General features: G+C 47.9%; 44 protein-coding genes, 2 tRNA genes and 1 riboswitch. Of the genes, 24 read left to right on the top strand and 22 right to left on the bottom strand.

What is annotated here, in order from left to right:
* Positions 1-166: 166 nt before the first annotated feature.
* From H6F73_RS20835 to H6F73_RS20805, 6 genes are all read right to left on the bottom strand, one after another.
* A complete protein-coding gene (locus H6F73_RS20835; protein ID WP_190760691.1) occupies positions 167-1,213 on the bottom strand; it encodes a PD40 domain-containing protein in 1,047 nt (348 codons plus the stop codon).
* Positions 1,201-2,160 carry a GTP-binding protein gene (locus tag H6F73_RS20830; RefSeq protein WP_199330704.1) on the bottom strand — a complete coding sequence of 320 codons (960 nt, stop codon included), beginning with the start codon at positions 2,158-2,160 and terminating at the stop codon, positions 1,201-1,203. Before H6F73_RS20830 ends, H6F73_RS20835 begins: the two co-directional genes overlap by 13 nt.
* 208 nt (positions 2,161-2,368) lie before the next feature.
* Positions 2,369-2,785: a hypothetical protein gene (locus H6F73_RS20820; RefSeq protein ID WP_190760688.1), complete on the bottom strand. Its 417-nt coding sequence runs from the start codon at positions 2,783-2,785 to the stop codon at positions 2,369-2,371.
* A gap of 105 nt (positions 2,786-2,890) precedes the next feature.
* Positions 2,891-3,934 carry a GTP-binding protein gene (locus H6F73_RS20815; RefSeq protein ID WP_190760687.1) on the bottom strand — a complete coding sequence of 348 codons (1,044 nt, stop codon included), beginning with the start codon at positions 3,932-3,934 and terminating at the stop codon, positions 2,891-2,893.
* A 36-nt stretch (positions 3,935-3,970) separates the two neighbouring features.
* The gene (locus tag H6F73_RS20810) at positions 3,971-4,108 is read right to left on the bottom strand and encodes a hypothetical protein (RefSeq protein WP_190760686.1); all 138 of its coding nucleotides are present in this window, start codon (positions 4,106-4,108) and stop codon (positions 3,971-3,973) included.
* 93 nt (positions 4,109-4,201) lie between these two features.
* A complete protein-coding gene (locus tag H6F73_RS20805; RefSeq protein ID WP_190760685.1) occupies positions 4,202-6,310 on the bottom strand; it encodes a TonB-dependent receptor in 2,109 nt (702 codons plus the stop codon).
* Positions 6,311-6,529: 219 nt separating this feature from the next.
* On the opposite strand from H6F73_RS20805, the gene H6F73_RS20800 reads away from it, so the two are divergent.
* The gene (locus H6F73_RS20800; protein ID WP_190665016.1) at positions 6,530-6,949 is read left to right on the top strand and encodes a BlaI/MecI/CopY family transcriptional regulator; all 420 of its coding nucleotides are present in this window, start codon (positions 6,530-6,532) and stop codon (positions 6,947-6,949) included.
* Positions 6,949-7,791, top strand: coding sequence for a M56 family metallopeptidase (locus H6F73_RS20795; protein WP_190760684.1), 843 nt, complete (start codon positions 6,949-6,951; stop codon positions 7,789-7,791). The genes H6F73_RS20800 and H6F73_RS20795 overlap by 1 nt, the downstream gene beginning before the upstream one ends.
* Before the next feature lie 169 nt (positions 7,792-7,960).
* On the opposite strand, the gene cobW is transcribed toward H6F73_RS20795, so the two are convergent.
* From cobW to H6F73_RS20780, 3 genes are all read right to left on the bottom strand, one after another.
* Positions 7,961-8,992 carry a cobalamin biosynthesis protein CobW gene (gene cobW, locus H6F73_RS20790; RefSeq protein WP_190760683.1) on the bottom strand — a complete coding sequence of 344 codons (1,032 nt, stop codon included), beginning with the start codon at positions 8,990-8,992 and terminating at the stop codon, positions 7,961-7,963.
* Positions 8,993-9,112: 120 nt separating this feature from the next.
* Entirely contained in the window at positions 9,113-9,514 is a 402-nt protein-coding gene (locus tag H6F73_RS20785; RefSeq protein ID WP_190760682.1) for a DUF1636 domain-containing protein, read from the bottom strand.
* Positions 9,515-9,769: 255 nt separating this feature from the next.
* Positions 9,770-9,945, bottom strand: a riboswitch (cobalamin riboswitch).
* Positions 9,946-10,031: 86 nt separating this feature from the next.
* A complete protein-coding gene (locus H6F73_RS20780) occupies positions 10,032-10,967 on the bottom strand; it encodes an alpha/beta hydrolase (RefSeq protein ID WP_190760681.1) in 936 nt (311 codons plus the stop codon).
* Positions 10,968-11,332: 365 nt separating this feature from the next.
* Between H6F73_RS20780 and H6F73_RS20775 the strand changes: the two genes are divergently transcribed.
* Together H6F73_RS20775 and H6F73_RS20770 are read left to right on the top strand one after the other, a co-directional pair.
* Positions 11,333-13,018, top strand: coding sequence for a serine/threonine-protein kinase (locus tag H6F73_RS20775; RefSeq protein ID WP_190760680.1), 1,686 nt, complete (start codon positions 11,333-11,335; stop codon positions 13,016-13,018).
* 351 nt (positions 13,019-13,369) lie between these two features.
* The gene (locus H6F73_RS20770) at positions 13,370-15,388 is read left to right on the top strand and encodes a serine/threonine-protein kinase (RefSeq protein ID WP_190760679.1); all 2,019 of its coding nucleotides are present in this window, start codon (positions 13,370-13,372) and stop codon (positions 15,386-15,388) included.
* 187 nt (positions 15,389-15,575) lie between these two features.
* On the opposite strand, the gene H6F73_RS20765 is transcribed toward H6F73_RS20770, so the two are convergent.
* Positions 15,576-16,526 carry a glucosamine-6-phosphate deaminase gene (locus tag H6F73_RS20765; protein WP_347239588.1) on the bottom strand — a complete coding sequence of 317 codons (951 nt, stop codon included), beginning with the start codon at positions 16,524-16,526 and terminating at the stop codon, positions 15,576-15,578.
* A 349-nt stretch (positions 16,527-16,875) separates the two neighbouring features.
* On the opposite strand from H6F73_RS20765, the gene H6F73_RS20760 reads away from it, so the two are divergent.
* The 3 genes from H6F73_RS20760 to H6F73_RS20750 all read left to right on the top strand — a co-directional run bounded on the left by H6F73_RS20760 (position 16,876) and on the right by H6F73_RS20750 (position 27,237).
* Positions 16,876-24,210: a non-ribosomal peptide synthetase gene (locus H6F73_RS20760; protein WP_190760678.1), complete on the top strand. Its 7,335-nt coding sequence runs from the start codon at positions 16,876-16,878 to the stop codon at positions 24,208-24,210.
* A 706-nt stretch (positions 24,211-24,916) separates the two neighbouring features.
* Complete coding sequence (locus H6F73_RS20755; RefSeq protein ID WP_190760677.1) at positions 24,917-25,909, top strand: mechanosensitive ion channel family protein; 993 nt, start codon at positions 24,917-24,919, stop codon at positions 25,907-25,909.
* Positions 25,906-27,237: a DUF2254 domain-containing protein gene (locus H6F73_RS20750; protein WP_190760676.1), complete on the top strand. Its 1,332-nt coding sequence runs from the start codon at positions 25,906-25,908 to the stop codon at positions 27,235-27,237. The genes H6F73_RS20755 and H6F73_RS20750 overlap by 4 nt, the downstream gene beginning before the upstream one ends.
* 32 nt (positions 27,238-27,269) lie before the next feature.
* Here H6F73_RS20750 and dnaX read toward each other — a convergent pair whose 3' ends face one another.
* Positions 27,270-29,822 (bottom strand): DNA polymerase III subunit gamma/tau, encoded by a 2,553-nt coding sequence (gene dnaX, locus H6F73_RS20745; protein ID WP_190760675.1) that lies wholly within the window; start codon positions 29,820-29,822, stop codon positions 27,270-27,272.
* A gap of 53 nt (positions 29,823-29,875) precedes the next feature.
* Here dnaX and H6F73_RS20740 point away from each other — a divergent pair, with 53 nt between their 5' ends.
* The 3 genes from H6F73_RS20740 to rnhA all read left to right on the top strand — a co-directional run bounded on the left by H6F73_RS20740 (position 29,876) and on the right by rnhA (position 33,339).
* Positions 29,876-31,111 carry a tetratricopeptide repeat protein gene (locus tag H6F73_RS20740; RefSeq protein ID WP_206754758.1) on the top strand — a complete coding sequence of 412 codons (1,236 nt, stop codon included), beginning with the start codon at positions 29,876-29,878 and terminating at the stop codon, positions 31,109-31,111.
* A gap of 286 nt (positions 31,112-31,397) precedes the next feature.
* Complete coding sequence (locus H6F73_RS20735; RefSeq protein ID WP_190760673.1) at positions 31,398-32,321, top strand: hypothetical protein; 924 nt, start codon at positions 31,398-31,400, stop codon at positions 32,319-32,321.
* An 82-nt stretch (positions 32,322-32,403) separates the two neighbouring features.
* Complete coding sequence (rnhA, locus tag H6F73_RS20730; RefSeq protein ID WP_190760672.1) at positions 32,404-33,339, top strand: ribonuclease HI; 936 nt, start codon at positions 32,404-32,406, stop codon at positions 33,337-33,339.
* 142 nt (positions 33,340-33,481) lie between these two features.
* Here rnhA and H6F73_RS20725 read toward each other — a convergent pair whose 3' ends face one another.
* Together H6F73_RS20725 and cruG are read right to left on the bottom strand one after the other, a co-directional pair.
* Positions 33,482-34,282 carry a ZIP family metal transporter gene (locus tag H6F73_RS20725; RefSeq protein ID WP_199330703.1) on the bottom strand — a complete coding sequence of 267 codons (801 nt, stop codon included), beginning with the start codon at positions 34,280-34,282 and terminating at the stop codon, positions 33,482-33,484.
* Positions 34,283-34,401: 119 nt separating this feature from the next.
* Entirely contained in the window at positions 34,402-35,601 is a 1,200-nt protein-coding gene (gene cruG, locus H6F73_RS20720; RefSeq protein ID WP_347239592.1) for a 2'-O-glycosyltransferase CruG, read from the bottom strand.
* 141 nt (positions 35,602-35,742) lie between these two features.
* Here cruG and H6F73_RS26255 point away from each other — a divergent pair, with 141 nt between their 5' ends.
* Positions 35,743-35,895, top strand: coding sequence for a hypothetical protein (locus H6F73_RS26255; protein ID WP_206754757.1), 153 nt, complete (start codon positions 35,743-35,745; stop codon positions 35,893-35,895).
* Between the two features lie 293 nt (positions 35,896-36,188).
* On the opposite strand, the gene cruF is transcribed toward H6F73_RS26255, so the two are convergent.
* A complete protein-coding gene (cruF, locus tag H6F73_RS20715; RefSeq protein WP_190760671.1) occupies positions 36,189-37,130 on the bottom strand; it encodes a gamma-carotene 1'-hydroxylase CruF in 942 nt (313 codons plus the stop codon).
* Positions 37,131-37,560: 430 nt separating this feature from the next.
* On the opposite strand from cruF, the gene H6F73_RS20710 reads away from it, so the two are divergent.
* From H6F73_RS20710 to H6F73_RS20685, 6 genes are all read left to right on the top strand, one after another.
* A complete protein-coding gene (locus H6F73_RS20710; RefSeq protein WP_347239591.1) occupies positions 37,561-38,739 on the top strand; it encodes a F420-0:Gamma-glutamyl ligase in 1,179 nt (392 codons plus the stop codon).
* A 199-nt stretch (positions 38,740-38,938) separates the two neighbouring features.
* The gene (locus H6F73_RS20705) at positions 38,939-40,180 is read left to right on the top strand and encodes a GNAT family N-acetyltransferase (protein ID WP_190760669.1); all 1,242 of its coding nucleotides are present in this window, start codon (positions 38,939-38,941) and stop codon (positions 40,178-40,180) included.
* 17 nt (positions 40,181-40,197) lie between these two features.
* Positions 40,198-40,647 carry a Holliday junction resolvase RuvX gene (ruvX, locus tag H6F73_RS20700; RefSeq protein ID WP_190760668.1) on the top strand — a complete coding sequence of 150 codons (450 nt, stop codon included), beginning with the start codon at positions 40,198-40,200 and terminating at the stop codon, positions 40,645-40,647.
* 249 nt (positions 40,648-40,896) lie between these two features.
* Positions 40,897-41,481 carry a DUF3727 domain-containing protein gene (locus tag H6F73_RS20695; protein ID WP_190760667.1) on the top strand — a complete coding sequence of 195 codons (585 nt, stop codon included), beginning with the start codon at positions 40,897-40,899 and terminating at the stop codon, positions 41,479-41,481.
* A 181-nt stretch (positions 41,482-41,662) separates the two neighbouring features.
* Positions 41,663-42,754: an endolytic transglycosylase MltG gene (mltG, locus tag H6F73_RS20690; protein ID WP_190760666.1), complete on the top strand. Its 1,092-nt coding sequence runs from the start codon at positions 41,663-41,665 to the stop codon at positions 42,752-42,754.
* 16 nt (positions 42,755-42,770) lie between these two features.
* A complete protein-coding gene (locus H6F73_RS20685; RefSeq protein WP_190760789.1) occupies positions 42,771-43,292 on the top strand; it encodes a YqeG family HAD IIIA-type phosphatase in 522 nt (173 codons plus the stop codon).
* 128 nt (positions 43,293-43,420) lie between these two features.
* Here H6F73_RS20685 and H6F73_RS20680 read toward each other — a convergent pair whose 3' ends face one another.
* Positions 43,421-43,621: a hypothetical protein gene (locus H6F73_RS20680; RefSeq protein WP_190760802.1), complete on the bottom strand. Its 201-nt coding sequence runs from the start codon at positions 43,619-43,621 to the stop codon at positions 43,421-43,423.
* Positions 43,622-43,679: 58 nt separating this feature from the next.
* Here H6F73_RS20680 and proB point away from each other — a divergent pair, with 58 nt between their 5' ends.
* A complete protein-coding gene (proB, locus tag H6F73_RS20675; protein ID WP_190760665.1) occupies positions 43,680-44,792 on the top strand; it encodes a glutamate 5-kinase in 1,113 nt (370 codons plus the stop codon).
* A gap of 102 nt (positions 44,793-44,894) precedes the next feature.
* On the opposite strand, the gene H6F73_RS20670 is transcribed toward proB, so the two are convergent.
* The 3 genes from H6F73_RS20670 to H6F73_RS20660 all read right to left on the bottom strand — a co-directional run bounded on the left by H6F73_RS20670 (position 44,895) and on the right by H6F73_RS20660 (position 47,306).
* Entirely contained in the window at positions 44,895-45,893 is a 999-nt protein-coding gene (locus H6F73_RS20670) for a helix-turn-helix domain-containing protein (protein ID WP_190760664.1), read from the bottom strand.
* 494 nt (positions 45,894-46,387) lie between these two features.
* Positions 46,388-46,975, bottom strand: a complete 588-nt coding sequence (locus H6F73_RS20665; RefSeq protein WP_190760663.1) for a DUF3611 family protein — start codon at positions 46,973-46,975, stop codon at positions 46,388-46,390.
* A 259-nt stretch (positions 46,976-47,234) separates the two neighbouring features.
* Positions 47,235-47,306 (bottom strand) — tRNA-Thr (locus H6F73_RS20660).
* A gap of 23 nt (positions 47,307-47,329) precedes the next feature.
* On the opposite strand from H6F73_RS20660, the gene H6F73_RS20655 reads away from it, so the two are divergent.
* The 5 genes from H6F73_RS20655 (at position 47,330) to H6F73_RS20635 (ending at position 50,769) form a co-directional block, all read left to right on the top strand.
* Positions 47,330-47,590 carry a hypothetical protein gene (locus tag H6F73_RS20655; protein ID WP_190760662.1) on the top strand — a complete coding sequence of 87 codons (261 nt, stop codon included), beginning with the start codon at positions 47,330-47,332 and terminating at the stop codon, positions 47,588-47,590.
* Positions 47,591-47,950: 360 nt separating this feature from the next.
* Positions 47,951-48,049, top strand: a complete 99-nt coding sequence (locus tag H6F73_RS26700; RefSeq protein ID WP_242072584.1) for a KTSC domain-containing protein — start codon at positions 47,951-47,953, stop codon at positions 48,047-48,049.
* 581 nt (positions 48,050-48,630) lie between these two features.
* The gene (locus H6F73_RS20645; RefSeq protein ID WP_190760661.1) at positions 48,631-48,960 is read left to right on the top strand and encodes a hypothetical protein; all 330 of its coding nucleotides are present in this window, start codon (positions 48,631-48,633) and stop codon (positions 48,958-48,960) included.
* A gap of 568 nt (positions 48,961-49,528) precedes the next feature.
* A complete protein-coding gene (locus H6F73_RS20640; RefSeq protein ID WP_190760660.1) occupies positions 49,529-50,293 on the top strand; it encodes a hypothetical protein in 765 nt (254 codons plus the stop codon).
* Positions 50,290-50,769 carry a type II toxin-antitoxin system VapC family toxin gene (locus tag H6F73_RS20635; RefSeq protein WP_190760659.1) on the top strand — a complete coding sequence of 160 codons (480 nt, stop codon included), beginning with the start codon at positions 50,290-50,292 and terminating at the stop codon, positions 50,767-50,769. Before H6F73_RS20640 ends, H6F73_RS20635 begins: the two co-directional genes overlap by 4 nt.
* A 118-nt stretch (positions 50,770-50,887) precedes the next feature.
* Here H6F73_RS20635 and H6F73_RS20630 read toward each other — a convergent pair whose 3' ends face one another.
* From H6F73_RS20630 to H6F73_RS20620, 3 genes are all read right to left on the bottom strand, one after another.
* Positions 50,888-51,097 (bottom strand): hypothetical protein, encoded by a 210-nt coding sequence (locus H6F73_RS20630; protein WP_190760658.1) that lies wholly within the window; start codon positions 51,095-51,097, stop codon positions 50,888-50,890.
* A gap of 188 nt (positions 51,098-51,285) precedes the next feature.
* Complete coding sequence (locus tag H6F73_RS20625) at positions 51,286-54,504, bottom strand: alkaline phosphatase (protein ID WP_190760657.1); 3,219 nt, start codon at positions 54,502-54,504, stop codon at positions 51,286-51,288.
* A gap of 766 nt (positions 54,505-55,270) precedes the next feature.
* Positions 55,271-55,341, bottom strand: a tRNA-Cys gene (locus H6F73_RS20620).
* A 294-nt stretch (positions 55,342-55,635) separates the two neighbouring features.
* On the opposite strand from H6F73_RS20620, the gene cpdA reads away from it, so the two are divergent.
* Positions 55,636-56,433: a 3',5'-cyclic-AMP phosphodiesterase gene (gene cpdA / locus H6F73_RS20615; RefSeq protein WP_190760656.1), complete on the top strand. Its 798-nt coding sequence runs from the start codon at positions 55,636-55,638 to the stop codon at positions 56,431-56,433.
* Here the strand turns inward: cpdA and cofG are convergent.
* Positions 56,408-57,379 carry a 7,8-didemethyl-8-hydroxy-5-deazariboflavin synthase subunit CofG gene (gene cofG / locus H6F73_RS20610; protein ID WP_190760655.1) on the bottom strand — a complete coding sequence of 324 codons (972 nt, stop codon included), beginning with the start codon at positions 57,377-57,379 and terminating at the stop codon, positions 56,408-56,410. The genes cpdA and cofG overlap by 26 nt on opposite strands.
* Between the last annotated feature and the right edge of the window lie 292 nt (positions 57,380-57,671).

Below are 57,671 nucleotides of genomic sequence, written 5' to 3'. Positions count from 1 at the left end.
TTAACTGTTTAAGACAGCGAACGTTAGATAAATTCATTGGGGATGGGGCATTGGGCATTGGGCATGGGGAGATAGTGCTGAGTGGGAGAGGGAAAAATAGGGGGAAATGATTACCTTTGGAAATTACTGGAGTGGAGACAAGCGATCAGCCAAAACCTTTTCCGCGTTAGGATTTTGACCAAATTAATAATTGGCCTTCTTGACCACCGGCAGCAAGTTGATGTCCTTGGCTGTCCCAGGCTAAGCAAGAAAAACCAGCCGGTGCGCCTTCCAGAATTTGCGCGAGTTGTTCAGCTTTTTGCCATAGACAAACGTGGCCATCTTCACTGGCTGAGGCGAGGAGAAAGCTAGCCGGTTGAAAGCTTAAGCTGCCAACGACGCCCTCATGTAGTTCCAAAACCCAAGCTTCCCAGCCGGCATTAGCTTCTCGTTGCTTTTCCCAAACGGAAATAGTGCCGGCGCTGGCAGCCGCTAGCAGAGGCGCACCGAATTCGGTGGCTTGATCTGACCAAGCTAACTGGCGCACTTTGCCGGGAAAACCCCGCATTACCCAGGGATGAGGGTTGCCCCATTCTAAAACGGTGAGGGTTTTATCCAGGTTGCCGCCGGCTAAATATTTGCCATCGGGTGACCATTTCACAACTGCAGTTGCAGAGGGAATTACGAGGGAGTAGGGATCGTCTTCCCAATTTTGAGTATTCCAAATTTTGACGCCTTGATAGCCGGCAATCGCCAAATATTCAACGGTGGGATGCCAAGCTAGATCCAAAACTGAGGAGGCTTCAAAATTCAGCTTTGCGATGATTTCTCCTTTGCCGGCATCCCATATTTGCACGTAACGCCCGGTACTAAATGCAAGTTGGTTGCCCGTGGGACTCCACGCTAGCCGGTCAACCCATGCCGGCGCGTTTTCCAGGCAATACAAGGGCGACTGATCAGACACGCGCCAAATCTTGACTGTGCCTTCTTGGCCGGCAGCCGCTAGCAGTTGGCCATCGGAAGAAAAGGCAAGGCAATCTATCGAGTCACCGGCACCCATTTGCAAGGTTTTAGCCGTCTCTAAACCTTGCCACAAAATCACCTCGCCGGCAGATGAACTCGCTGCTAAAGTTTTGCCATCGGGCGACCACGCAACTGCGGTGACGTAATCTGAAAGAGTTCCTTGCCATTTCAGATCCACGATTTCTTGGCCGGCAATTCCTAAGCCAAACACTTGAGAAAATCCTCTTTTAATTGAGCTTCGTCAAGATTGCGACCGATAAAAACCAGTTCACTTTTCCGGGTTTCTCCAGGCTTCCAAGGGCGATCCGGTTTCCCGTCAAATATCATGTGAACACCTTGGAACACTAAGCGGTTCTCTTCGCCGGCAATATTCAAAATCCCTTTCATGCGAAAAATATCCACCCCCTTCGTTTGCAATAAATTAGCTAGCCAATCGTTTAATTTATCGCCATCGAGTGCGCCGGTTTCTACCAATGCCACGGAATACACCGATTCATCATGTTCGTGGGCTTCTTCATTTAAAAATTGCGGGTCAATTTCCAGCGCCCGATCTAAATCAAATGCTTTCACACCCAAAAGCGAATCCATGTCTAATTCTGCGTTTTGAGTGCGGTAAATTTTTGCCATTGCATTCATTGATCGAATGCGCTTCTCTAGCTCATCAAGCTGTTCTGGCGCGACTAAATCAGTTTTATTCAGCAAAATTACATCGGCAAATGCAATTTGTTCTTGTGCTTCGCTGCTATCCCAATGTTCCCAAATATGCTTAGCGTCTACGACGGTAACGACGGCATCTAAATTGGTTTGGCTGCGAACATCTTCATCCATGAAAAATGTTTGAATCACCGGCGCTGGATCGGCAAGGCCGGTTGTTTCTATGACTAAATGATCAAACTTATCTCTGCGCCGCATTAAGTTGCCCATGATGCGAATTAAATCGCCTCGCACGGTGCAACAGATGCAGCCATTATTCATTTCAAAGATTTCTTCATCAACGGAATTGATCACCAATTGATTATCAATTCCCACTTCCCCAAATTCATTAATAATTACGGCAACTTTTTTGCCGTGTTCGTAAGTCAGGATGCGATTGAGGAGGGTTGTTTTACCGGCACCCAGATAGCCGGTGAGCACTGTAACCGGAATTGAACTGGACATTGCAGCTTGTATCACGAGGAACACCTCTAAAATATCAGAATGATAATCAGTCTCAAAATAGTATAGTGGATTTTCGCCACAGGGGAGAGGGGGAGAAGGGGAGAAGGGGAGAAGGGGAGAGGGGGAGAAGGGGAGAAATGCCCAATGCCCATACCTTTAGGTTGGCGAAGCCTTGCCCCATGCCCCATGCCCCATGCCCCATCCTAAATTAGCTAACGGGAGGCAAACCGCGCATCTCACGGACAAAGTTGATACAAACAATGCAATCGCAGCCATATTGAGCAATGGCAGCGTCGCTTTCTTCCTCGGTGAACTCCAACATCGCTGGTTCTGCCGCCGAATCGTCCGGTGTCACCATTTCCACAGGAATGGGAATTCCTGACTCAGAATTGTCAAATGTGACCATTTCTGTGGAAGCCGGCACAGTTGAGTCTGGAACATTCACCGCTTGGGAGAGGCGCATACAGACTAAATTCTTCGCCAAAGCCGGTTGCTGGCAGGTTAAGGCGTTTAGGGTGCGGGGAAAGGGTTCGGCAGCGTGGGCGGGATTCACCATCGCAAACACAGACAGCAGCGAACTAAAAACGGTGGAAGTGGAAAGTAAAGTCAGTACGAGTTTATTCATCAGTTACCTTTCAAGAGTTTTGTACAAACTTAGGGTTTTCGCTAATCTTTTCAAGGTAGCGGACTTTGGATCAGGGATGTCAGATAAATTAGGAAATCTCACCCATCAAGCTAAGCAATTATTCAGATGCTCTTGAATTTGAGTGGCATTTAAATTGCGCCCAATGAAAACGAGCTGGTTACTGGGTTTTTCTGGCCAGTTATCTGCCTGGATGTCAAAGCGTTTGCCACTTAATTGAAATATCTGCCGGTCGGAACTTTCTTGAAACCAAATCAGTCCCTTGGCGCGAAAAACATCTTCGGGCAATTGCTCTTGTAAAAATTTCTCAAATTTATTGACCAAAAAAGGCCGGTCACTTTGGAAAGACACGGAAACAAATCCATCATTTTCTAAGTGATGGGAATAATGATGATGTTCATGATCGTGATGATCGTGATCGTGATGTTTATGATCGTGATGTTCATGATCGTGATGATGGTGGCTAGATTCTTCTGTCGATGAATAGGATGCCGGCTGGGTGAGTGCAACATCAAGAATGAGAGGAAGGGGAACCTGACCTTTTTGGGATCTGAGAATTCTGGAGCCGGCTTTGACTGTGTGAATGTAGTCTTCTAATTGAGCAATTTTATCGTCGGTTGCTAAATCGGTTTTGTTGAGCAGAATAATGTCACCGTAAGCAATTTGGTTGAAGGCTGCGGAACTTTCAAAATGTGAGGGGGTGAAAGTTTCTGCATCTACAACCGTCAAAATAGAATCTAGGCGCGTTAAATCTCGCAATTCTGGCCCTAAAAATGTCAGGGCAATGGGCAATGGATCGGCAATTCCTGTGGTTTCTATGACAAGGTAATCGATGCGGTCACCACGATCTAGAACTTTGTAAACGGCTTCTAATAAACCATCATTAATGGTGCAACAAATACAGCCATTGGTTAATTCTACCATATCTTGATCAACAGAAACTAAAAGTTGGCTGTCGATATTGATATCCCCAAATTCATTAACCAAAACGGCTACTTTCAAGTTTTGGGCGTTATGCAGGATGTGATTAAGAACTGTAGTTTTACCACTTCCTAAGAAGCCGGTAATAATTGTCACCGGCATCCCCCGTTTCGGCATTTCTAGGGGAGGATTAACTGAAGCATTCGTCATGTGATCGTTCCTAAGCGATTTTGCGATTTTTACAGTTTAATTATGTTCGGCATCAGCAACTCGTAACCCTGCTTTCAGTTGGATAGTCGGCGGAAGCGCTGAACAATCCGAGTCAGGGAAACTAGGAGTGGGATGCCGGAAGACATAATCGATTAAAGTGAGAATCATTTTCATGATATCTCAGTACAGGTAGAAAGCAAAGGTGGAATTCGGCTGAATTTTTATTTTTTGGGGATATTAGGGAAATTGAGAGATTTTTTCTATTGCTTAAAAATTGGATTGTAAGCCGATGCGGAAAGTTAAACCGGGTTGATAGATCCGATTAACTCTTTCATAAGTTTTATCAGTTAAGTTTTCTAAATAAATTGTCAGCCCTAAATTTCGAGTTATGGGAACTCTGGCGCTCAAATCTAAATTAAGAAAAGATGGAGAGAAATCGGTATTATTATCATCAGGATTGTTAAAAAAAGCTCTCCGAGAACCGCTGTTATAACTTGCAAATAAATTAATTTCCCAGCCGGCACTGCCATAGCCAATTCCGGCTTTAGCAACCGAATAAGGAACTAAGCCTAATTGTAAACCCTTATCCGTGCCGGTTTCGATACGTGCGTCAGTATAAGTGTAGTTGAGAAAAGTTGCCCATTCTGGAGCAATTTGCCACTTCAACGCCGCTTCTAAACCATTTGTATTGACAAGACCAATATTTGCCCACTTACCGGCTTCTATTCCTAGGCGATCATTCAAACGACTGCCAAAGTAAGTAAATTGTCCGGTAAAATTAGAAGTAAAATTAATATCGAAGCCGGCTGTCCAAGAAGATCCTTTTTCGGGATCTAAATCTGGGTTGGGCAACCAATTATGCACAGTATCATAAACATATAATTGATCTAAACCAGGGTTACGCTGTACAGAAACCCAACTCCCACGTACTGCAATGCTAGGGTTGATATCCCACCGCAAGCCGGCGCTAGGATTGAGATAACTGCCAAACTCACTATTAAAGTTCTGCCTAATTCCAAGTTCAGCTTGAAACCTATCGCTAATTTCCCAGGTATTTAAGGCAAACAGCGCCCCATTAAATCGATTTGTATCTTCAGTTTCATTCAAACCGGCTCTTTCAGGAATGGTGCTTAAAACATCGCCGGCTAAAAAAGTTTGTTGTACGTCCAATCCCCAGCGAAGATTATTATTAGAAGCTGTGCGCCACTGGTGTTCTACCCTAGCCGTGAGCGCTTGGGAATTGAGCGACCCTTGGCGGTAAAATGTACTTTGTGTCGGCCCGTAGGTATTAAAGTAATCTTGGTTATAACCAATCGTTGTTTGCAGAACCGAATCATCATTATCACTCAGCCGGCTATTCCAAGATAAACCAACATTAAAAACATCATGATCGAGTCTATCTCTTTGCAAAGGAAAGCCAAAATAGAGAAGACCCCGTCGGCTGCTAATTTTGTAAGCATCGAAACTCAGAGTATTTCTAGGGTTTAAGCCAATTCTGACACTGCCAAAGTAATTGCTAGTCGCTGTATCGCCATTAAATAAACGTCCCTTTTCATCACGATTTGCCGCGCCTTCCGGGACACGATAGCGGTTATCTATTTCGGATTCTTCATAACTTAAATTAAAATCTAAAGAGCCGGCAGAGCCACTATAGCTAGCATGATAGTTAGACTGATTTAAAGAGCCAAATTCAACCAAGCCATTGAATTTTGGAATACCCTGTCCCTGTTTAGTAATAATATTAACAACGCCACCAAAAGCTTCAGAACCGTATAAAGTCGCACTGGTGCCACTCGATAATTCTACCCGTTGAATTGATTCAACCGGAATGCTATTTAAGTCAGTTGCACCATGATAAGTGTTAACATTGCTGCCAATTGGTCTACCATTTAATAAAAAAACAGATTGATTAATCGAGTGTCCGCGATAGTAAGTGCCGGTGTGAATATCCGCACCTTTACCCGCATCATTAATAGCAAATCCCGGTAAACCTCTCAGCACTTCTGCCGCACTGCTAGAACCTTGCTGTTGGATTTCTTCAGCATAAATTTCGTATGCCGATGTAGATTGCAGAACTCTATTTCTCACTGCTGTAACAATTAAATCAACCGGCTTTTCTGGTGAAATGAATACAACCAGCTTCGCTTCAACTTGATGCTTTTTTGGTAGATTAAACCCTGGTAAAATTGGCTGCTGAACCAGCAACTCTGCACGGGTGTGGGGAAACCGGATATCACTCAGGCGAGGAATCTCTGAAAAAGATTGTTTTGGCTGAGAAACTTTTGTAAGCGCGAGAGAATGAGGGTTTGCTAAAGCTGCCGGCATAATTCCCCAACACAGGCAACTGACGCCAAACATAACAAAATATAATTTCATACTGATTTAATAACAAAACTAGACGCTCAAAATCTGCCCCTCAATTGAATTAAGGGAAATCGCTGTTTCGGGGGCATGATAAAGCCACACGTTATTGTGGAACAGCTAGATACCTAAGTCAAAAGACAGGCTGTCAAACTTCTATGTTTTGGTTAAAAAATGAAATTTTTAAGTGTAATGTGCTATATAAGAAAATCAATGCTAGCGTGTTAAACAGTTATGACTCCGCTGCCAAATTACCGTCCCAAACAACTTTCCCTCGGCCCTTTGGAGGCAGAAATTTTAAACATTATCTGGGAACTCGGTTCCGCCACTGTTAAGGATGTACACGAACGTATTTTGGCCGATCCAGACCGGGAATTAGCCTACACTTCAGTTACAACTGTGTTGCGTCGCCTTACCCAGAAAGGTTGGCTTGCCTGCGATAACAAAGGGCGTATATTCTCTTGGCGACCTTTAGTTTCTCGTGAGGAAGCAAAAGTACTAGAGGCTTACGAAAAATTGCACCGATTTTTGGAAGTGAGCAACCCAGATATTGTGGCAGCTTTTGCTGATAGCCTCGATTGTGCAAGTTTAGATCAATTAGAAGCAATTGCCCAACGAATTCAAGCCGCACGCAAAGCCAGGGAGGAAAAATAATGCATTTGTTAATGATTCTGGCAGCAGTGGCGGTTGCGTGGTGTGTGAGAAAGAGATGGATTGCGCCGGCAGGAAACTGGAGAGAACGCTGGCAAAGAGCAATTATGCTTTTTCTGTTTCCTCCAATGCTGCTAATAATGACAGCAATAGCCGTGCTTTTTATGGGTCCATCTGGGCAAATGGTCGGCTTGCTGACAGACTGGTTAAGCTATGCAATTGCCTCTGGTTTTTTAGGATTGGCAGGCGTTTTATGCGTAAAGCTAGCAACACAGGGTTGGAAAACGCTGCGAAAAACTCGCACTTATTGCCGGCGCAATATTAGCGGCATACCGGCTCGTATTCTTGACACAACTGCGTTATTTACCGCTCAGATCGGTTTTTGGCATCCGGAATTAGTCGTCAGCGAAGGACTGTTGCAGACCCTTGATAGCGCTCATTTAGAGGCAGTTTTCGCTCACGAGCAAGCGCATTATTACTATCGAGATACCTTTTGGTTTTTCTGGCTGGGCTGGGTGCGTTCTTGCACCACTTGGTTGCCAAATACTGAAGCTTTATGGCAAGAATTGTTAGTTTTGCGAGAACTGCGTGCTGATGCGAAAGCAGCGCAACAGGTCGATCCTTTGGTATTAGCTGAATCGCTGTTATTGGTCGTTAGTGTGCTGCCGGCACCCTGTGAAAGTTTCTGTGCGGCACTCAGTGCTGTTGCACCTCGAAGCCGGTTAGAGGAGCGTATAGAAGCGCTTTTGGCACAGCCAGAGGAGCAATCTTCGATTAATCAGTGGTTTTGGATGTGGTTACTTTTGGCTTTTTTGCCTTTGCTTACTGTGCCTTTTCACGGTTAATTGCACAATTGAAGATTGATTTTTACCCACAGATGCACACAGATAAACACAGATAAAAACACAGATAAAATTGAGGGTTGGTGCGTTGAGTCAGGGGTTTTTATTATTTTCGTTAGGGGTAGATTCAGAATTCTGGATGAGTGCTGCACCTAACCCCCTAACTTTGGCGCTATTGCAGAACTGTCTGGATCTGAGATTCATCCAAATCGCGACCGATTAAGACTAATCGCGTCTGACGAATTTCCGTTGCTAGCCAAGGGCGATCATAGAAATAATCAAAGCGAGAACCCACGCCTTGCACAACTAAACGCATCCCTTTAGCCGGCACGGAAACAAAGCCTTTCACTCGGTAGATTTCTTGCTCTTGCACTAATTTTTGCAACTTTGATATTAATGCTTGCGGCTCAAATTCGTTGTCGCCGATAAAATGTACCGAGTTAATATCGTCATCATGATCGTGTTCTTCTTCTGTGTCATGATGACTAGGCCGGCTTTCCAAATTATCCTCGACTGCTGCATTAAATCCTAACAGCACATCTGGATTAATTTGACCACTTTCACAAGCTACAATTTTTACTCCTGGAGGCAGTTGTTGTTGTAGCCATGACTCTACTTTTTGGCGAGTTTGGAAATCTACCAAATCTACTTTCGTTAGCAATACTAAATCGGCACAAGCTAACTGATCTTCAAACAATTCTTCAATCGGTGTTTCGTGTTCTAAATTGGGATCTTCTTGTCGCTGTGCATTTAATGCGTCAAGATTACCAACCAGAGTGCCGGCTGCAACAGCTTCACAGTCTACCACGGTAATAACACCATCAACGGTTGCGCCGGTGCGAATTTCTGGCCATCGGAAGGCTTGCACTAAGGGTTTTGGCAAGGCGAGTCCAGATGTTTCGATTAACATACAATCAATCTGTTCTCGACGTTGCAATAACTGCTGCATTGTCGGTAAAAATTCTTCTTGTACGGTGCAGCAAAGGCAACCATTGGTTAGTTCTACAATGTTGCCAATGGGATTGTCGTCTTCATCGCAAACTTGGCAAGATTTCAGCAAATCTCCATCAATTCCAATTTCGCCAAATTCATTGACAATAACGGCAATTTTGCGTCCTTGGTTATTTTGCAGAAGGTTACGGATTAGGGTGGTTTTACCGGCACCCAAGAAGCCGGTGATTACAGTGACAGGAATTTTATGCATTTGTTCGTTTTGTGGGCAGAGTTCTATTGAAGTTTTCGGTTTGTGGAGAACGGTTATTTGCTTAACCCGCCCTTACAATTTTTTGGGAATTTTTTTGTTAATCTAGATTTCCCCTAAGCGTTATTTTTGAGCGACTAACTCTAACGTTGGAAGCGGAGGAATTTTTGCTAAAATTCCCTTTTTTAAAGGTTCAGGTCGTTCTGACCAAGGCAATAAGCCATCGGGTTTAGCATAATATTGACTGGCACATTGCAACACAGCCGCCGCACTTTCATTAACGGGTAAATCGCCAAACAAATAAGTATATTTGCCGGCAGCCACGAATGAAACCGCACAGGAACGACTGCAAGCACTCATACATTCAACTTCTTGTATGGGGAAATCCTCTCGTAAATCCCAATTCTTATGAAGTTCATTAATCTGTTCTAAAAGATCCTGACCTCCGCTTTTTCCTTCTCGCTTTCCATCCTTCCAAACTGAAGCGCAGGCTGTACAAACAAATAAAGTATGGGGTGTTTTCATCAAACGTTATCCTTGCTCATACGTGAGCTTAAAATTAGCGAATAGCAGCTAGCCAATCGCTCAAAGCTGACTCAAGATTGACGCGAAAAGAAAATGCTCTTTCTCTTCGCATTATCAAGATAAATGTTGAATTTCCGAATCTTTAGTTGGCAATTAACCATCCCCAGAAAATAGGATGCCGGCAACCGCAGACTCGAAATAACAAATTGTTAAAAGATTAAATGAACATTCATCCGTACCTCGCAGATGTGTTGAATAATTGACTTCGTTGCCGGTGGGCATTCTGACTCACTCAATTTTAGATAAGAACAAAAGGCAATCCCAAATCCAAAATCGGTTTACAGCTGCGGGACAGCGGCAGATTTGCACTGCACTTTCCCCGTTACCTCCAGCGGCTGAACCCCGCTAGAACCGGCTCGATTTCAATATAGTACCGTGTCCGTCACCTAACTGGAAACGGCCTTGACAAAAACATAAAATTGTGAATTTCTCAGCGCAATCCTCTGGGACTAAGCGATTAACGCGAGAGAAATTTTTTCAGAAAAGGCAAAATCGCATCCGCCAAAGCCGCTGGATGTTCTTCATGCAATCCTAAAGAACCGGGAAGCCGACACTTTTGCACGCCAGAGAAACTCACCAGCACTTCCATTTCCATGCGTGACTTCGGTGGGGTTTGCTCACCGATCACGACCAACACCGGCACCGGCAAGGGTTGAAATAAATCAATAAACTGGGGTCGTGCTTTCACCGTATCGAGGGTGCCGGTGACAAACGCAGCCGGGGCAAATCGCGCCCCTGGTTGCCTGGAAATACGCTGCTTTTGTTGAATCAGGCTGGGGGTTACGGCATTGGGGTTGCTGTAAACATGACGCCGATACATTGAAGTTAAGAAGGGCGCTAAGGTATTTAAAAAATAGAGGAACTGGCCCAACACCGGCAAGCACACCAACTGCTTCAAAATTTTGTAGAACCAGCGATTTTCACCCATTGCCGTCGGCAGAGGCCCGCGCCAAGTCGGGGCGACTAAAACCACCCACGACCACATCGGCGGCTTGTGCTGGGCCAAGTGCATCACATAACCGGCAGCATGGCCGGCAGCAATGACAACAATGGGTTCAGTAAACGTATCGCGTACGAAATCCGCTAAAAAGCTGTAGTAAACGCTCGGTTCGTAGTTAAAAGGCGGGCGTTCTGAGGTGCCAAATCCGGGCCAGTCTACGGCAATCACCTGAAATTGAGGGGCCAAGAGTTCTGCGATGCCGCGCATTTCTGCCCGTGTGGAAACCGTACTTAAGGCCGGCAACAGTAAGATGGGCTTTCCTTCACCCATAATTTCGTAAGTGATCTGTAGCTGGCGTTTTTTCCAAGTCCAGAGATATTCGTAAACAGTACCACCGATGCCGGTAGATGGGTCGGTGGTAGATGCAGAAGTCGGGTCAACAGTGGTGGCCATAGTGGAAAGCGAACTGGGTCTTTCTCCACAATACCAGTGGCTTTCACTTTCGATTGATTAATTCAGGTATTACTCCCGGCTGCTACTCAGGATTGTGGGTTTTTGGAGATTGTGGAGGAAACCTCTAGCAGTAATATTTAGCCGGCAAATAGATTGAGTGGTTTCCGGGGATAGTGATTTGTCTGTTGTTGTTATCTAGGAAGTGCCCCATATCTGGAGTTTACAGTTTAGATTTGAATCAAGGGAACTCAAGCGTTTTTTCACCGGCACTCTCATGAGCCGGTAACTCCCGAAACGCTTATACAATCTCAGTCAATGGGCTTTACCATTGCTGAAGCTTCACCGGAACTCGTTAAAACAAAACAATGACGCCCGTTTATTGCACGAAAGGACATGAAAATCCAGCCGGCAATCGCTTCTGTCACCAATGTGGCGACAAACTTGCCCCATCGGCAGCCGGTGGGATGTCTGCGGGGATCATTCTGGATGATCGCTACCGGGTTATCCTCCAGCTAGGGCAGGGCGGCTTTGGGCGCACTTATCTGGTTGAAGATATCAATCGTTTTAACGAACGCTGTGTTTTAAAGGAATTTGCCCCCCAGGTTCAAAGTGGCAGCGCCTTGCAAAAAGCCCAAGAACTGTTTGAACGAGAAGCCGGCGTTCTCTACAAGCTGCAACACCCGCAGATTCCGCGCTTTCGAGAGTTGCTTCGCGGGCAAATGGCCGGCGTTGAGTCTTTATTTTTGGTACAAGATTATATTGAGGGGCAAACTTACCGGGAATTGTTAAACAGCCGTAAAAGTAAAAGACAGTTGTTTAGTGAGGAAGAAGTCAAAAAGCTGTTGCTGCAACTGCTGCCGGTTTTGGATTATATCCACTCCCAAGGCGTAATTCACCGCGATATTTCTCCCGAAAACCTGATTTTGCGGAATTCCGACCGGCTGCCGGTGTTGATAGACTTTGGCGGCGTAAAAGAAGTCGCGGTTTCTGCCATTTCTAAGTTCAGTCAGCTTGCCTTTTCCACACATATTGGCAAACCCGGATACGCCCCAGAAGAACAACTTAAAAAAGGCAAAGCTTTCCCTAGCAGTGATTTATATTCCTTAGCAGTAACCGCTTTGGTTTTGCTCACCGGCAAGGAACCGCAAGACTTATACAACAGCTTTAAAGCGATTTGGCAATGGCGGCACGTCGTCAGTATTAGCCCAAATCTGGCAGCAATTTTAGATAAGATGTTGCTAAGAAATCCTAGCCAACGCTATCAAGCTGCCGGTGATGTGATTCAAGCTTTAGAACCTTCTGGATTAAAAACTCAGCCCAGTAATATTACCCAAATCAACACCGTTGTCGTTGCGCCGAAAGCCCCGCCTGCGCCCCCTAAACCCGCGCCGGCACCTCCCCCTGCCATAGTGGTACATCAGCCGGCACCCATTGTTCCTGCTGCCGGTCACGGGCATTTAAATCCTGTCGGCATTCTCCTGTTTCCCATCCGGTTTCTGTGGCATTGTTTTCGCACACTGACTGTCCTTAGCATTGGTTTGCTATTACTAGCCGGTGTTGCTTCTTGGGCATTTCCTAAGTTTATTTCTTGGACACCGCCACAGTTGCCAACCGCCATTTCTAGTTCTAAAGAAGAGTCTCGCCTAGACAATATTTTTGTGCGCCGCGAAGCTTTGCAAATTCCTGAAGAATTTTTCAATGTTTTAGTTAATGAACAGTTTTACAACCGGCACCCAGAATTACAAGATCGGCTATTGACAAACAATCAAGAAGATGAGAGTTATCGGCAAAAATGGTATGACAGTGCTGATGCTTTATTGAGTAAATTAGAGCGAGCAAATTTAAGTGAGAAATCGCGTCGGCAAATTGGGCAATATACCGAAGAAAATTATGGTAGCCGGCAGAGTAATCTCAGCAATGAGGAGCTAATTCGCCAAACTGACGAGCAATTTTATCAACTATTTCCCGAACAGCAGGGGCAAACACTCAACCCAGAAACATGGGGTCAAATTTGGTATGCAATTGCAACCAATCGAGCCGAGAATAGATGAGTCCTGAGTCCTGAGCTTTTGAGTGGGAGAGGAAGGGAAGTTTTTGAGGTAATTCTATAAAATTTAGATAGGCTTTAGTTGAAAGTCGATTTCTTTACTTGCCACTGTGATTGAAAATCGGCAACAGTAGCCTTAAAAAACACACCACCCGTTTGGAAAGACGCTGTGTGAGAGCCGGTAAGGATTTTGCCTCTCGCATCTGTAAAGAAATATTAAGAAACGGGCAGTTTTTTGAGTTCAGCGCTGGATCTTTCAATGCCGGCGCAAAAATAGGGATAAAGCAGCCGGTTGGTACAATCTCGGTGGATTTGTTATACCCATACTGAACCCTTTTACAATCGCCCTAGGCCAATGAAGCCCGTCTATTGCAATCAAGGACACGAAAACCCCTCTGGCAGCCATTTTTGTCTTCACTGTGGGGAAAAGCTACAGGCACCGGCAACCTCTGGTGTTGTTCAAGGGATGATTTTGGGCGAACGTTACCGCATTTCGCGCCAGATCGGGCAAGGTGGCTTCGGACGCACCTACCTATCTGAAGATGTTAACCGCTTCAACGAACCGTGTGTTCTCAAAGAATTTGCCCCCCAAGTCCAAGGCACCTACGCGCTGCAAAAAGGTCAAGAATTGTTTGAACGCGAAGCCGGCGTTCTCTACAAGCTGCAACACCCGCAAATTCCGCGCTTCCGGGAGATGTTTCGGGCGAATTTGGACGGCGAGGGACATTTGTTTTTGGTGCAAGATTATGTGGAAGGTCAAACTTACCGTTCCTTGTTAATCAACCGGCGGGTGCACAACCGGCTGTTTAGCGAGGCAGAAATCACGCAAATGCTGCTGCAACTTCTGCCGGTTTTAGACTACATCCACACCCAAGGCGTCGTGCATCGAGATATTTCTCCCGATAACCTGATGCTGCGGAATTCCGATCTGCTGCCGGTGTTGATAGACTTTGGCGGCGTTAAGCAAGTCGCGGCAACGGTGGCGTCTGAGTTCGTGGGAGGCATTAACGCACCGGCAACGCGGCTGGGTAAGGTAGGATACGCCCCAGATGAGCAAATGCAGATGGGCGCTGTTTACCCCCACAGTGACTTGTATGCCTTGGCTGTGACGGTGTTGGTACTACTCACCGGCAAGGAACCCCAAGAACTGAGAGATCCCCAAACGCTGAGTTGGAGGTGGCGCAATTACGTTAGCCTCAGCCCCAGTTTAGGGGCAGTGTTTGATAAAATGCTGGCTCACCGGCCTGGTGAACGCTATCAATCGGCAAAGGAGGTGCTGCAAGCCCTCACCGGCACTCCACCGGCACCCCTTCCCCCGCCACCACCAGCACCCCTTCCGCCTCCGCCACAACCGGATATCACCCAAGCAACCCAAGCCGTTGCGCCAATAAGGCCGGCACAACCTCCACAGCCGGCACAACCCCCACAGCCGGTTCCGGCTGCCGTGACTCCTCAGCGGAAAGCGGCTGCACCGTTTTGGCTAAACCTGCTGCTAATGGGCATCGTGATTGCCGGCATGGGTGGAGTTGGCTGGTGGGCCGGTAATTATTGGGTAGACCAACAAAGACAGGGGGATCACTCCATTCCACCTCCAGACAGATCGGATAATTATTCCCCCGAAGAAAGACAGCGCAAAGATGCCCTTCGTGATCGCCGTAAAGCCTTGGGGATTGATTACAATTTCTACATTGATTTGGTGAATGAGGCTTTTTATACCAAATATCCAGAGCAACAGGGACGCGTTCTCAGCGATGAATCTGTTGATGAAGTGTGGCGATCTCGCTGGGATAGTTTGGCCGATCAACAACTTAATCAACTTGCCAGTCTCAGCGAGCAATCTCGTCGCCGGTTGGGCAGTTATACTTCAGCCGATATTGATCGCTGGAAAGCACAAATTAATCTGCGGAACTTGAGTAGTCGGGCGCTCAATGACTTGACAGATGCCAGGTTTTTCTATCTATTTCCTGATCAACCCAAGGGTCAGAATTTGCTCGATAGACCCATTGGTCAAGTTTGGCAGGCAGTCGCTACGGATTTTGTGCAAGCTGTGGCAGCAGGAAGTACTTTAGAAGAAATTAAATTTGATCGAGGTAGCACTAGCACGCAAATTAGTGGCAATCTCGAACCCGGTGCCGGTAAGGCTTATATTGCTAAATTGAATAAAGATCAACTGATGAAATTAAACTTAGATGCGCCGGCTCAATCAACCCGGCTGTCCCTCTACACTCCCACCAGCAAGAACCCGCCTTTATTAGAAGATTCAAAACAAGTGACTTGGTCTAATAAACTGTCTGAAGCCGGTTACTATGAAATTGTCGTTGTTTCTGATAGCACAGACCCGATTTCCTACAACTTAACCCTCGAAATCAATTAACTTTTTTTTCGCTGCCGGCACCTAACTCCCCTATCCCTGACTGTGGCTTTTATTCCTCCACCTCAGATGATTTACAAAATCTGCGTTTATCTGCGGTTGAAAAAACAAAAAAATGAACGTTGACAAGAAGTTTACCCTCACTCAGTTAAAATTTACAATCATCGGTGAAGGCAAACCCAATCATCACTCACAGCAAGCTGGCAGAATCCGGATCTAAAAATAACAGGGCATTGGGTTGCCGGCGGAGAATAGAAGCAGGGCAAACCGTACTAATTGTTTCTTGCAACATCTTTTTCACCGGCAGCGCTTTGCGTTTTTCTGGCGCAAGGCACAATATTTTTTTTGCAGAGCAAATCATCGGCAGCGTCAGGGTAAACGCGTATTGCGGTACAGCTTCAAGATGGGGAAAATGACCTTCATCAACCTGCTGCTGACGCGTTGCAGTGTCCAACTTCACCAGTTTAATGTGATGCGGATCATTGAAATTAGCGACAGACGGATCATTAAATGCTAAATGTCCATTTTCCCCAATACCCAAACAGCAGAGATCAATCGGTTGTGCTTGCAAAAGTTGGGTGTAGCGTTCGCATTCATTCAGCGGTTGCATCGCGTCACCTTCTATATAATGAAACGTACAGGACTTCACTTGATTTTCCACTCGCTGACGCAAATAGCGGCGGAAACTAGCAGAGTGATCGCGTTCAATTCCCAAATACTCATCCAGATGAAAAAAGGTAATGCGAGACCAATCTACGCCTCCCAAAGAAATCAGCGTTTCCAGAAATTGGATTTGAGAGTTGCCGGTGGCTAAAATTACTGCAGCGCTTGCCTGTTGCGTGAGACAGTTTTGCAAATAGGTTTGGGCAATTTGGGCAGCATCATGAGCGATTTGGGTGCTAGAGTTGTAAACTCGTACCGATAGGGCATCGACTGCAAACATTTGTACCGGCATCCTTCCTTGTGAAGTGTTCGATGTGTTAAACATAGAGGCGTTAGAATTTTTTTTGAGGGGTGTAGCTGCACCTGCCAATGATCCCAACAGCGAGGGTGCCGGCACTCCTGCTCTAGGATTTATAGCCGGCGTAACATTGTTATCGCTTTCGGGCCTCTCAACAAAAACTTGCCATTTTGGCAACACTCATAGGATTTTATTACCTAAACTATTGAAAATACACAAGTCTCAATATCGTCTGGCAACTAACTTTTTCAAAAGAAACCGAACTCAACAGTTTGTGGCGAAAAACTGATTCTGCTGTTATTCAGTATCCTTGATCACAACTTCACACAAAGTTAAAATTTAATGAAACCTTTACTTCAGCAGTTTCAAGTTTTTAAAGATAGAATAAAACTTAATGCAGACGCAGAATTAAGGGTTTAAAATTTTATTAAGTGGGGTTGCAGTTGTCAATGTGTAACTGAAATAACAACAACAGCAAGGTAGGCCAGAAAATGAACAAAATTGAACGTTGGTTTTAGGGGTGTAAATTATGCAAAGTATTGATTTTAGTAATTACGAAAGTGGCAGCACTTCTTTAGAAAATTTCTTGGTTATAAATTCTTACCAGCTTTCACCCCAGCAACAGAGCCGAATTTTTGAAAGTCTGACTGCAGCGCAACCTGGAGGAGATATTGAGCAGGTCAGCGTCGTTTTGCGTGAAAGCTTAAACGTGCCGGCATTCCAGAAAGCGTGGGCGCGAGTGATAGATCGGCACCCAATTTTGAGAACAAGCTTCCATCACTTAGACACTAACGAAGCGCGTCAGGAAGTGCATCAACAAGTCACCCTTCCTCTACAACAGCAAAATTGGTGCGATCTGCAGGAGAACGAAATCGAAAGCCGGCTGGCAGCATTTCTAGAAGCAGACCGGCAACTAGGCTTTAAATTGACAACTGCCCCCCTGATGCGCGTGGCAATTTTGCAAATTGCTGAAGCACAATACCGCGCGATCTGGAGTTTCCACTCGGTACTGCTCGATAGTTGGTCTGTGGAAATCGCCCTCAAAGAAGTTTTTGCCTTTTACGAAGCATTTAGCGCCGACCACGACTTACCACTCAAACAACCCCGTGCTTACGGAGATTACATTGAGTGGCTGCAACAGCAGGATTTCTCCCAAACAGAGGTATTTTGGCGGCAGCAATTGCAAGGCTTGACAGCACCCACCACTGTCCTGCCGGCCATTGCCCCAGCAGCAGACAAGGCACAACCAGAAACCGGCTTTGTCACGCAAGAAATTCGCCTATCGCCGGTTGATACCCTGCGCTTGCAGTCTTGGGCACAACAAAACCAGCTCACCTTGGAAACCTTGCTACAAGGCGCGTGGGCGCTGCTGATCAGCCGCTATAGTGGCCAAGCAGACGTCGTTTTTGGAGCCGCCGTCACAGGTCGCCCCTCGGTTCCTGGGTTAGACTCTGTTGTGGGACTTTTCAGCAACATCGTGCCGGTGCGCGTTCATGTTTCGCCGACGCAGTCTCCGGTAGACTGGCTTACAGAACTCCGGCAGACTTACAAAGCATTGCAAGCCTACGAACACACCCCCTTACCCCAGATCCAGCAGTGGAGTGAATTCCCGCCGGCAACTCCCTTATTTGAAAGTATTCTGGTTTTTGAGAATTACCTGTTAGATTCCTTCCTGTTAGATTCCGCTCTAGAATTACACGGAAGTAGCTGGGAAAATCGAGAGCTTCAACACCACCGCAACAGAAACTACCCACTGACATTAACCGGCTACGCCCAACCAGAATTTCTCCTCAAACTCGAATACGACACCCAGCGCATTGATGCCGGCACCATTAGCCGGATGCTGGGACACCTGAAAACCTTGCTCGAAAGCTTGGCAACCAATTCTGAAGAACAACTGAAGGACTTGCCAATGCTAACAGAGCAAGAGCTTCTGCAAATGCTGGTGGAGTGGAACGACACAGCCGCAGAATATCCCAAAGATGTTTGCATTCATCAATTATTTGAAGCTCAGGTAGAACGCACACCCGATGCAGTTGCCGTTATTTTTGGAGACATCAAATTAACCTACCGGCAGCTCAATACCAGAGCCAATAAACTCGCCTACCACCTGCAAAGTTTGGGTGTCAAACCAGAAGTTCGCGTGGGAATTTGCGCGGATCGTTCTTTGGAAGTCGTGGAAGCCCTACTCGCCATTTTCAAAGCCGGCGGCGTGTATGTGCCTTTAGATCCGACCTATCCCAAAGATCGGCTGGCATTTATGTTAGAAGATTCCGCTGTGCCGGTGTTATTAACTCAAACCCATTTGGTTGAGCAATTACCCGAACATAACGGACAAATTGTGTGTTTGGATGCAGTCGGGGAAGAAGTCAGCCGGCAAAGCGATGAAAATCTAATTTCCCCCACAACCCAAGCCCATGCAGCTTATGTCATCTACACATCTGGAACCACCGGCAAGCCAAAAGCTGTTGTTGCAGAACACAGCAATTTAATCAACTATATTTTGGCAACACAGGACAGATTCCAATTTGACACAACCGATGTCATGCCCTGTATTGCTCGCTTTTCCTTCAGCATTTCTCTGTTTGAATTATTAGCGCCTTTGATGGCCGGCGGAAGTGTCGTTGTTCTCTCACGAGAAAATGTGCTGGACATGAATAAACTGGTCAGCGGATTCGGCCAGTTAACCAATGTTCACCTCACGCCTAGCTTGATGCGAAAGGCTATCGATTTTATCAGAGCACAAGGTTTGGAGGCAAAGGATTTTAAAAACATCCGCCGAGTCTTCATGGGAGGCGACACCGTTGCCCCAGATCTACTCGAAGATGTAAAACCCTTCTTCCAAGATGCTCAAATCTATGTGATGTATGGGTGCAGTGAAGCAACAACCCTGTGTTTAAATTACAAACTGCCCACAGACATCAAAGCCGAAAAGAACATTGTAGGCCGCCCGTTTAATAATGTGCGGATACGCATCTATGACGAGCAGCAAAATTTAGTGCCTGCCGGCGTTCCTGGGGAAATTTACGTTGGAGGTGCCGGCGTCACACGGGGCTATGCAAATCGGGAAGATTTGACCCAGGAAAAATATGTCTGGATCGACGATCAACGGTGGTACAAAACCGGCGATGTCGGACGTTATTTACCCGATGGCAATATTGAATTACTGGGGCGCACAGACTTTCAAGTATCTCTGCGCGGGTTCCGCATCGAAACAGGTGAAGTTGAATCCGTCCTGCGGCAGCATCCAGCGATTAAAGATGCAGTTGTGGCGGCAAAAGACGATGAGAGCGGTGAAACCCGCCTCGTAGGCTATTTAGTCCTGCAGCAAGAACCAGCCCCTGCCAGCCGCGAACTGCGTCGCTTCCTGGGGGCAAAACTGCCTGAATATATGGTGCCCTCGGTATTTGTGACGCTGGCAGCACTGCCGGTGACACCCAACGGCAAGCAGGATCGCAAAGCCCTACCGGCACCCGAATGGACGCGTCTCCCGCGTGAAACCGAGTATGTGGCACCTCGCACCGTCATTGAAGAGGAACTCGCCGGCATCTGGGCAGAAACCATCGGAGTTGAACAAGTTGGCATTCACGACAACTTTTTTGACTTGGGGGGACATTCCCTGCACGCAACCCAAGTCCTCTCCCGCGTGCGCGAAACCTTCGAGGTGGATCTGCCGATGCGCTCACTGTTTGAGTGCCCCACAGTCGCGGAATTGGGCGAACAAATTAACGTATGGCTGCGAGGCGGGCAAATTCAGAAAACGGCCCCCATTGTGCCAGTTTCACGGGACACTCACCTGCCTCTGTCCTTTTCCCAGCAGCGGTTGTGGTTCCTCGAACAATTAGAGGCGGGCAACTCTGCCTATAATATCCCCGCCGCCGTGCAACTTAAAGGAGCGCTGAACACCGGCATCCTGAAGCACAGCATCAACGAAATTGTGCGCCGGCACGAATCGCTGCGAACCACCTTTGGCAAGAAGCTAGACGGGCAGCCGTTTCAGGTTATTACCCCAACCTTAATCGTCGCGCTGCCGGTGGTAGACTTATCTGCGATTGCTGAACCTCAGCGCTCTGAGGAAGCGCAGCGGCTGGCATTGGCAGAAGCCGACAAATCCTTTAACTTCTTTACCAACGAGCCGTTAATTCGCGCTCAACTCGTGCGCCTCGCTGAAGATGAGCATTTATTCCTGCTGACGATCCACCACATCATCTCCGATGGTTGGTCATTTGGCTTGTTCATGCGGGAACTGGCGACCATTTACGAAGCCTTCAGCGCCGGCAACCCTTCGCCTCTGCCAGAATTGTCAGTACAATATGCAGACTTCGCCCACTGGCAACGGCAATGGCTCAAAGGTGAGGTTCTAGAGTCCCAGCTTTCTTACTGGAAACAGCAACTAGGCGGTAAGCTGCCGGTGTTGGAATTGCCCACCGATCGCCTACGCCCGCCGGTGCAGACTTTTAACGGTGCCAAGGAATCTTTGGTACTTTCTCAGGAACTGAGCGAGGAAATCAAGGCGCTGTCACGTCGGGAAGGTGCAACCTTATTTATGACCTTGCTGGCAGCCTTCAATACCTTGCTGTGCCGCCATTCTGGACAGGAAGATATTATTGTCGGTTCGCCGATTGCCGGTCGCAACCGCGCCGAAATTGAGCAGTTAATTGGCTTCTTTGTCAATACCTTAGTGCTGCGTAACGATTTATCTGGCAATCCCAGTTTCCGGGAACTGCTGCAACGGGTGCGCGAGGTAGCTTTGGGAGCATACGCTCACCAAGAGTTGCCGTTTGAGAAATTGGTGGAAGCGCTGCAACCAGAGCGAGATCGCAGCCGCAACCCGATATTTCAGGTGTGGTTTAATTTGCTCAACTATGAAGACAACCAAATCAAAATACCGGGATTAACGCTCGATCATCTCTCGTTTACTGAGCAAGCGTCGAAGTTCGATATCACGCTATATGCTCAAGAACAAAACGAGGGAATGAAGCTGGAATTGGTTTACAACACCGATTTGTTTGACCGGCAGCGAATGGTTGAGATGCTGGCACAGCTCCAACATCTGCTTGAGCAAATTGTCAAGAACCCAGCCGAACCCATCGCTCATTTCTCCCTGATTTCTTCCCAAACTCAAGCCCTTTTACCGAATCCAAATCAGGCACTTGAAGATTGCTGGGAAGGCGCTGTTCATACGCATTTTTCCCAACAGGCAAAGCGAGTGGGAAATAGCACCGCAATCATTGATCGGCAAGGAAGTCTGACTTATTCAGAACTGGATAAAATCAGCAACCAACTCGCCCATTACCTGCACAAAAATGGCATTGGCTCTCAAGATGTTGTGGCAATTTACGCGCACCGCAGCGCCTCAATCGTCGTGGCTTTGCTGGGAATTCTCAAAGCCGGCGCAGCATTCACCATCTTAGATGCCAATTACCCTGCCGAGCGGTTAATTGATTGCCTGAAACTCACACAGCCTAAAGGTTGGCTGCAAATGTCAGCAGCCGGAAACCTTCCGGAGGCTTTAGAAACCTTTGTCGGGACACTATCAACTCAGTGCCGGCTTACCCTTCCCACTGCTGCCGGTCAAATCGGTGAACTGTTAAAGGATTATTCCACAGAAAATCCCGACACAGAAATTAACGCCGATGACTTAGCCTATATCGCCTTCACCTCCGGTTCAACCGGCAAACCAAAAGGCATCTTAGGCACCCACAAACCGCTTTCCCACTTCCTGCAATGGCACGCCCAAACCTTTAATTTCAATGAATCAGACCGATTCAGCGTGCTATCTGGACTTGCCCATGATCCCTTGCTGCGAGACATTTTCACACCTCTATGGTTGGGCGCAACCCTGTGCATTCCCACCCCAGAAGAAATTGGCACTCCAGGCAAGTTATGCGAGTGGATGAAGCAACAGCAAATCACCATTAGCCACCTCACACCGGCAATGGGAGTGCTGTTAACAGAAACCTCACAAACCCAACAACTAACCAACCTACGTTATGCCTTCTTCGGGGGCGACGTATTAACCACGCGTGATGTTGAAAAACTGCAAATCCTTGCGCCTAACATCAATTGCGTCAACTTCTATGGAGCCACGGAAACCCCGCAAGCAATGGGGTATTATACAGCTCCAACTCAAAAATTAGAAAATACCTCATCTTCCCAAGGCCGAATCCCCCTCGGACGGGGCATCAAAGATGTGCAATTACTGGTGTTAAATTCTGCCCACCGGCTCGCAGGAATCGGTGAAATCGGAGAAATTTACATTCGCACATCTTATTTAGCCAAAGGCTATTTGGGAGATGAATCGATGACGGCTGAGCGATTCCTCACCAATCCGTTTACCCAAAGCAGCGAAGACCGGCTCTATAAAACCGGCGACTTAGGCCGGTATTTACCCGACGGGAATATATCAGTCGTTGGTCGCGCTGATAATCAAGTGAAAATCCGGGGTTTCCGGATTGAACCCGGAGAAATTGAGGCAGTATTAAGTCAGCATCCCAACGTGCGTCAAAGTGTTGTGATTGCCCGTGAAGATGTACCGGGAGAGAAACGTTTAGTTGCCTATATTGTCCCCACTCCTGCTGACTCAGCACTCAGCACTCAGCACTCAACACTCAAGAGCGAATTGCGCGGTTTTGTTAAAGAAAAGCTGCCAGATTACATGGTGCCTTCAGCGTTTGTGATGCTGGAAAGCATCCCCCTAACGCCCAACGGTAAAATTGACCGCCGCGCACTGCCGGCACCCGATACTTCCCGCAGCGAATCAGAAGGTTCCTTCGTTGCACCCCGCGATGATTTGGAACTTCAATTAACAAAAATTTGGGAAACCGTTATCGGTGTTACACCCATTGGCGTCAAGGACAACTTCTTTGAGTTGGGGGGACACTCACTGCTAGCGGTGCGCCTGTTCACTGAAATTGAGAAAATTTGCGGTAAAAATCTTCCCCTCGCAACCCTCTTCCAAGCACCAACGATTGAGCAACTAGCGAGTCTAATTCGCCAAGAACGCTGGGCAGCGCCGACAGAATCCTTGGTGTTGCTAAGTCCAGGCGGCAACAAACCCCCACTATTCTGTATTTACGGAATTTTGCTCTACCACGATTTAGCAAAGCATCTAGGTGGAGAGCGGCCCGTTTATGGCATTTACCTCCAGGCTGAAGTTGACCTGCTCAAAGAGGATGGAGGCAACAATCAAGACTCTCCTTTAAACAGTGTCCCTGGCGTCGCGAGTCTGTATCTCCAAGAAATCCGCAAGCGCCAACCTGTAGGGCCATATTATCTAGCCGGTGAATCGTTTGGCGGCTTAGTCGCCTTCGAGATGGCCCAGCAGCTACGTGCAGAAGGTGAGACAGTCGAATTAGTCGCCTTGTTTGATACCTTTGCGCCCGATGGGATGAAAGGGTTGCCCTTGGGGCGGCGGATGGCGATTCACTTAGAGACTTTCCGGCAAAAAGGCCACAGTTACATCTTGGAGAAAATACAGGCAAAGATTTCCTCAAGCAAAGAGAAAGTTCTCAGTCTCATCGGCAAAATGTCCAGCAAGTTTGATCAGGGAAGCGAGCGATCCTTGTCTAAGTCCCTGCAAAAAATCACCAGCAATGATGCCCGCCGGACTGTGCGCCATCAGGCAGTCAGGAATTATGTACCGCAGCCCTACCCAGGCAAAGTGACTTTATTCCGGGCTATGGATCGCACTGAGTTTGAAAGCTATTACACTGACCCGAAAACCTGGACTCCCTTTACAGTTGGAGGGTTAGACGTGCACGATGTACCGGGCAACCATATCGGTATTCTCAAACAACCGAATGTACAGGTTCTAGCCGCGAAGTTAAAGGCTTGCCTCGATCAGGCATCGTCAGAAAATTAAGGACAAGTTTTTCAAGTGTCTCCTCTGTTCCTTTAACGCTTCTCCTAGGGCATTTTCTTCTTGGTTACGTTCGCACTCCGGTTACATTTTTAGTACCTGAGTTCACCGTAACAATCTCGAAGGAAATGCCTTTTTTTTATACTTTCTACCAATTTCAAAAAAGAATGCCACAGATGAATCAGTTGGATACAGTCACTCAAAACTCAACGTGTTTCTCTACCTAATATAGGATGTGGCACGATTCAAAAATCGGATAAACTCATAATCCAATACATTAAACCCTGAGTTTCATCTGCGAAATTTGTATTGAAAAAATTCATCTTAGTTATTTTTCAATAAATATCTAGCCTGGTCATATTTTTTTACCAAGATAATAGAAAATTAGGCATAATTAAACAGCAAAAAAATAAACCTAAAACTGATTGTTGCTTCCTTTCCGATCTGTCACGAAAGCCCAAGATTTTTTCTTCTACCCTTCCTAAAATCACCTAAAACAATAACATACAGTCTTAACTTGTCATCAATAATTGAGTGATTGCTCATTCCCAACTTTTGAATAAATAATACCTAAGATAGATGTACGATAAGACAAAGACCTATCAAAGTTGATAAAAATAGCGGTAGCGTAGTTGCCAAAAACTTACATAGCAAAGCGTTCAGCTTTGGCATCGAAACGCTCAGCAATGTTTTATTAACGGGAAAAATCATGGATCTGCAAGCATCAGCATCAGCAGCCTGGACGAAAATTCAGGGGATGATCTCAGGCACGATTACGATGCTGCCAAATGTGATCTTGGCTTTAATCGTCTTTACTTTGTTCTTTTTTGCAGCAAGGACGATCAGAACCCTTGTCAGACGTCTGACGAGAAGACACCGGCAAGCGAGAAATTTAGGGCTGGTTCTTGGACGTTTAGCTCAAGGGGTTGTCATTTTAGTCGGCTTATTTGTTGCTTTATCGATTGTTATTCCTTCTTTTAAGGCAGGTGATTTAGTTCAACTGTTGGGGATTAGTGGGGTAGCAATTGGGTTTGCTTTTCGGGATATTCTCCAAAATTTTCTCGCCGGCATCTTAATTCTTTTGACTGAACCGTTCCAAATTGAAGACCAAATCGTATTCAAAGATTTTGAAGGCACCGTTGAAAATATCCAGACACGCGCCACAATCATTAGAACTTACGATGGCCGTCGCATAGTGATTCCAAATGCTGAACTTTTCACGAATTCAGTAACCGTCAACACCGCATTTGAAAAACGGCGGAATGAATATGATGTTGGGATTGGATACGGGGATGATATTGACCGGGCGAAGCAACTCATTTTGGAAGCACTCTACAGTGTGGATGGGGTTTTGCACGATCCCGCACCCGATGCCCTTGTAATGGAACTTGCTGAGAGTACGGTAAACATCCGCGCCCGGTGGTGGATAAAACCGCCGCGACGTGCGGATACCCTTGATTCGCGCGATCAAGTCCTCATTGCGATTAAGAATAAGTTGGTTGCAAATGGCATCGATCTGCCCTTCCCGACACAGCAAATTCTTTTCCACGATCAAACCGAAGAAACTGATGGTGATCGCGCTCGTCAGCGGGAAGGATGGCCGGCAGGAAACAATGAAGTCCCGAAACCGCGCAGCATCGGGGGTTCCCTGAGAAAGCTGGCTGAAATGCGTTCGCAACGAGATGGTAACGGTGGCACATGAATATCAAGCTGAGCAAGCTTTGGGATTCACTGCACTCTAGCTACTGGTTTGTACCGGCACTCATGTCAGGCAGCGCAATGGTGCTGGCGTTTGCGATGCTGGCGCTTGATCGGGCCGGCAAATCTGGCTTTATTGAAAAGCTCGCCTTGATCTACACCGGCGGCCCAGATGGGGCGCGGACAATGCTTTCAACGGTTGCCGGTTCGATGATCACCGTTGCCGGTACTGCCTTCTCCATCGTTATCGTCGCCCTCACCCTGGCTTCTTCACAGTTTGGCCCGCGACTGCTGCGTAACTTCATGCAGGACACCGGCAATCAAATTGTGCTGGGTACGTTCATCGGCACCTTTATTTACTGCTTACTTGTCTTGCGAACCATCAGGGGCGATGATTACAACCTATTTGTTCCGCAGCTAGCAGTAACGTTCGGCATCGTGTTAGCGATCACCAGCATTGGGGTGTTAATCTATTTTATCCATCACGCCTCCACCTCAATTCAGTCATGGCACGTCATTGGGGAAGTTAGCAAAGATTTAAACCATGCCATTGATCACTTGTTTCCCCAAAAGATCGGACAGGGAAACCCAGGACAAAAACAGCGATGGGTTGACGAAATTCCGGTGAATTTTGATAAAGAAGCCTCGCCGGTTCTGGCAACTAAGAGTGGTTATTTGCAGGCGGTTGATGACAAGCGATTGATGAAAATTGCCAAGTCAAACAACCTTCTGCTGCGTCTCAAATACCGTCCTGGTAAGTTTATTGTGCAAGACAGCGAGCTGGTAATGGTTTGGCCTGGGGAACGAATGAATGAAAAACTTTACGGGCAAATTTACGGGGCATTTATGTTGGGTTTGCAGCGCACTGAACAGCAGGATGTAGAATTTTGCATTAACCAATTGGTCGAGATTGCACTGCGGGCGGTTTCCCCCGGCATCAACGATCCGTTTACGGCAATTCAGTGTATTGATCAGCTCAGCGCCGCGCTGTGCCGGCTGGCTCAAAGAGATTTACCTTCGCCTTACCGCTACGATGACGAGAACAACCTGCGGGCGATTGCCAATTCTGTGACGTTTGCCGGGATAACTGACGACGCTTTTAACCAGATCCGGCAGTACGGGGGATCGGATGTGGCAGTAACAATCCGCTTACTAGAAGCAATCGCAGCGATCGCACCGCACACTCGCAACCGCAAGGATCGCGAGGCACTTTTGCATCATGCAACCATGATTGAGCGCGGTAGCCAACAGTTATCGGAGGAACATGATCGCAAGGATGTTGAGGAACGATACTTGGCGGCGGTGAAGTTGCTCTCTAATCAATCAAATTAAACCGGCAACCTGTCTACACAGCAGTAACAACTTTAAAAACCGATATCATCGTCATCTTCTTCATAGTCTTCTTCCTCCATTGGGAATTCAATTAACTCATCGTCATTCAAAGCTGCCGGTGTGGGATCGTCCACCTTATTGCTCAATTCAATCTCTTCTCCGTTAAATGATTTAACAAGTATCTGAACGGCACTTTCTAACTCATCTTCAGGTGACTGCCGCAAGCGGGAAGCATCTTTCTGGAAGCCATTTGTTACAGATGCAGGCGGTGGTGTTGCAGCAGCTTGGTAATTATTAGCTGCGGGTGAATTGGCACTGGGAAAGTCTCTTTGTGGTTGTGCCGGCGGTTGCTGATATGTGTTGTTATCGGGTGCCGGCGGGGGAATATTATTCTCATTAAAAGCTGCCGGTGGCGGGGTTTGCGCCGGCATTGCTTTGGGTTGGTTAGCACCGGCAACTTCTAAAGTTACCTTAATCTTGCGATTGAAGATTTTCAAAAAGGCTGTTTCAACATTAGGCATCTTTCCCTGCCCCATCTTGTAGAGGGGATTAGAACTAATACTAATGCGGGCAACCGCACCGTCAAAGCTGATCAATTGACAATGTTGGCGCAACAGTTCTTTCGTTCCGAGTGGCTGCAGATTCGCCAATACGGCTTGCCAAACTTCTTGGGGATCATACTCTTGTGCAGTCGCATCCCCTGAAGGTGCGGGAAGGGGATCAGCTTGTGGTTGCGCTAACTCCACCGGAATCTCTGGTTTCGGTGTCGCAGAAGTTGCCGGTGAGGGATTTGGGGATGTGGGGATTTGAGCTTGTGGAGTTTGCTGTTGCGGTGGCGGAGAAGCTTTAGCAAAGGCGGTTGGTTGCGGCGGGTTTGCCGGTGCCGGCTGGCTGTTGAAGGCTGCCGGTAATAATCCTAATAACGTGACTTCTAACCACAGGCGCGGCTGGGTGCTGTGTTTTAATTGCACTTCACTGTCGCGCAGGTGTTTTTGACCGGCTAATATGTTGCTAATGTCCCAACTTTGAACAAACTCACACATTTGTTTCCAAGTTTGGGGAGTAATAGCAACTAAATCATTTCGTGCCGGTGCTGTTTTAGCAATGAGTAAATCCCGGTAAAAGCCGGCAAAATTTTGTAGTAAAACTAACGGTTCTCGTCCCCGATTCATAATATGGCGGGTTTGATCGAGAACCTCTGCGGGGTTATTATTATTAATCGCTTCTAGCAGTGTCATCAAATCTCGTTCCGGCACTGCGCCGACTAAATCCCAAACTTTTTCAACACTAACCGGCGGTGCGAGTAAACTTAGTTGATCGAGTAAGCTTTCCGCATCTCTTAATCCGCCTTGGGCGATTTGAGCGACAAGGGTAATTGCATCGCTGTTTATATTAATCGTTTCTTTTTCGGCAATATATTTTAAATGCCCCACCATTGCTTCTAGCGGGATGCGGCGGAAGTCAAACCGCTGACAACGGGAAATAATTGTTGGTAAAACCCGTTGGGGGTCAGTTGTTGCTAAGACAAATACAACGGTATTAGGCGGTTCTTCTAAAGTTTTCAGTAAGCAATTAAATGCTGCTGTGCTGAGCATATGGCAATTATGAACTAATAGCTCGTTTGCCACAAAGTTGTGATTGTCTTCTACTTCAATATCGTAAACTTTTTCTATGCTACCAAGGGTTACAGTCTCGACTGTTTCCAAATTAGTCAAAAATTGAATAGTGTTAGGAGCAGGCAAACTATTTTCGACTGATGGATTAGATTTTGTTAGAGTTAAATTTTCTGTAAGAGTTTGTGACTGATGAATCTCTCCTTTCTGTAAGCCAATTGGCAATAATTCTGGCATTTTTGCTGAAATCGCCGGCTCTAAGCTTACATTGTTTAACTTCTGCCAATCTGTCAAGCTTTTGCGCTCTAAAGGTGAGAGAATTTTCATCTCTGGTTTCAAATTAGCCGCTGCAACCCATCCTTGATCTGTGCGAATTAAGTGATTGCCGGTGCATCTAATTTCCCGGTGGGTTGTTTTAATAACAAAGGTTTGCTTTTCTCCTTGGTCTAACCACCTCAAAACTTTTTTGAATTCCCAAACTGCTAAAGCTTCGTTATAACTGAGAACTTCTTTCCCTTTAAGGTTGGGATCATCAATGCGAATCAAACCTTCGCGGGTTTGTATGAGTGAGTCGCCGGTTAAGCATTCATCAATCACATAAACTTTATACCGGCACTGTACAGGGGCAAATTGCGCTCTTTCAATCAGTTCCCGAATATTATCAACGCCGGTGTTACTCGCGGCGTCAATTTCTATCACATCCAAGGATGAACCGTTGGTTACAGACCGGCACACATCACAAACGCCGCAAGGCTTATCTGTGGGGACATTATTGGCCAAACAGTTAAGAGATTTGGCCAAAATACGAGCGCTGGAGGTCTTGCCGGTGCCTCTTGGGCCGGTAAATAAGTATGCCGGTGCGATTTTATCTAGGCGAATAGCATTACTGAGGGTCGTGGCGATGGCGTCTTGACCCACTAAATCCCCAAAAGTTTGGGGTCTGTATTTGTGGTGGAGAGGTTCGTAGGACATGGAGGTGTAAGCGTTGCCTACAATCTAGAATATGTGACGCGTGGGTGCGGGAGATGCTAAAGGAAATGTGGCAGCGGTTTTTTGGCAGTGAAAAGAGGGAAGTTGTAAAATCTCAGCCTATATCAGCCGGAATGAAACCGCCACCGGCATTGGAGGATGCAGATTATCAACTGCTATTCACCCAATTGTTGGAGGGGGTGAAACGAGGTTGGGATCGCGAACGAGTGTTGAAGTTTTTTGACGATCTCGGAGAACGCGGCAACCTGCAACTATGGGCGGCTTGGCTGCGGCGCTATGGCGAACGCTTTTTGGCCACGCCGGCACCGAATCCTGAGTTAGCCAGACAGTTACTCGGTTTAGGACAAATGAATTGCGGGGACTTGGCAGATGTGGCATACGAACTGGGCAGCCAGTTGCTGGCGCGAGAACGGGGGGTGCCGGCACCGGCTGCTCCTAATGCCCCTGCTGCCCCTCCACCAGACAATGCTGAAGCTTGGTGGGAGCAAGGAAATCAGCAATTAGGGGTTGGGGATGTGTTAGGGGCAATTGCCTCTTATGACCAAGCTTTGCAACTCGAGCCAGAGTTAACAGCGGCTTGGTTGAACCGGGGTGGAGCGCTATTTTACTTGGAAAGGTACGAAGAAGCAATCGCCTGCTTTGAGGCTGCGATTAAGGTTGAGCCTCACAATCCTAACACTTGGTATCTGCGAGGTTTAGCGTTCTCGGCTTTAGAGCAGCACGAAGAGGAACTCAACTCTTATGAAAAAGCGCTGCAAGTGAATCCAGAATTCCCGGCGGCTTGGCATAACCGGGGGGTGGCGCTGACCAAACTCAACCGCTATGAAGAGGCCGTCAGTTGCTATCAGCAAGCGCTGCAACTGCAGCCCGACCTCCCCCAAGGGTGGCATAGCCAAGGGGATGCGCTGATGGCTTTAGGCCGGCACGAGGAGGCTCTCAACTCGTATAACGAAGCCGTTGCCAGGGAACCGAGTGAAATTGAAACTTGGTTTAACCGGGGGTTGGCGCTGAGTTACTTACACCGGCACGAAGAGGCACTGCAATCGTTTGATCGCGTGGTGTCCCTTGCCCCAGATTACGGGCCGGCTTGGGTCAACCGGGGCGTTGCCCTCACCAGTTTGCACCGGCACCAGGAAGCGATCACCTCCTTTGACCGAGCGCTGAGCGTTCAGCCGGAGGACTCCGTCGCCTTGGCCGGTCGAGAGGCTGCCCGTCTGCTACTAGAAGCCGAGGGAGATGCGCCGGCATCTGAGGGGACTGCCTGGGGGTAGGTGAGCCGATTAGGTTAATTAGTTGTTAGTAGATCGTAGATTTCTCTACTATCTACTTGCCTCTAATTAAGACTAAATTATAGCATTATTTTATTAATTCTTAAAAAAGATAATGTTCTAGAATTGATAGATTGATATAGCAATCCTAAATTATTCGTGAGAATTTCCGGTAATGCCAGTGTCTCATTCGCGTTATATAGCAAGATGCCCGGACTCCACTTTGTTGCAATTCAAATAGGATTGCTCTACAGAATCTTTACACTTTTGTAAAAAAAACAATAAAAGTATGCTAAAAAAAATATGGGATCGGCTTGTACACTTCTTTCAACAGCTATTTAAAAATTCTACATCATCAAAAGAAGAGAAGAAAGAGCAAACCCCAGTCCCCATTAATCCTTTGAGTGATGCCGGTTATGAAAACTTCTTTATGCAGCTCATGGATGGGATTGGAGAAGGTTGGCAGCAAGCGCAAGTATTAGAACATTTGGGAAATCGCATTCAGGACAAATTTTTTATCTCCTGGCTCAAGCGCTTTGGTCGAGATCGCTTGTTAAAATCTCCCGCACCTAACCATGAATTAGCAACGCGGATGGTTCGGCTGAGTGAAATCGGTTGTGGAGAAATTGGGGAAATTTCAGGAGAAATTGGCACTCAACTGCTGGCAAGAGAATCTCAAGCGCTGAGTGAGGAAGAATATGAATCTTTGTTTCGTCAACTGTTAGCCAAAGTCCCGTTTGGTGAGTCAGTCGCCTTAAATTTTTGGCAGGATATGCAATACCGCGCCACAACAGAACAATGGGTGCAGTGGTTGCGCCGGTTTGGGGAAACATTGCAGGAAGCACCGGATCGAGAGTTGGCAAATCGGATGGTAGGGCTAAAAGAAATAGCCGAGGGAGAATTCTCAGAAGAGGCGCTAACAATTGGGACGCAGTTATTAGAAAAACTTCCCCCAGTTTCTAAGTGGGATGAGATTTGGACAGGGCAAGTGATTGAAGCGGTATTTGTTGGAAATGGATTAGAAAAACTTCCACAGACTTCTCAGGAAGATGAAACTGAAACAGGGCAAGCGATTGAGCCAGTATTGATTGAGAATGAATTAGAAAAACTTCCATCGGCTGCTCAGGAAGAAGAAAATTGTACAGGGCAAGTGATTGAAGCAGTATTTATTGCGAACGGGTTAGATAATTCAGGAGAAACTAACTTGTCGTGAAATCGCCGGCCTGGGTATGGAGTATTGTTCCAATAGCGATTGCCGTGATAATTTTGGGAATCCATCGCTTAATTCCTCGCTAATGTCTTCTAGCAAAATCCAAAGTATTTACACCGATGGCGCGTGCACCGGCAACCCCGGCCCAGGCGGCTGGGGAGTCGTTGTTTGCTACGCTGATGGTTCCACCCATGAACTCGGCGGGGGTGACTCCCAAACCACCAACAACCGCATGGAAATGCAAGCCGCCGTTGCTGCCTTAGAATTCCTCACAAGTGCCAGTCAAGACGAACCCATCACCCTCTACACCGACAGCGAATACCTGAAAAACGGCATCACCCAATGGATTAAAGGCTGGAAAAAGAAAGGCTGGAAAACCTCCACCGGCAAACCCGTCCTCAACCAAGATATTTGGGAAGTGCTCGACAAACTCAACTGCCGGCAAGTCAACTGGCAACACGTCCGAGGACACTCCGGCAACTTTTACAATGATCGCTGCGACACCATCGCCCGCGCCTACGCTGCCGGTAAACCCGCTTCCTTGCAACAGATGCCGGTGAAACAGGTAATGAGTTCAGCAGCAACGAATGATCGCGCCTATGCTGCCGATAAACCCACTTCTGTGCAACAAATGCCGGTGAAACAGGTAATTAGTTCAGCAGCAACTAACGATTTTGGAAACAAAACGATACAATCCAGTGCAGTACCCTCTGACCTTTCGACATCGGATGTTGCCATGACGGACTCGACTGCCCCTTTTGCTGCTGACTCCACCGAAACCCACTTACCTAGCGAATTCAGAGTCTCTCAACTGCGGGACTTAGTAGAAACCCTAAGGATCGCCGATGAAATCGCTGAAAAACGCTACCTCATCACCAGTTCCGAACTTGCCGACTTAATGGATGTCAACGCCAGCGCCGTTACCAGTCGCGGAGACAACTGGGTATGGCGAAACTGGATCGTCTCACGAGTGCGGCGCGAGGGCAACCAAATCCTCTGGCAGCTGGAACGCGTGGACTAAGAGAGGGGTTAGGGACTAGGGACTAGGGGCTAAGGAACAGTCGCAGAGTATTCTCTACTATTTATTAACGATGCCCATACCTTTAGGTTGGCGAAGCCTTGCCCTATGCCCCTCATCCCTGATGCCCACCCTCAGAAAGCTTTTAGCTACTCCCCAAGGTGACATCTAAAAACATCATCACCACAAACCCGATCATCACCCCAAAGGTTGCTTCTTTTTCAAAGCCTAACTGGTGAGATTCGGGGATAATTTCATCGCTAATCACAAATAGCATCGCGCCGGCAGCAAACGCCATCGCCCAAGGCATAAAAAATTGGGCGAGAGAAACCACTCCCGCCCCAATCACGCCGCCGATGGGTTCAACTAAGCCGGTAAACAGCGCAATTAAGAAGGCATCCCGTTTAGAATATTTTTCTCCCAGCAAGGCTAAAGCGACGACAAGCCCTTCTGGTAAGTTTTGCAACCCGATGCCGGTGGCTAAGGCAATGCCATTGGCAATCTGCCCTCCAGCAAATCCCACACCCACGGCTAATCCTTCGGGAAAGTTATGAATCGCAATTGCAATCACAAACAGCCAAACTCTCTTTAAATTATTGGTATCAGTTCCTTCTTGCCCTTTAAAAAAGTGTTCGTGGGGAAGATATTGATTGCTATATAATAAAAAAATACCGCCTAAAAGTATCCCTATTACCACAATTGTTGCAGCCCAAACTCGATTGCCGGTGTTATCTGAAGCCGCTTCTATTGCCGGAATAATCAGTGAAAATGAGGTTGCAGCCAGCATTACTCCAGCCCCAAACCCCATCATCATTCCTTGAATTCTTTTGGTTATATTAGGAATCAAAAAAATAGGAATGGCCCCGATTCCCGTTGCTAAGCCGGCAAACAGGCTGCCAATTAAACCCAGGTAAACAATCGGAATATCTTTAAGAATTTCAAGCATCTTTTAAGCTCAACAAAAAATTGAGAGAGGGGCGGGTAAGTCAAGAAAATCAGCAGGATTTTAGCGTCAAAACCCACCCCTATATCGGCACGTACCCTTAGAAGTGCAAGATATCAGGGTTACTCATATTTTCGCCCGCGCCATTGAGTGGGTCTTTGAATGGCCGAAAGAAAAATTCGCACGACAGCTAAAGGATCTGCCAACGGAGACAACCAAAACATCCAGCCGGCAGTTGCTTGTGAGCGATCATAAGATGGGGCAATTGCAAAGTTTAAAGCAAACCGAATTGCCAGCAAAAATAGATTTAATCCCAGCAGAGAAAGCAGCAGAGAGGGGGCAAGAGCAAGCGGGGGAGATAGAAACAGGTAGCCCAGTAAAATCGGCAGAGGTAAACCTTGAATCGCTAGCAGCAGCCATAAATCGCCCCAAATCTGACCCGATGAAGAAGCATCTTTGAGATCAAGCGATCTTCCCCACTCTCGCCAAGTTTCCGCCGCCCCTTCATACATCCGCACCTTCAACACCTTCGCCCCATCCCAGAAGCCCACTTTAAAGCCTTTAGCGGCGATGTTTCTGGCTAAGGTGACATCATCACAAAACGAACTACGGGCGCTGCTGTAGCCATCTAGCTGCTTTAAAACAGACCGTCGGCACAGAAAACACTGACCGTTTGCCATCACTCGTTCTGCCGTATCTGCGCCGGTGCCGGTTGGGCCAAATCGGTAGACAAGGGTGAGTAAAAGTGCCGGCTGCAACCACAATTCCCCTGGATATTTCAGAATAAATTGCGGCGACAGAGACACCAGATCGTAACCCTCTGCCTCAGCCGTTGCGACTAAACCGGCAACCAAACCCGGACTCGGCTGGGTATCGGCATCCATTCCTAAAAACCATTCGCTGCCATCTGAAGTGTGGTAAAAGCCGGTATGCAACGCCCACGGACGCCCCACCCAGCCGGCAGGCAGCGGATCATCTGTAATGACCCGAAATCGGGGATCTTTCTCACCGGCAGCCTTCACCAATTCTGCTGTCCCATCCTGGGATCGGCTGTCTACCACAATCATTTCCCGAACTTCGTAACTCTGGCGAGTCAAGCCGGCTAAACAAGGGCCAATTCGTTCTGCCTCATTCAGCGTCGGCACAACCACACTCACCTTACCCAACAAATCTAGGGTTGCCGGTTGCGGTTCAATTGGCGGCTTGCGGGTTGGCCCTTTAATCAGACGCGACAGCAAAATCGCTACCGCCGGCACCTGAAACAGCAATAGCCCCAATGACCAATAATTTATTGACAAATCAGTAGATATCGGGTGTGCGATAGAAAAAAAATTGGTAAGCACAAGAAAACCTTTCTCATCGTTAACAGGTCATTTGTCCGCCTGTTCACACGGAGGACAAATAACAGAATTGAAGTTTAAAATTTTTTCATCAAGCAGTAAAACTTTAGCAAGCTTGTATAAATGAACCAGATTCCTGCTGATGCAATGCCAGAACACGGAGCTTTGGCACCCGCTACGAATGGCCATTTTGATCCAATGGTTTTCGGTATCTTTTTTTTAACATTCTTATTATCTTTAGCCGGCCTGATGCTACAGAATCAGAAAAGACGCTAACAGTAAGCTTTAAAAGCATACAACAGGCCGGAGAGAGACAAGCGGTTAGGATTTCGCTGGCTATTTGCCGAATTCTTAAAATTGAACATTGAGAGATTGAGGAACCCCCAAATTGAAAGTTCCCCTCATCTTTGGCGTAGGGATTTGAGAAAAATTGAGTATTCTTACCTTTCGCCTGACGTGAGGGGAAAATGACCGATTGAAAATGAGAGCGGTTGGGGTTTGGCAGCACACCCCAAAACCGAACTGAAATCGCACTGGCCCTGCGCTGCCTTTCAAGTTTACCTCCCGCCTTATTTCGCGGCGACTTCCACAGGAGGAGTCGGCAGTTCAGCACGCTCGATAATCTGGGAATCTGCCTCAGAGGTGGCATCCTCCACGGTTTGCGTTGCCGGCGCAGCCATCCACCATAGAATCACAGCCGGCACAACACCCAGCAACACACTCAGCGACGTGGGAATCAAGTACCGGGCATCTAAGGCACCCAAGGTAATAATCGCACCGAAGGCGAAGTTAACCACATAAACAATTAGAGGTAAACCCAGTTGTGAGCGCTGCAATGAAATCCGTGTATTTCCCCACAACAAAGCTGCCACAGACATAAACAGTGCGCCGGTGCCCATCCAACCGGCTAAGTTGCGGTAAGGCATCCCAAAGAAAGCGCCGACTTCCTGAAATTCCCAGAACGGAAAGGCTGTCTGGCTCATGGCCGGATCAAGAACAAAGTCCCAAGCCGTGAGTAACAGGGAACCCAAGGCAATCGCCGAGATGTGGCGAACCCAATTAGCCATGCCGATGCGTTCTAAGCCGGCACGCGCCAGCAGATAGGACACCAGCCCCATATAAAACCAAGACAGGGGAATGGTAAACGGCACCAAACCGGCCACTTTATAGCCCAAACCACTCAAATATTGGTAATGGCCAAACGGGAAGCCGGTGCTGGTGCCCAACAGCTCACTCCCCAAAGACAGAAACACAGACGGCAGCATAAACGACAGCCACAGCCGCATTCCCAGCAGCCGGTAGGCATAAATCGCCACCGCTGCTGCTCCGAAGATGATATAAACCACCCCCCCACCGGCCATACTCCACTGGAAGATGCTTTGTCCGACAGACGATAAACTCAGAATTAATTCTGGATTGGGTAAAACCAGCAGCAGCCCTGCCAGTCCGAACGCCATCGCCCCAACATGGCCAATCAGTAAATAGCGCTCGGCAGTAATCAGTAGCTTCATGGAACTCCTTTAAGAAATGTAAACCTTAAAAAGCGCTTCTTAACAGTTTACAAATGTTTAACAAAAATCTTGCTATCGAGAGAGGCTTTTCTCAAACTAATCCCAGGGCCTTACAATTCTGTAGGCTTTCTAACCCTCCTTACAGTCGTTATAGGATAAAAGGGGCATTGGGGATTGGGCATTGGGGATTGGGCAAGGCTTCGCCAACCTAAAGGTATGGGCAAGGCTGCGCCAACCTTTAGGTATGGGCATTGGGCATTGGGAAAATTAAGTGTTGTATCACTCTCTCCCACTCTCCCACTCTCCCACTCAAAAGCTCAGGACTCAGCACTCAGCACTCAGGACTCTTTATCCCCCTCGTTCTATCCCGTCCGCAGAAGGGTCAGCCTGAATAAACTCGCAGAACAAAAATTCGGAAACAATTGTGGTGATCGCAGAAAGCATAGGAATTGGTGTAGGAGTCGCGGCTCTCTTGCTAGGGTTCGCTGGGTTGGCGCTAGAGTTACAGTACCGGCGGCGTCCCGGCAATGATTTAAAGCTGTCGCAGGGAGATTGGAAGTTAGAAGTTGTGGAACCCAACCGCTATCTTTTGGTCGGCGAGATGGAGTTTCACAACCAGACGCAAAGTTTAGAAATCATGCTGCCGGAAGTGCGTTCGGAAGTCAGCCTGTTGTCGAAAGGCAGCTTGGAGGGCATTACTTGCCACAGCCAAGTGATTCCCCTGCATCCAGATGCACCGGCACGGGATGATGGATATTGGTTTGGCTATATTGTCAAAACCGGCAAGAAAACGCGGATCAAAGTTTCAATCGAGATTCAAGGGCCGGATCTGAGCCAATTGCAAACCGCCTGGATCAAAATCAACTACATTACCTATGGCCCTCAAGGACGCATTCCCAAAGTCCGCCATGTGGTTGTGCCGCTGAAATATCCAGAACCAGGCGCAACGGCTGGAAGCTGGCGATCTACCGCTGTGGCAGAAGTGCTGCCGGTGAAAACCCATTTACTCACGCACCTCGACGATCCTGTAGAAATCGTTAAGCGTTACATCTTCCCCCACTCCCAAAAAGGAGATGTCGTGACGATTGGCGAAACGCCCATCGCCATCATGCAAGGCCGGTGGCACCCCCCCACCGATATCACGCCCGGATTTGTGGCCAAACGGCTGTGCTATTTCTTCATGCCCACCTCTAGTTTGGCCACCGCTTGCGGGATGCAGACCTTAGTGAATATTGTCGGGCCGGCGCGGGTCGTCTTCGCCTTTGTCGTTGGGGCAATTGCTAAAGTGTTTGGCAAGCCTGGGGTATTTTACCAACTTGCCGGTGAGCAGGCGCGGCTCATTGACGACGTAACCGGCACCTTGCCCCCTTATGACCAGTTCATCGTCCTCGGCCCAGAAAATCCTCAAAAAGTTGTAGAAAGAATTAAGCAGGAGACGGGATTATCAGCCGCGATTGTAGACGTGAACGACTTGAAAGCAGTTAAGATATTGGCAGCGACCCCCGATCTGTCAGCGGCTTTGTTAGAACAAGCCTTAAGAACTAACCCAGCCGGCAATGCTGATGAGCAAACGCCGCTGGTTTTGATTCGACCGAAAGCTCAGGGTTAATCGCTCATACAGGTTTTGCCCCGTTCCTGACTGTAGAAGCAACTTAAAAAATTGCCTCTCGCAAAAACAGGGTGAATCGTCGTATACATGGAGGGCACGGCTCCCCTGGAGAATGAAGAATGGAAAATGGAGAAAAGGGAAAAAACTCTAAACTCTACATTGTTCGTTCAAAAAGGATAGAGGCCGCGTAGAAGGTTTAATGGCTCCTGTCTCACCCCAGAACCCCAATACCACGATCCGCCCCATCCAATACCGGGATCTGGAAGTGATGGAAAAACGCTGTGCGGAGGAGTTTGAAGCCGAAACACACAGTCGTTTAACTGACACTTGCCAGCAACTGTCACAAGCTCGGCGCTGGTTTGGTTGGCTAAAGCTGCTGAGTCTGTTTCCCAATCCCTATCAGTACCTCTTTTGCTGTCATGTTGCCGAGCAAGAGGGCAAGTTTCGGGGCATGATTCAAATCTCGCCATTTAACCGCACACGGAGCACTTGGCGAGTCGAGCGGGTGGTCATCGATCCAGCCGCTTCTAGCCAGGGAATTGGTTCGGTGCTGCTACGCCACTGCTTAGAGGTGGTTTGGGAGGCCCGGACTTGGCTGCTAGAGGTGAATGTTAATGATAAAAACGCGCTAGCTCTCTACCGGCAAAATGGGTTTCAACCCTTGGCCCAAATGACCTATTGGACAATTGGGCCGGCACTGCAAGAGCAATTGGCCAATCGGGAACCGGATCTGCCCAATTTGCTGCCGGTGAGCAATGCCGACGCTCAACTGTTGTGTCAGTTGGACACAGCCGCCATGCCGCCGTTGCTTCGCCAGGTGTTCGACCGCCACATCCAGGACTTTCAAACCGGCCTGGTCAGCGCTTTAATTGAAGGTTTCAGACAGTGGCTTGCTCACACAGAAGTGGTCAGCGGCTATGTGTTTGAACCCCAGCGCAAAGCAGCGATCGGCTACTTTCAGATCCAGTTGAGCCGTGACGGTTCACAGCCTCACGTCGCCCAGCTGAGCGTCCACCCAGCTTACACTTGGCTGTATCCAGAATTGCTGTCCCAAATGGCCCGCATTGCCAAGGATTTCCCCCCTCAATCCTTACATCTGGCTTCTGCAGATTATCAGCCAGAACGGGAAGAGTATTTAGAGCAAATCGGTGCTGAGCGCATTTCCCACACGCTGCTAATGTCTCGCTCAGTCTGGCACAAGCTGCGTGAGTCTAAACTCAACGCTCTGGAAGCCTTACAGCTATCTGATGTGCTTCAGGGATTCCAGCCGGCACGCAAACCTGTACCGGGCCGGATGTCGTGGCTTAATCCGCTGCAAAAAAAACAGCCGATTACTGAACCGCAGCCGGCACTTAATGCAGTCGTGAGCGCTGAGAAATGCGCCCTCTGTAAAGAAGTTGAGTCAGAACTCCATCCTGGCGACTCAGGACTGACAAACTGAGACATTAATTAATAACTATGGCAGCGAGAATTTCAGCTCTGGGTTTGGATGTTGGCAGCAAGCGCATCGGGGTAGCCGGTTGTGATGGCACCGGCTTAATTGCCACCGGATTGACTACCATTGATCGCACCTCGTTTGACCGAGATGTGGCACAACTGCGCCACTTGGTCGAGGAAAGACAGGTGCAAGTGCTTGTTGTCGGTTTACCCTATTCCATGAATGGCAATGTGGGTTTCCAAGCCAAATCCGTGCAGAAATTTTCCAACCGCCTTTCTGAGGCACTGCAACTGCCGGTGGAATATGTGGATGAGCGTTTAACGTCGTTTCAGGCGGAGCAAATGATCATCGCAGAAAATCGCTCTCCCTCGCGGAATAAAGGACTGATTGACCGCAAGGCAGCCGCCCTGATTTTACAGCAGTGGCTCGACGAGCGCCGGCAGCCAAAGAGGGAAGGTACTTTACCGTGATATTCTGGTGAGTGCAATTTGCTATGCACTAGAGTCGTCCAATAGACGTTCAACCAACGACGATTGCATTTAGCTTTCAGCGTTGGTTTATTCCCAGTGACCTTGGAAACTGCCCCAAACTGTCAACCTATTCACCCTGTTCTCATCCCCTAGGTCATTGCTCAGTGGGCTGCGCTCACTTGTCGGTTGCTCACAACTGCTGACAACTGACCGCTGACATCTGAACAAAGGACAAAGGAAAAATGACAAATGACAAAATCCCAATCCCCTAAAGAGAATGGGCGTCCTTCCTCAGATACCGTCACCCTGACGGATGAATCTGGACGGTCGCTTACCTGTTCTATTGAGCATTCTTTGGAGTTAGAAGGTCAGGATTACGTTTTACTCCTGCCTATCGACTCTCCCGTCGAAATTTTTGCTTGGCAAGCAGAAGGGGATGACGAGGAAGCAGTCCCTGTAGAAGACGAGGACATTGACCCGCTCTTTTCAATAGCCAAAGCGGTTCTCGAAGAGCAAAACCTCACCCTCAAACGCACAGCCATCACCCTAACCGTTGAAGGCGACTTGCCGGATTTATCCTCCGAGGATATCGGGGAAGATGAAGATACAGAAGAGGGTGATTATGAAGAGTTACAGTGGCTAGCCAGCTTCTACCACGAAGAGCTAGAGTATGCCATTTATACGCCCCTCGATCCCTTCTTTGTTCTGGCTCGGATTAATGCCGACGGTGAGCCAGAATTGCTCTCTCCTGAAGAGTTCCAAAAGCTAGAGCCAATGCTGCCAACTCTAGAAGGACTGATTGAAGACCGGCTCTTTGAAGAACTAGAGGAGTAAGCCTGGAGAGTTTGGGCTTTGCCTCTTAAAATCCCGGCTTTCATAACGCACATCAGGGCGAAGCGTGCTCTCTTAGTGCATAAGTCAAGCCCGGTAAGGGGGTAGGCAATGCCGGCAAAGGCTGACGCCCCCTCGCACTCAAGACTTTTCTGTAGAAACTGATTGTTTAATAGCATTAAATATGAAAGTTGTCAAACGCATTTCCAAGTGGTCGTTGTTCCTCGCTATCATCCTGACGACCTTAGGAGTCTGTGCTTGGCAGGGCTGGTCTTGGTGGAGTTGGGCCAGTGCGCCACCGGCAGGCTCGGTTGCTTCGGGAAACTCACCCCAAGACAAAGCGGTTCAGCTACAAATTCCGCCTGGAACATCGGCTCAACAAATTGGCCAGGATCTAGAGTCAGCCGGTTTGATCCGTTCTGCGTCCGCTTGGAAACTGTGGGCGCGGTGGTTAATGCAACGCGGGGGTGGCGATTTTAAAGCCGGCACCTATAACATCGCCCCCACAGAATCAATGCAGGAGATTGCCAACAAAATTTGGACCGGCGACGTTGTCAAGCTCAACTTCACCATTCCCGAAGGATGGTCACTCAAGCAAATGGCTGCTTACTTTGAGTCACAAGGGTTTTTTACAGCCCAAGACTTTCTCAAAGCAGCCAGCGAAATTCCGCAAGCGCAGTACCCCTGGCTGCCCAATGGCTTACCCCATCTCGAAGGTTTCCTATACCCCGACACCTACGAGCTAGTCGGTGATGACATCACCCCGCAAGCAGTTTTAAGACAGATGCTCACTCGGTTTGAGCAGTTGGCACTTCCGATCTATCAAAAAGGAGATCGGCAGACCAAGATGAGCTTGCTTGAATGGGTGACACTCGCCAGCATCGTCGAAAAAGAGGCCGTCATTCCAGGCGAACGTGCCCGAATTGCCGGCGTGTTTACCAAGCGCTTGCAAGAAGGAATGTCATTAGGTGCCGATCCCACCGTTGAGTACGGCTTGGGAGTCACCCAAACACCCGATAAACCCCTAACCTTGGCCCAGGTTAATACGCCTTCTCCCTATAACACCTATATCAATGCCGGCCTGCCGCCGACGCCTATTGCCAGTCCCGGTATTGAGAGCTTAAAAGCTACTCTCAATCCAGAAAACACAGAATTTCTCTATTTTGTGGCGCTGTATGACGGAACTCACGTCTTTAGCCGCACCCTAGCCGAACACGAAGCCGCTCAAGCGAAAATTCGGGATGAGCGTTCGGCTACTGAAAAATCACCCAACTAACCATCAACAATTAACAATGTCTTGGGGCAAACTCTTACAGCCTGACTTAGTTTTAGGAGACTCAATTTTGAGTCTGACACCGGCGATTGTGCAGCAATACCAGCTGAAAGGATTAGTGCTGGATGTGGATGAAACCTTGGTGCCTATGCGGGTTGCTGAAGCTTCTCCAGAAATGCGGCAGTGGGTCGATACTATCAGACCCTTGGCAAAGCTGTGGCTCGTCAGCAATAACCTCAGCGCCTCTCGCATTCGCAGTATCGCCGAGTCCTTGAACGTGCCCTACATTCTAGGCGCGGCTAAACCCTCCCGGCGCAAGTTAAGGCAAGCAGTTGATGGCATGAATCTGCCGGTTGATCAGGTGGCGATGGTTGGGGATCGCCTCTTTACCGATGTCCTCGCCGGCAACCGCTTGGGAATGTTTACTATTTTGGTCGAACCTGTAATTGATCCCACTGAAGCGATCCGCCGCTATCACTGGCGTTCCTTTGAGGTGTGGTTTTCTCAAATCCTCGGAGCCACCCTCACGCCGCCAAAGTAATAAAACTTTACAAACCGAGATGAATCATGACATCGCGAAATATAAAGAAAACATTATGAAACTGAAGACTTCGGTTTTTTCAGGCGATGATAGTCATAGTTCAAATGGGGTCAGCAAATATAAAGACCCTAACCATAAAAAACAAATAACTTTGTAGAGCGCCAGTCTTCTCGTAGGAGGAGCTGGCGCTTTACAATTGATGGGCTAGGGAAAACGGGAGAAATGCCCAATGCCCCATGCCCCATGCCCAATGCCCCTACCTTTAGGTTGGCGAAGCCTTGACCCATGCCTAATGCCCCATGCCCAATGCCCGATGCCCAATGCCCCATGCCCAATGCCCCATGCCCTAATTCCCTGATGCCTCACCGAGTCCCCTGATCTGTTGTCATGCCGCAAACCATCGTTGTAAAAATAGGGACTTCTAGTTTGACGGTGCCGACCACCGGCAACCTCGCCCTTTCCACCATTGCCACCCTCGTAGAAACCCTCACAGACCTTCGCCGGCAAGGGCACCGAGTTGTTTTGGTTTCCTCTGGTGCCGTAGGGGTGGGTTGCGCTCGCCTGGGACTGCAAGAACGCCCGCGCAGCATTGCGCTGAAACAGGCAGTCGCCGCAGTCGGCCAAGGCCGGCTCATTCGGGTATATGATGACTTTTTTACGACCCTGCAACAGCCGATCGCGCAAGTGCTGCTGACTCGAACCGACTTGGTGCAGCGCAGCCGATACGTGAATGCTTACAACACCTTCCAAGAATTGTTGCGGTTGGGAGTGGTGCCGGTGGTGAATGAAAACGACACCGTAGCCGTTGAAGAACTCAAGTTTGGGGATAATGACACGCTTTCGGCGCTGGTAGCCAGTTTGATCGAAGCCGACTGGCTATTTATACTCACGGATGTGGATCGGTTGTACTCTGCCGATCCGCGCGAAGTGCCAGACGCCCAACCGATTGCTTTAGTGCAGCGCTTGGAACAGCTAGCGGAGTTACAGGTACAAACCGGCGGCAGTGGCACCAGTTGGGGCACCGGCGGCATGGCAACCAAAATCGAAGCGGCACGGATTGCCACGGGTGCGGGAGTTCGCACAGTGATCACTGCCGGCGCTTATCCCAGAAATATTGACAAAATCTTACAGGGAGAACCGATTGGCACTCAGTTTGAACCTCAACCCCGAACCGACAGCGCCCGCAAACGCTGGATCGCTCACGGTTTGATTCCGGCGGGCAAGCTGTTTTTAGATGCCGGTGCCGTGGCAGCGATCTGTCAGCTGGGAAAATCGTTACTTCCTGCCGGCATCACCGGGATTGAAGGAGAATTCAATGCCTCAGATGCTGTGCAGCTATGCGATCTTAGCGGTCGGGAAATGGCGAGAGGATTGGTAAACTATAGCAGCCCGGAACTACAGCGAATTCGAGGGCGCAAGTCTGATGAAATTTCCCAGATTTTGGGTTATGCCGGCGCTGAAACCGTGGTTCACCGAGATAACCTCGTTTTGAGTAACTAGAAGCTACGAATTCGTTGAGGAAGGAGGAAAGACGAGCAAGGTTGCGCCAACCTAAAGTTATAGGCAGGGGAATCGAGCCTTTCTCCCCCTCTTCCCTAGATCCTAAAAAGCTAGCGCCTCCGGCGGTGCAATATCCGAGCCGGCAGCTACGCGATTTTTGCCTGAAGTTAAACCGGGCGTTGCGGTTGGTTCCGCCGGCTTGATTGACTCAGAGACAGTTTTAGGAGATAAAGCAGCCGGATCAGGTTCAGCAATTGCTCCGGGTGTTGCTTGCCCAGACATCCAGGAAAGTCCGCCCACGGCACTTGCCATGAGGGCGGTATAACCCACGTACAAATGTCCTGTTCGCAATTGCATTCCAGATTCAGTTAAAGGTCGCTGCCAGGACGGTACGACAGATTTTACCGGGTCGGGTGCCGGTAAAGAAGCGACCATGCCGGCAGCATCCAACCCCAGCGCATTCGCCAGCCGGCGGATAAAACCCCGAACGAAAACATCCTCTGGTAATTGCTCAATGTGCCCGGTTTCTAAAGCTTCCAGGTGAGCGAGTGGGACTAGGGTTTGACGGTGAAGTTGCTGGCGGGAAAGGAAACGAGCCTGACGTGCTTGTTGCAGTTCTTGGCCAATCTGGCGCAAACGATCTTCTCGTTCCAGATCGATTTTTTGGGCTGCCAGCTGAGCTTTCGAGAGTTTTTTAGTTCCACTCTTCTTACTTGTTGGGGAGAGCGCTTTAGACGCAACCGTGCCGGTTTGAGTGGGCGGTTTGCCGGCATCGGCAGGGGCAGAGGGGTTAAGGGTATCTTGAGCGTTTGTGCTTGCCTCGTGACCTTTCTGGTCGGTGGCCGGCAGCGCTCGATAGTGTTTGATAAATTTTTTAAATGCCAGTCCAATTGCTTCTCTGGCCACTGCCTTGATCAGAATCTGGCTGCCCTGATCTGTTTCCCCTAGCAGCGTCTCAAAACTGGCTAAAGCGCGGCGATAGGTGTCACTCTGATAGAGTTCAGCTTCAATTTGCCCCAGTAAAACTCGTAATGCTTCTTGAGATGCTTCAAGGTTTGTGTGGCCCGTCACATTAGAGTGTGCCGCCGGTTTCAGTGCCATGATTGCTATTGTCTCCGTGCTTGAGTGGAACAGCATCTCATACCAAGTCCGCAGTCCGCTTCCAGTCCTGAGTCTTAAGTCGGACACACAGACAGAGCGGGGCTTTAGCCTCAAGAAAAAGGGGGTTGTGGATACGGATTTGGTATGACTAACTAAGCCACACAGAAGTGGGATGGGAGACACACATCATACTTTTCAGTTCAGCGAATTCTAAAAGAGATTTTAGATTTTTGAGTGGTGTTTCTACCAACATCCAAAATCTAAAATCCTAAATTAAGCTGCTGAGAGAGTGTGAGCAATTGGTAACAGTATTGGGGAAAACTGTAACCATCCCTTTCTGTTGTGCCGGCTCATTAGCTGTTAGTGGTTAATTTACAGGATGCTGGAACTGTACTAAGTATGTCTTTCGCAAAATAGGCACTGATTCCGGATCGCCAAGGTTTTAATCTGGGCAAAGGTGCGAGTGTTGAATATGCCGGAAGGATGAGGGCCGGCTAATCTTTATTAATCCAGTTGATCAACCACAGCACCGTAGTAATGCCAACAAAGTGAGCCACAATCGTGTGAGTGTTCCCCAGCACCAGAAAGATATCCAGGGGTTGAATAAATCGACTCAGTGCTGAGGGATCGGTGAACACGACCCCTTGAGAACTGATCGACTTGGCTAAGAGAGTGCCGTTAATCGCTTCTGCCCCTAGGAGGGTCAAGAGCATCCCCACTAAATTTACGATCAATCCGCGCTGCAGAAGTTTCAGGGCGTCTGCTTTTTTGGGCCGCAAATTGGGATTGGCAGATTGAAGTTGGTTGGCCACGCGGGTGTAGCGCCAAGACCAATAGATACTGATGCCAAGGGCGACGAGTCCGCTAATCGCAAAAAATGTCCCTGGACCAGTACCGGGATTGGTTACGTTAACGGCGTTGGCACGGGGGATGGCCAGCGGGATACAAAATAAGAAAATTAGGGCGGCAACAACAGCTAGAACTAATTGCACCCAGAAGCTAGTCCAGCCGGCATAGCGAAATACAGGGACAACTCGCTGAACAGATGGGGGAAGCGCAGGGCGATCTGATTTGTTTGACATACTGATTCCCAGTGGGCGTGGCTAGGATATATCCTTACGATACTTGTTTTGATGAACTACCCCACCCCATAGACGGATGAGGAATGAGAAAACTCATCCGTCCTACCGCTAGACTTTATCTATCCTAGTTGCTGCATCGAGCCGCTCTGCTTGCGCTGTTGGGTCGAATCTGTAGCGCTAAAACATCCGCAGTCTGCGAGGTTAGTTCCTATTTCGGCTAAAGCCAGAGAATTGGCTTGTCGTTGCACTTAGATTTTAAAGCTGGTGACAAGATTTGAACTTGCGACCGGCTGATTACAAATCAGCTGCTCTACCACTGAGCTACACCAGCAACAAAATGCATTATAGCAAAGCTTGGCTGACTTTCGCTACCCTGACTTACAATTTATTTGGCTCCGAAATGCCGGCATCGCGCAGCAATTTAGCCGGCCACCTTTAATTTCCTGGACTACTATCAGTGTAGAGTTAGCCCTTCAGGCCGGCGCTGCCTACAGGAACCTGCGCCAATTCCAACCTTTCCCCATAGAGAAACAGTGTGGGAAGCTGAAAACAGCCTTGATTTATCTGAGGGATGAAAGCAACTCCAGCACTTTTAACGGCTATCAATTTTTGTGAGCGACTTCTATGAGAATTTTACCTGGATGGGGATTAACTTTACACCACCGACATCGAGAACCTTTTTTTCTGATTGATTAATTAAAAACTTTTTAATATAATTAGATACTTTTCCGTATTTATTAACTCTGACCTAGTGTTATGCAAGGTTAGAGAAAAATAAAGTTTTTAGTGAGATTCATGCTTGCATTTACTATTGCAATACTGAGTGGCTGATTTTTGTTTAATTTTTATAATTTAAACCAGTATTCTTAAGTTTTGACATTATTATAGTTTATTTTATAGGCGTGATTAAACAGTGCATTCATTTAATATAGATATTTATTTCCACTTGCTGAAAATGTAGCTTAAGAGAAGACGATGCAACTACATCCGATAGAATCTAGCCTGATTCAGGCTGCCGGCTATGACGAAGCAAGTGAAACATTGGAAGTTGTCTTTAACAGTGGCAAAACCTAGCGCTACTTTCAAGTTTCAGAAGATGTGCGGCAGGGACTGCTGGAAGCTGACTCTAAAGGTGGCTAGATGGGATACGCTGTGATTGACTGCTATCCTTACCAGCAGGTGAAGAAGGGCCGGCGCTGAATCTGTTCTTATTAGATTAGGCCAAAAGACTTAACTTTTTGAAAAAAATTACCCAGATCAAGATTTGGGTGCTTGTTTTATCAACATCTTTAAGAAATGTGTAGGCTATTGGGAAGATAATCAACCGATTGACACATTTTTGTTGCAAAATTTTACGCAACTGTTTATAATTTTAATAAATCACTACACAGTGTCTGAGCCGGCTCTAAAGGAGAGACACACGTAAGCGATTTTACTTTCCCGCTAAAGATGATCGGCAAAGTGCGATTGACTTACTTGTGCTGTAGTATGATCAATCCGCACCGTTAAAAATATCCTGTCGTGCTAGCCAATTCAGCCTCTTTCGGAGACTGAAATTTAACGATAGGTAAGCAATTTAATCCAAGACGTAGTATTTATACTACAAATAGCGCAATTAAATCTTTTTGTCTTAAATACAAAGGGGGGTGAAGCCAGTGACCAAAACAATGAAGCCTTGCAATTATCCAGTGGTTGAGTTGGCAGAGGGAGTCTTCGTTCACACCGGCATCTCAGATGCTAATTTGCCGGCGTTGCGATCGGGATTCGCCGGCTACCCAGCCAACCCCCGATGGAGCGGGGTTAAGTTTCATGCTTGGAAAACAGGCCGGCACTTGCGGCAAGCAGTTGCTTGCGGTGAAATGGTGGTGCGTTCTACAGATTCAATGCTCGTGCCGGTTAATCACCAAGAAGCTACAACAGACACTTCAGCCGAATCGCCGGTACATAAACGTTTTGTGATTCCTCAACTGGTCTTTGCATCTTAATAACCAGTTTGAGTGATCTAGATTCATGGGAAATTAGAGCCGGTGGCAATATCCTAGTAAACCTGCGAGGATGATGGCCACCGCTTTTGCTTTACGGGGGGGCATCCCAGTTAATATTTTGGGATGCCGGCATTAGGGTATGAGAGCCTGCAGTAAAAAATTTACACCACTGTGTCCTGTACGATTGCTGAGTTTTTTCGTAATTTCTGGTTGCCGGTTCGCTATGTTAGGACGTACTAGGGCCATCTCTCAAAGTTTTCTCTCTAATTGCCAATCGTTTCTATATTCCTGATTATCCAGGGACATCTCAACCCATCGTTTGCAATAGCCCACAGGTTCTAATGGCAGTTACTGAGCGCGTCGGGCCTATATTCAGTTTTCTGGCGATAGCTGTCTATTGTCCGCTGTGGTTTATGACTTTTTTGAAGAAGGTGAAGTATCAGAAGCCTTTAGAAGTCAAGCTGCAAAATGATCTTGATTGCTACTCATTGTTGCGAAATGTAAACTAATCCACATCAAAAGGTACAACTTTAGCTTAGATTAATAGCTGAGTCACTTTGTCTCAAAGATGGAAACACGGGAGCTAGTTCAGCCTGGAGAACATAACAGCCTAACAGTAGACATTGATGGCCCGTTGCTGTCATTTGACAAGTTTCGCAAGGCACAAGAGGAACTGGCCACTATACTGTGTGAAGTGGATCAAAACATTGCCAAAAATCAACGTCCATCTGTAAGCTGGGTTGTCTCTTCTGTAAGCAGCGGTAGCGTTCACTTGACAGTTAAGGGAATACCTAAAAATGATATAGCAGTTTTCCAAGTAGCTGAAGTTGTTAGAGCAGTTGAATCTGGCATAGCGACTTTAGAAGAACGTCCTGAACGACCACCTTTTTTTTCAGACCGGGCGTTAGAAAGCGCTAAAGCTTTAGCCAGCTTAGTTGGCAAAGATATCCTGATGATTCAGGTGGGCGTTAATTCTCATAAAGTTAATTTGACTAAACATTTAGTCGCAAATGTCGATGAACTAATAGGCGCTAATTATAAAAGTTTTGGTTCTGTAGAAGGTCTTCTTAAAGCAATAGACTTAAGCCGCAAGCCTCTATTCAGAATTTACGATTTACTCACAAATAAAAGTGTCAAATGTTACTTTCCATCAAATTTAATTGACCAGATCAAAGACGCTCTTGGTAAAAGAGTTGCAGTCTATGGTTTAATTCGTTCAAGGGAAGATGGGCAAAAAGTTAGTATACAAGTTGAGGAAATGGAAGTTTTCCCAAGTGAGCAAGAACTTCCCAGTATAGAAGACATTATTGGCATTTTAGGAGGCGAAGATTGAGCAAATCATCTAAGCCTCTTCATTACTGGGATTCATGTACTTTCTTAGCTTTACTTAAGAATGAAGCTGATAAGATTGATGAATGTCGTTCAGTTATAAAAGCTGCTGAAGCTGGCAAAGTCATAATAGTTACTTCTACTTTGACTTTTATCGAAGTAGTTAGGTTAGAAAAAAGAAAACCTAAACTTCCAAAGGAACATGAGGAAAAGATACGAGCTTTTTTTAAGCATGAGTGGATTTATATATGTGAGCTTGATCGAAAAATTGCAGAACTAGCTAGAGAATTGATGTGGCAATATGAAAGTCTGAGGCCAAAAGATTCTACCCATGTAGCAACAGCAATCTACTATAATGTGGATGTTTTAGATACCTTTGATGAGGGCCTGATCAAACTTTCTGGTCAAATAGGAGAGCATCCATTAATCATACAAAAGCCATTTTTGCCAACCCAACTAGACCTTTTTGATTCAATGTGATCCCACTTAATCTTCTATGTCAAATTTCTCCCTTAAAGACTGTGTCAAGTATGGCTGGTTAGAAGATTTTACCCTGGCCTTCGCCTCCGTCTTAGAGGGCATGACAGTCACAAATCAATTAAATTTTTGGGGACGCTAGTACACCGGCATTAGGGAAATACAGCCGGCAGAGAAAAATTGACACCGCTGTGCCTTGACATACAATCACTGGGCTTTCCTGTAATTTCTGTAGGGCAAAGAAATAAGCGTTAAAACCGAAGAAATAAATGTCACAATCGCTTTGTGCATCAAAGTTTTGGAAAATATGGCTTTGAGGTTTTTTAGTCATCAATTTTTAGAGAAAACGTAACCGAAGAATTATGTGTCATACCCATTTAAATTGATATAAAAACTGCTGTAAGGTTTGTAATGGGAGTGCTCGCCGTAAGCAACAAAAAAGTAGGGTGATGTATCGAAGTCCAACACCACCCTACGATTTGTGAGCGCTTTGACTGAATCGCTTCTGCTTAATGGTTCCTACATCATGACAAACGTAGTATCGGCTGTAGCAATCAGATCAGTGCTGTTGATGCCGCGAATCATCGCCAACATACTGTCATTAGCGGTGATAACCGTGCTGCCGCCGCTTTGAGAGAACACGAGCTGATCAAACGCAACTCCCTCCATCATGGCGATGAAGTCTTCACCAATGCGGAAATCGCTAAGTGTATCGACATCGCCATTCTCACCGGAAGCGAGAACGAAGCGATCTCGGCCTTCTCCACCAACCAGGGAATCTTGACCGAGACCGCCAAAGAGCAGGTCATCGCCGGCATCGCCAAAGAGTTGGTCGTTGCCTTCACCGCCATAAAGCTGGTCATCGCCGCCCTGACCAAAGAGGATATCGTCGCCTAAGCCGCCGCTGAGCAGGTCATCACCACCGGCACTGCCGCCGGCCTGAACCGTGTTTAAGTCACCTCGGATCAGGTCATTGCCTTCTTCACCGTAGAGGAAGTCATCATTGACGGAGCCTGCGATTATGTCCTCACCCTCATTGCCGCGAACTAAGTCGCGCTCGGGGCCACCCAACAGGGTTTCTGATTGGGGAGTGCCTTCGATTAGTGTGGGCAAAGAGTTTTGACCAAACAGCGTCCGATACATCAGTTCATAGATGTAGGTGTTTTCGTGAGAGCTGGGCAAATCTCCCGCATTCAAACCATAGGTTTTGGTCAACACGCCGTCGGGAACGTCGTTTACTGTGGCGTAGGCGATCGCGAAGGGATACTCGTTGCCGTTGGCATCGGCAGCCGCAACAAAGGGTTCAGTGTTGCGACCATCTCGGCCATCAAGGGGCACTTGCACAGCATCGGAGTCATCCGGCAGAGTGGGATTGGTTTCAACCGTGCCGACGGGTTCATCCACGTCATCCACGTCATACACCTGAGGGCCACCCGCATTGCTATCTGCAGATGTAACCAGCAGCGTATTGGGGTCTTCGTTGTTGATGAAGTCCATTGCTACGCCGATCGCATCATCTGCCCGCTGGGTAGCCTCAATCAATCCCCGACCGTTGTTGTTATTACCAAAGTTATCGGTGCCTTCCTCTTCTAACACCACCATAAATCCCTGGGGGTCGCGATTGAGAATGGGCAGAGCTGCCTCCAACATTTCGGCAACGGTGGGTGGGTTTTCGTTGCCCGGCTGCCCGTAGTTGTCCAATCCCGCTGCGGCGTTCGCCTCTTCAGTGGTGTCGTTGTAGGTGTCTTCTGCCGCAAAGATACCCAAAACTTTGCTGGCGTCTTCAGGCAAGTCTTGCAGTTGCTCACGGGTATAGACCACCGTGTAGCCCATCTCCTCGGCTTCCTCAATCAGGTTGCGTCCATCGGTGCGAGTACCTTCTTCACCAAAAAAGCCGGTGGTTCCTTCTGGCAAATAGTCGGTTTCACCACCGCCGAGAATGATATCAACACCAGACTCCAAGACTTCTGCCGTGATGGCTTCCGTCTGGTTGCGGTTTTCTACATCAGCCAGAAACACACCCGTCCCAGGCTCGGCAATAAAGCCAGAGTTGATCACAGCGGTTGCCTTACCTGCCGCGATCGCCTCTTCCATAATGGTTACACCCTGCTTTCCAGAGCGAGAAATCACAGGCTCACCATTTTCATCTAACCCGTAGGAATCAGCTTGAGGTTTGGTGCCCAGCGAGTGAACCACCGCCCCAGCGTTAGAGGTGGCCGTAATCTGGTCTTCGAGGCTATTAATGTAAACGCCGGCATCAGACATCATGTCCCAATTGAGGCGGCCATCTGGTCCCACTTCCTCTAGGCGAGCCAGCGTGAAGTAAGCCGGGGTCGTGCCATCGGGGTGAATGAAGATAACGTTGCCCTTGTCCTCAGTAGCAGGAGTCGCAGGGGTCGGTTCCGGGGCCGGAACGGGAGACGGCAGCACTTCATTAAACAGCGTCTGATACATCAGCCGATAAATCTCGGTGTTGTCGTGGGTGCTGGGCAACAGATCCGCGTTCAGACCATAGGCTTTGCTGACTACGTCAGAGCCAAAGTCAGGCAGCCCTGCATAGGAAATGCCGTAGTCGTAGCGAAAGCCATTTTCATCAGGCCCGGTGATGAAGGGTTCAGTTGTACGTCCGTTCTGTCCATCAAGGGGGACGGCAACGGCATCAGAGCGGTTGGGCAGGGTAGGGTTGACAGGAGTGGTGCCAACGTTACCACCTGCTATGACATCGGTCTCATTCGCCTGTACACCGCCTGCATTGCTGTCTGCGGTGGTAATCAGTAACGTATTAGGCCGCTCGTTGTCGATGAAATCTTGGGCAACGCCAATCGCCTCATCTGCTCGAATGGCGGCTTCCACCACGCCCCGACCATTGTTATTGTTGCCAAAGTTATCCGTGCCCTCTTCTTCGAGAACCACAAAGAAGCCATCTTCATCTTTAGCCAAAATCGGCAGAGCTGCCTCTAGCATTTCTCCCACCGTGGGCGGATTGAAATTGCCCGGCTGACCGTAGTTGTCTAACCGCTCGGCGGCATTGGCTTCTTCGGTGGTGTCGTTGTAGGTATCTTCTGCCGCAAAGATGCCCAAGACTTTGCTGGTGCCTTCGGGCAGGCTCTGTAACTGCTCACGAGTGTAGACTACTGTGTAGCCCATTTCCTCGGCTTCTTCAATTAAGTTGCGTCCATCGGTGCGAGTGCCCTCTTCACCAAAGAAGCCAACGGTACCTTCAGGCAAATAATCGGTTTCGCCGCCGCCCAGGATAACATTAACGCCAGACTCCAGCACTTCTGCCGTGATGGCTTCCGTCTGCTGGCGACTTTCTACATCAGCCAGAAACACGCCTGTTCCAGGTTCCGCAATAAAGCCAGAGTTAATCACAGCGGTCGCTTTGCCAGCAGCGATCGCCTCCTCCATAATGGTCATTCCCTCATCGGCCAAGCCTTCTTGTGCCGACAGGGAGACGATAGGATTGCCTTCTTCGTCCAATCCATAGGAATTTGCCTGGGGCTTCACGCCATAGGCATGAACCACCGCCCCAGCGTTTGAAGTTGCCGTGAGCTGATCTTTAATATGTGACAAATAGGAGCCAGCGCTATCCATTCTGTCCCAGTTGATGCGACCGTCAGGCCCTGCCGTCTCATAACGAGCCAGGGCATAGTGAGAGGGCGTCGTGCCATCGGGGTGAATGAAAATGACGCTGTTATTTTGGGGGGCGCTGTTGTCTGACGTGTTGTTGTTTGACATGACAATTATTGATGAGTTGAACCGATAAGTTGAGCGGTGACAGTTGTCAGTTGTCCGTTGAGCAGTCATCAATGCCGTTGGTCATCTCCGCCTGAGAGAACGCTATAGCCAACACATCCCTTGAGATGACGCAGGTACATAGTCAGTTAATTGGAGTTTTGCAAATCTTCAGAGGGGCGGTGTTGGAGGTGAACGATTTGGTTAGATAAGCGACCAACACGTATAAGGATTACTTCCTTAAGTTAAGGAAAGTTAAGGAATACCCCCACTACATCGTTAAGAATAAGTAAAGACGAGCAATATCTATCTAGCGAGCTAAAAATTCAATCGATTTACAATCGTTTTCTCCGTCGTAGGGTAGTAATCCTCTAGGCGCAAAATGACTAAAGTATTTTGTTTACCCTCAGCGAAGGTTCTAATATTTCTGAATAGAGAATTAAAAATAAAGAACTCAATCAAGCACTGTAGGTTTGAGACTACGTGGGCTGGATGGAGTGAGGTTATACTAATTTCGAGAGCAAAAATTACAGATATGACAAAACTGAGGACTGAGGACTGAGTAATTTCAAATCTCTCAGTTTTCAGTCCTCAGCACTAAAAGAATTCATGTGTCGCGACTAAACCTTAAATCGCTATTACTCTGCCATAGAAACAACGACAAAAACACTCCGCGCTCGCTTGCCAATTACAACCTTCTATGAGTGAGGTGCGCTCGTAGTGACTTCGTAGGTTTAGTTGAACATAAGTTCTTCTAGATGTTTTTTAAAGGCGGCACCCAGATTTGAACTGGGGGTGGAGGTTTTGCAGACCTCTGCCTTACCACTTGGCTATGCCGCCGCACTGTAATTATCGCAGCGTTTATCATCATAGCAGGTTTTTCGCTTTACTCAATCCTGCCGGCTTGATTTTCCTAAAAAAAATCTGCGGTGCCGGCTGAGACTGAAGCAGCCGACGCAAATCTCAGGCTACGTGTGATCGAAATCACAGAGAAGACACTCACAGATCGCCAATTTGAAACTTTGTTAAAGCTATTTTAAAGAGATATCAAAACGCGGGCGTTAAAAAAAGTTGATTCCTAGCCCAAAATTTTTAGCCCAGAAACCATAAATCCCGCACTCCAGTTGAATAGCCATGAGCCAAGCAACCCCTCTCCTCGTTGCTCAAGTCACTGATATCCACTTGTTCGCCGATGCTAAGCAGGAATTGCTCGGTCTGCGAACCCTAGCGTCTTTTCAAGCTGTTTTGGCGCAGTTGCAAGCGTTGCAGCCTCAACCCGACTTGCTGCTGCTCACCGGCGATCTGTCCCAAGATGAAACACCAGAATCTTATCAACTCCTACACAGTTTAGTCAGTCCTTTAGGAATTCCGACTTACTGGCTACCAGGTAACCATGACTGCCTGCCGGTGATGCAGCAGGTGTTAACTGAGCCTCCCATCTTTCCCCACAAAGCTTTTGGTGTGGGCAACTGGAGCTTTTTACTGCTTAACTCTGGCGTGCCTGGATACGTTCACGGTTTTCTGTCACCGGCAAGCTTAGATTGGTTAGACTGGCAGCTCGATCTCGTCGGCAACCGGCCCACACTTGTGGCACTCCACCACCCACCCTTCATGGTGGATTCACACTGGCTAGATGGCAGCACCTTGCAAAATCCAGAAGAACTATTTGCCGTTCTTGACCGGCACCCCCAAGTTAAACTTGTCTTGTGTGGTCATATTCATCAAGACTTTGAACGGGAACGTCGGGGAGTTCGCTACTTAACCACCCCCTCGACTTGTATTCAGTTCAAACCGCAAAGCAACAAGTTTTCCCTCGATGAGGTGGAACCAGGATTCCGGCTGTTAAAACTCTATCCCGATGGCAGATGTGAAACCAAGGTTGAGCGAGTTGATTATGCTTTTCAGCCTAATTTCGCGTCAACGGGTTATTAATTGCACTGCGCCACTGTTTGACGGCATTGTGTAAGCGTCCTTGCAGCCAACTGTCATATTGAGGATAAACCGGCAAGCGTGGCACTAACTGCCATCCTGTCGGTTTTAAGATTTCTGAGAGTTGCTGATGGTGGGGATGGGGGTAGTCGGGGTTAACCTCATCACGCGGCCCAATTCCCCCTAGATCTCGCGCACCGGCTTCTAAACAAGCAAGTAATGCTGCCGGTTCTTGCACTAAATTGGGGGGAATTTGCAGAACGATCTCCGTTGGCAATATCTGACGGGCCATTTTAACCACTTCTGTAAGCCGGTGAGAACTAAACGCTGAACCCTCCCACGCCTGCTGAGTCCCTGGACTGTGGGGTTGCAGAATCACTTCTTGGATATGTCCCCATTGCCGGTGAATGCCTGCGATCGCTTGCAACGTTTCCTGGCAGTCGTCTAGAGTTTCCCCAATTCCTAATAAAAGGCCGGTGGTGAAAGGAATTTGCAGTTCTCCCGCCCATTCCAACTGTTGCAGCCGGCACTCTGGAACTTTGCTGGGTGCGTGCCGGTGAACTGTTTGCATCAGTTGGGGTGTCAGTTGCTCTAACATTAGCCCCATCGATACATTGACAGTCTTTAACTTCGCCATCTCTTCCAAACTGAGAGGGCCGGCATTTGTGTGGGGCAAAAAACCCAGCGATAGCGCTAGTTCACACAAATCGTAAATGCGCTGGAACCACGCTTGCCGGCGAGAACTTTGCGGATGCACCTCACCACTGAGGATGAGAATTTCAATAATGCCGGTGCCGTGAAGCGACTTCAGCAGCCGTTGTGCCTCGCTTAATTCCAGCCAGGGACTTTGCTGCGGATCGACCCGAAAGTTGCAGTAGGTGCAGCGGTTAAAGCACTCATAAGTCGGCACTACGGTGTAAGCGGGGCTGTATGTAACAATCCGTGACATAGTTTAAAGTCATTACTTTAGCTTGGCTCAGGCATCCTTATGCCGGTCTAGCATAGCCTCCTAGCCTTTTTAGGCTGAGCCTAAAACCTAAAAAGGCAAAAATATTTTTATGAAAGGGCTTTACAAAACTCAATAAAGACAGTAATCTATATATTAAGGTAGAAAAAACACTACCGCGCACCTCGAAAAATCAATAGCAATCATAAACAAATGACCACAACTCTCCAACGCCGCGAAAGCGCCAACGTTTGGGAACGGTTCTGCGAGTGGGTCACATCAACCGAAAACCGTC

Source organism: Microcoleus sp. FACHB-68 (assembly GCF_014695715.1).
Taxonomy (GTDB): domain Bacteria; phylum Cyanobacteriota; class Cyanobacteriia; order Cyanobacteriales; family Oscillatoriaceae; genus FACHB-68.
The sequence above is the reverse complement of the archived record's forward strand: the minus strand, read 5'-3'. Positions and strand labels throughout refer to the sequence as shown.

Coding starts and splice junctions, on each gene's coding strand:
- H6F73_RS20830 (WP_199330704.1), bottom strand. CDS start 2,160: ATGTCCAGTTCAATTCCGGTTACAGTGCTCACCGGCTATCTGGGTGCC.
- H6F73_RS20820 (WP_190760688.1), bottom strand. CDS start 2,785: ATGAATAAACTCGTACTGACTTTACTTTCCACTTCCACCGTTTTTAGT.
- H6F73_RS20815 (WP_190760687.1), bottom strand. CDS start 3,934: ATGACGAATGCTTCAGTTAATCCTCCCCTAGAAATGCCGAAACGGGGG.
- H6F73_RS20810 (WP_190760686.1), bottom strand. CDS start 4,108: ATGAAAATGATTCTCACTTTAATCGATTATGTCTTCCGGCATCCCACT.
- H6F73_RS20805 (WP_190760685.1), bottom strand. CDS start 6,310: ATGAAATTATATTTTGTTATGTTTGGCGTCAGTTGCCTGTGTTGGGGA.
- H6F73_RS20800 (WP_190665016.1), top strand. CDS start 6,530: ATGACTCCGCTGCCAAATTACCGTCCCAAACAACTTTCCCTCGGCCCT.
- H6F73_RS20795 (WP_190760684.1), top strand. CDS start 6,949: ATGCATTTGTTAATGATTCTGGCAGCAGTGGCGGTTGCGTGGTGTGTG.
- cobW (WP_190760683.1), bottom strand. CDS start 8,992: ATGCATAAAATTCCTGTCACTGTAATCACCGGCTTCTTGGGTGCCGGT.
- H6F73_RS20785 (WP_190760682.1), bottom strand. CDS start 9,514: ATGAAAACACCCCATACTTTATTTGTTTGTACAGCCTGCGCTTCAGTT.
- H6F73_RS20780 (WP_190760681.1), bottom strand. CDS start 10,967: ATGGCCACCACTGTTGACCCGACTTCTGCATCTACCACCGACCCATCT.
- H6F73_RS20775 (WP_190760680.1), top strand. CDS start 11,333: ATGACGCCCGTTTATTGCACGAAAGGACATGAAAATCCAGCCGGCAAT.
- H6F73_RS20770 (WP_190760679.1), top strand. CDS start 13,370: ATGAAGCCCGTCTATTGCAATCAAGGACACGAAAACCCCTCTGGCAGC.
- H6F73_RS20760 (WP_190760678.1), top strand. CDS start 16,876: ATGCAAAGTATTGATTTTAGTAATTACGAAAGTGGCAGCACTTCTTTA.
- H6F73_RS20755 (WP_190760677.1), top strand. CDS start 24,917: ATGGATCTGCAAGCATCAGCATCAGCAGCCTGGACGAAAATTCAGGGG.
- H6F73_RS20750 (WP_190760676.1), top strand. CDS start 25,906: ATGAATATCAAGCTGAGCAAGCTTTGGGATTCACTGCACTCTAGCTAC.
- dnaX (WP_190760675.1), bottom strand. CDS start 29,822: ATGTCCTACGAACCTCTCCACCACAAATACAGACCCCAAACTTTTGGG.
- H6F73_RS20740 (WP_206754758.1), top strand. CDS start 29,876: ATGCTAAAGGAAATGTGGCAGCGGTTTTTTGGCAGTGAAAAGAGGGAA.
- H6F73_RS20735 (WP_190760673.1), top strand. CDS start 31,398: ATGCTAAAAAAAATATGGGATCGGCTTGTACACTTCTTTCAACAGCTA.
- rnhA (WP_190760672.1), top strand. CDS start 32,404: ATGTCTTCTAGCAAAATCCAAAGTATTTACACCGATGGCGCGTGCACC.
- H6F73_RS20725 (WP_199330703.1), bottom strand. CDS start 34,282: ATGCTTGAAATTCTTAAAGATATTCCGATTGTTTACCTGGGTTTAATT.
- H6F73_RS26255 (WP_206754757.1), top strand. CDS start 35,743: ATGAACCAGATTCCTGCTGATGCAATGCCAGAACACGGAGCTTTGGCA.
- cruF (WP_190760671.1), bottom strand. CDS start 37,130: ATGAAGCTACTGATTACTGCCGAGCGCTATTTACTGATTGGCCATGTT.
- H6F73_RS20705 (WP_190760669.1), top strand. CDS start 38,939: ATGGCTCCTGTCTCACCCCAGAACCCCAATACCACGATCCGCCCCATC.
- ruvX (WP_190760668.1), top strand. CDS start 40,198: ATGGCAGCGAGAATTTCAGCTCTGGGTTTGGATGTTGGCAGCAAGCGC.
- H6F73_RS20695 (WP_190760667.1), top strand. CDS start 40,897: ATGACAAAATCCCAATCCCCTAAAGAGAATGGGCGTCCTTCCTCAGAT.
- mltG (WP_190760666.1), top strand. CDS start 41,663: ATGAAAGTTGTCAAACGCATTTCCAAGTGGTCGTTGTTCCTCGCTATC.
- H6F73_RS20685 (WP_190760789.1), top strand. CDS start 42,771: ATGTCTTGGGGCAAACTCTTACAGCCTGACTTAGTTTTAGGAGACTCA.
- H6F73_RS20680 (WP_190760802.1), bottom strand. CDS start 43,621: ATGGGGCATTGGGCATCGGGCATTGGGCATGGGGCATTAGGCATGGGT.
- proB (WP_190760665.1), top strand. CDS start 43,680: ATGCCGCAAACCATCGTTGTAAAAATAGGGACTTCTAGTTTGACGGTG.
- H6F73_RS20670 (WP_190760664.1), bottom strand. CDS start 45,893: ATGGCACTGAAACCGGCGGCACACTCTAATGTGACGGGCCACACAAAC.
- H6F73_RS20665 (WP_190760663.1), bottom strand. CDS start 46,975: ATGTCAAACAAATCAGATCGCCCTGCGCTTCCCCCATCTGTTCAGCGA.
- H6F73_RS26700 (WP_242072584.1), top strand. CDS start 47,951: ATGCAACTACATCCGATAGAATCTAGCCTGATTCAGGCTGCCGGCTAT.
- H6F73_RS20640 (WP_190760660.1), top strand. CDS start 49,529: ATGGAAACACGGGAGCTAGTTCAGCCTGGAGAACATAACAGCCTAACA.
- H6F73_RS20630 (WP_190760658.1), bottom strand. CDS start 51,097: ATGACTAAAAAACCTCAAAGCCATATTTTCCAAAACTTTGATGCACAA.
- H6F73_RS20625 (WP_190760657.1), bottom strand. CDS start 54,504: ATGTCAAACAACAACACGTCAGACAACAGCGCCCCCCAAAATAACAGC.
- cpdA (WP_190760656.1), top strand. CDS start 55,636: ATGAGCCAAGCAACCCCTCTCCTCGTTGCTCAAGTCACTGATATCCAC.
- cofG (WP_190760655.1), bottom strand. CDS start 57,379: ATGTCACGGATTGTTACATACAGCCCCGCTTACACCGTAGTGCCGACT.